The following is a 57,671-nucleotide window of genomic DNA, read 5'->3' as shown; positions in this document are numbered from 1 at the left end:
AAGGCAATGCGACCGTCACCACTTATAAAGAAACTTATAAAAATTTTTCCTAAGCTAAAGGTCAATGTTATATTGGATGAAGGAGAAGAGTATACATTTGAAGATTTAAAAGAAAAAGTGTCTTCAAAAGAAAAATTATTTGAAGACTTGTTGATAAATATAAAGAAAATCAACAGTGGTGAAATTGACGAAAAGAGTTCTGAAATCTGGCGGGAAGTATATAGATTTTTTAAGAAAGATAGAGAATACGGAGAAAAAATAAGATTAGTTGGAGAGGCATTAAAATACTGCAATTATTCCGGAAAACTTGATAAGTTTATAGCAGGTGAATTATATGGAAACGGTAATTTCAGTATTTCAAAAATAGAAAAATTTGCGGCTTGTCCATTTTCATATTTTTTGACATATGGACTTAATGCAAAAGAAAGAGAAGAATATAAATTTACACCTATGGATTCGGGTTCATATGCTCATAAAATACTTGATGAATTTTCAAAACGAGTGATATTAAACGGTATTAGTTGGAACGATATAGATGATAAATATATCGAATCGGAAGTAAATAGAATAAGTGGTGAAATATTAGAATCTAAGATATCATATATATTAAACAGTTCTGAAAAATATAAATATCTGACAAATAGGGTAAATAAAAGGCTTATAGATAGTATCGGCATTATGTCGGAGCAAGTTAGAAGGAGTGATTTTAATCCGGAGGGATTTGAAGTCGGTTTTGGATTTAAGGGAAGTTTGCCACCTATAAAATATAAACTATCAGATGGCAGAGATATAAATTTAAGAGGAAAAATAGACAGATTGGATGTATTTGATGATGGTATAAATAAATATTTAATGGTGATTGACTATAAATCGTCTACCAGAGATATTAATTTAGATAGGGTATATCATGGTTTGGATCTTCAATTATTTATATATATGAACGCTATGCTTAGATATAAAATGGATAAAAATTTAAAACCGGCAGCTTTATTGTATAGCAGATTTAATCCAAAGCTGGTCGGTTTTGATGATGTAGAACAGGCTTCTAACTCTAACTCTGAGGAACATAAAAAAAAGATACTTGAAGAAAATAAACTGAACGGGCTTATTATCAAGGATATAGATTTGCATAATCATCTTGATAATACTATAGGTAAGGTGAGTTTAAAATCTTCAATATTGCCGTTGGAAATAAAAAAAGATTATTCAAGTTTTAGCAAGGTATCTACCAGAGGCTTATTTGAAGATGAATTTGATGTAATAAATGAATATGTAATAGAAAAGTCAAAGGAAATATGTGAGAATATTTATTCCGGAAATATCGACATACATCCATATAGATTTAGTGGAAGTACACCTTGTGAATATTGTGAATTTAATGCAATTTGTCAATTTGACAGATATTTAAACGGCAATAATTATAATAATATCTATAAAAAAGTTCATAGGAACGATTATGAAGAAATTATAAAGCTTATGAAGGAAAAGCTGGGAGAAAGGAGTGGCAGATAATGGCTACAAGATGGACAGAAGAACAAAAATCAGTGATAGATAACAGAGGTTCTGATCTTTTGGTAGCTGCTGCTGCCGGCTCGGGAAAGACCGCTGTTCTTATAGAGAGAATTATACAATTGATATTGGACGAAAAAAATCCTGTTGATATAGACAGACTTTTAGTGGTTACTTTCACTAAAGCCGCTGCATCTGAGATGAGAGAAAGGGTAGGAGTGGCTATTGAAAAAGCTTTAGAGAAAAATCCGGACAATGAACATCTTCAAAAACAGGTAATGTTGCTAAATAGAGCTGAAATAACGACTATTGATTCATTCTGTGGTAATATAGTGAGAAATAATTTTCACGTTACCGATTTGGATCCAAATATAAATGTTGCCGATCCTACCGAAATTGGAATAATAGCATCAGAGGTGATGGAAGATTTATTTGAAGAATTGTATAATGAAAAAAGCCCCGATTTTTTAAGATTGGTGGATTGGTATTCAGGTAGAAATGATGATGAAAGTCTTATTTCCCTATTATTAATGGTAAATAATTTTATAAATTCATCTCCTTATCCGGACAAATGGTTGGACGAAAGTGCGGAGTTTTTTAATACGGCAGATAAGGACAAGGATTTTTATATAAAAAATTACTGTGAACCTATTGCCAAAGAAGTACATATGTCATTAAATGTATATAATAATGTATTGAATAATTTTCTTGAAGAATTGAAAAATTACGATGATTTAGCAAAGTTTTTCGAAAATTATTGCGTTATAAAAGAAAAACTTGACGATATTATCATGAGTTTGGATGAATTTTTGGGAAATGGTGCAGATTATTTGTCTGAAAAAAAATGGAATTCTATAATTAAGCTTGTTGACGGATATAGAAATATCGAATTGAAGAGCTTTAGAATAGGAAAAAATGCAGATGAAAGTGCAAAAGCATATTATAATGATATAAAAAAACATATCAGTTCCGTAAAAGATTCCATAAAAATTGAAGTCGATAAATTAGCAGTAAAGATTGATAATATTATTATGGAAAATGATATGGTATATCCTTATATGAGATCGATATCTGATATAGTAAAATTATTTAGAGTGAAATTTGCAGAAAAAAAGAAATCTATGGGTGTTCTTGACTTTGCAGATATAGAACATTATGCTTTGGATATTTTAACCGATTTTAATGAAGATGGGAAAGCTGTGCCGTCCAAGATAGCACTTTCTTACAGGGATAAATATGAAGAAGTATTTACCGATGAATATCAGGACAGTAACTTGGTTCAAGAGATAATTCTTTCTCAAGTTTCCAGGTTTGATAATCCTAACAGATTTATGGTAGGAGATGTCAAACAAAGTATTTATAGATTTAGACAGGCTATGCCGGAAATTTTTATGGATAAATACGAAAAATACGACTCACATACAGAAAAAAAGGATAGCTTACACAAGAAAATAATGCTATTTAAAAATTTTAGGAGCAGACCGGAAGTTCTCGAGGGGTGTAATCATGTATTTATGGAAATAATGAGAAAAGAAACCGGAGAATTGGAATATACGGCAAAGGAAAAATTGAATCCAAGTGCTTTTTTTGAGGAACTCGATTTTGAAAATGCCCATGTCGGCGGACCCGTAGAAATTTACCTAGTGGATTCAAGTAAGTCTGATATTTCAGATGATATACAAAAGGATGTAGATTATTCTTTGATTACAATGACTGAAAAAGATGGGGAAGAATCACAAGAGATAGAGAAAATAAAAATAGAAGCACAAAACATAGCTAATATAATTTATAAAATGGTAAATAATAGCGATGTGGATAGCCGATTTATGGTTTTGGATAAAGAAAGCGGAAATTATAGACCCGTAGAATATAGGGATATTGTCATCTTGATGAGGGCAACTAATAATAGGGCTGCTACTTTTGAAGAGGTTATGAGAGAATATAAAATTCCGCTTTATACTGAGGCAGGTAGTGGATATTTTTCGAGTTTAGAAATTTATACGATGATGAATTTACTAAAGATAATCGATAATCCAATGCAGGATATTGCCATTTTATCAGTTATGAGATCTCCTATTTTTAATTTTGAAGCCGGTGAAATGGCTGAAATTAGAATGTTTGATAAAGGTTCGAGTTTTTATGATGCACTTTTGAAACTATACAATACTGAATTTACAAACGAAGAAAAAATAAACAAACTTAGGGATAAAGTTGTTGATTTTGTGGATAAAATACGTAAATATAGAGAAAAGTCCTTGCTTATGTCCGTGGATGAATTTATCTGGTATTTATTGAAAGATACAAATTATTATACCTATGTAGGTATGCTTCAGTTTGGAGAACAAAGACAAAATAATCTTATGCTGTTGTTTGAAAGGGCTAGGCAATATGAAAAGACATCTTATAAAGGGCTTTTTAATTTTATAAATTACTTTGAAAGGATAAAAAACAGATCCGGAGATTTAGGAGAAGCCAGATTGATTTCGGAAGAAGCTAATGTAGTAAGGTTGATGACTATTCATAAGAGTAAGGGATTGGAGTTTCCGATTGTGATATTGGCTAATACAGATAAAAAGTTTATGCTAAAGTCAGGTGATTCCAACTTAACATTACATCAAAATTATGGATATGGACCTAAGATTTTTGATTTGGATAGAAATTTAAGTTTTGACAGTATAGCCAAAAAGAATATGGTGAACATACAAAAGAAAGAGCAGATAGCTGAGGAAATGAGACTTTTATATGTAGCCATGACAAGGGCGAAAGAAAAACTAATTATAAGCGGGGTAATACAGGATATAGATAAAAAAGAGAAAAAATGGCTAGAAGTTCCAAGAAATATAGACGGAAAGATAGAGAGTACAGAAATTTTGTCGACAAATTCCTATTTAGATTGGATTATGCCAACTATTATATCAATGGAAGACAGAGAAGAATTTTATAACGTACTTGGAGAAAGTAAAAAATGCAGAGGATATAAAGAATGTAAATGGTATATAGACGTAGAGAAAAAAAATAATGTATTTAAAGAAAATAAGTTTATTGTTGAAAATATAAACAAAGCCGATAAAAATACGAATGAAGTGGAAAGAATAAATGAAACGCTGGATGATACGAAAAAATTAAATACTATAAAGGAATTTCTTGATCAGAAATTTAATTTTGAGTATAAATACAAGTCAAGTGCATTAAAACCATCAAGTATTTCCGTGTCAGAAGTCAAAAAGATATTATCGGAAAATGATGAAGAAATGCATCAGAATATATATTCTTCTACAAGAAAGTCGGAACTTTCAACGCCGGATTTTATACATAAAGGTAAGGATAAAATAGATTTTAATTCTGCTGAAAAGGGAACTATTTTCCACCTTGTAATGCAATTACTGGATTTTTTGGAATTTGATGAGTATGTGAGGGATGCAGAAGAGGATAAATCAGTTGATGATAAAATAAAAGCCGAGGTTGAACGACAAATAGAGTTGTTTATAAATAGAAAAATAATAAGCAAAGAAGAGGCTGAGACTGTTAGAATATCTAATGTTGTAAGGTTTATAAAATCGGATATATTTAAAAAAATATTAAATGCTCAAAAAAGAGATAGGGTATATAAAGAAAAAGCTATAAACTATAGTATTAAGATAAATGAGCTATATAAAAATGAGAATATTGATGATAGTGAAAGAATGATGCTTGTCGGTATAATAGATTTATTTTTTGAAGATGAGAATGGAGACTATATATTACTGGATTACAAGACTGATTTTGTAAATGAGGATAATTTTGAAGAAGTAGTAAATAGATATAAAATTCAATTAGAGTTGTATAAAAATGCTATTGAGGATATTTCAGGTAAAAAAATAAGTAACAAATATATCTATTTATTTGGAATTGGCAGGCTCGTGAAGTATGACTAGATGGTTGCCGGAAATGATAGGGCAGGAGGATTAAATGAAGATAATACATACATCGGATTGGCATTTGGGAAAATATCTCGAAGGCTATTCAAGATTAGATGAACAAATGGAGTTTTGTAATGATTTTGTGGAACTCGTAAATAGAGAAGACGCCAAGTTAATATTAATTGCCGGAGATATTTACGATACATCGAATCCTCCTGCAAATGCTGAATCTTTATTTTACGACACTGTGACCAGAATCGCTGATAATGGAAAGAGATGTGTTTTTGTGATTGCCGGAAATCACGATAATCCTGATAGATTAGAGGCAATAAATCCGCTTGCATCTAAATCCGGAATAATAATAATGGGATATCCAAAAAGTAAGGCTGAAGTTGCCGAATACGAGGGATTTAAAATAATTAAGGCAGAGGAGGGCTATACTAAATTAAACATAGACGGGACAGATATAAATATAGCGAGTTTACCTTATCCTAGTGAAAAAAGATTAAATGAGGTATTTTCCGATTTTGAAGAAATACAAGAGATGCAAAAAACATATTCAGAAAAAGTAGGAGAAATTTTTCAAAGGCTTGAAGAAAATTTTTCGGAGGGGGAAATCAATATTGCTATTTCTCATTTATTCGTGGTTGGAAGTGAGATAAGTGATTCTGAGAGAAGAATAGAATTAGGTGGTTCATTATTGGTGAATAAAAGTGATTTACCGAAGAAATCTCAATATACAGCTCTTGGACATATACATAAACCACAGACGGTATCAAAATTATATAATGCATACTATTCGGGATCTCCTATTCAATATAGCAAGACTGAAAGAAATACGGCAAAGTCTGTGAGAATTATAGATATTGTACCGGATAAAGAGGCTGATATCAGAGAAGAATATATTAAAAATTATAAACAAATATCACTTTTTAAGTGTGATAATATAGATGATGCTCTAAAAGTATGTAGAGAAAAAAGTGAAGAGGATATATTTGCATATTTTGAGATAATCACTGATGATTCTATAGAGCCGGAAATTATTCGAGAGATGAAAAAACTCATGAAAAGTATATTGGAGATTAAACCTGTCATAAAAAATATAGACTATGGAAATAGAGAAGAAGTAGTCGATATAAATAAAGGAAATATAAAAACTTTCTTTTTAGATTTTTACAAAACACAGAGTGGTGGTTTTGAACCCGGTGAAGATATTGTAAAACTTTTTGAAAAATTAATAAGTAGTTCGGAGGTGGATTCTGATGAAGCCGATTAGATTAGAGATTGAAGGGATAAATAGCTATGCAAAAAAACAGATAGTAGATTTTGAAAAATTGACTTCTAGAGGAATCTTTGGTATTTTTGGAAAAACAGGGAGCGGAAAATCCACTATATTAGATGCCATTACCCTTGCACTGTATGGAAATATAGCTAGAGGAACAAAAGAATTTATTAATTCCGGTTGTGAAAAAGCCACAGTAGACTATGAGTTTGAAATTGGTCAGGGCAGGGACAGATATATTTATAAAATTTCAAGAAGATTTAAAAAGAAAGTAAATGGAAACAAAACGACTTTTGGCAGTGACTATGTAAGATTGATGAAAAAATCAGCATTTGAAAATCAGGATTACGATATAATAGCAGATAAAGTAAGTGATACAAATAGATGTATTAAAGATATATTGGGATTAGAAGAAAGTGATTTTTTAAAGTCCGTTGTTTTGCCACAGGGAAAATTCAATGAATTTCTTACATTGGATGGAAAAAATAGAAGAAATATGCTTGAAAGAATATTTAACCTGGAAGAATATGGCACTGAATTAAATATAAAATTGGGTAGAGAAAAAAATAAGGTAAATTCCTCCATAGATATATTAAATGCCAGACTTTCCGAATATCCGGATGTAAATTTAGAGGCTAAGGAAAAGCTTGAAAAAGAAGTGGAATTTTATACTAAAAATGTAAATGAGATAAATGAGAAACTTTCTTTAGAAAATAAAAAACTCATCGAATATCAAGCCGTTTATGATTTATGTATAGAAAGAGAATCGATATTAAGGGAAATTGAGGAATTGGAAAGCCGAAAAGAAGAGATAAACTCAATAAATAGTAAAGTAGAGTTATCGGATAAGGCGAATTTAGTAAAACCCGAAATAGATAAGATATATATAATACAGAAAAATATATCAGATATAGAAAAAAATATGGATGATATAAAACAAAAAAAATCTTCTATGGATGGATTATATGAAATGCTTAAAACTGATTATGATGAAATTTTGAAAAAGAAAGAAAATATATCTGATTTTAGAATTGCGAGAAAAGATATAGAGAGATTAATAGAAATAGATAGAGAATTATTTGTTTTAAGGGATAAAGAAATTTCATCTTCAAAATTTGTATTGGATTTTGAAAAATCTATTGAAGAACTTAAAAATGAAATGGCTGAAATAGAGAAAAAAGTGAAGTTATTGGAAGAATTAAAGGAAAATAACGAAAAAATATTGAATGAAAATAAAGTAGATAGAAAGTACAAAAATATTGTATTGGATGCTTTGAATCTTGAAAATGAGCATATAAGGCTGTCCAAGGAGATAGAAAAAGAGAATGAATATATAGAAAAAGAACGAACTGAGTTAAAATCTCTTTTAAATAAATTAGAAATAAGCGATAAATTTATAGATAAAAAAGAAGAAGAGATAGGAAATATTATAAATTCAATATTTGAACAGGAAAAAATTGAAACATTGGACGATGATATGTTAAACGAAATTTCAAGAAAAATTCTATATCTTGAAAACGAGATTTCATCAGTTAAGGATTTAGAGACCAAAATCACGGTATTAAGTCAAAAAAAATCAGATAATTTGGATATAATTAGGACTAATAGAGAAAAAGAAAGTATATTGAAAGTCGAAATTGATAATATTGATAAAATAATTAGAGAAACAGAAGAAAAGATTGAAAAAAGAGAAGTTGATGATTTAAGTCAAAAAATAAGAATTTCCTGGATTGAGAATTTTCATAGTGGTGACAGATGTCCGGTGTGTAATAGCCATATAGAAAGTATAGATGTTATATCCGGAGATAAGAATACACTATATTCAAATATTGGAAGAACGATTGAAGAAAAGAAAAAACTCGAACAGTTTAATGAAAAGAGAGACGGACTGTACAGATCTCTTATTGAATTATCTACAAGAATAAATTTTGATATAGAAAAAGATAAAAAATTTGATTCGGAGTTAGAAGAAAAAAATAAAGAACTAAATAAAAGGAATTCTGAAGAATTAGAAAAAAATGTAATTGAAATTTCCTCATATAGAGAAAATCAGAGAGAACTTAGGGAAATTAAATATAAGAATATAGAGAAATTAAATCAACAAAAACTGACGATAGAAAAGGAAAAGGAAGATTTGGTTAGGAATAAAATTGCGATCAAAACTTCTATTGAGTCTAAGGAGTCTATAATTTTTACACATTCCGGTAAAATATCCGAGATTGAAAAAATCAGAAAAGATGTTTTAGAAAAACTATTAGATATAAAAGAAAAAAATTGTTTGTCAGATATCGAAAAAGTATATAACGAAATATGTGCAAAAGAAGAAATTTTCGATAAGACAAGTGAGGATAATAAATTAATTTTAGTAGATTTGGAAAATAATAAATTGAAACTACAAAAAAATGCGGATGAAAAAACAAAGCTGGAACTTGATTTTAGGCTTGAAACATCAAAATTATCTAGGATAAAAGAGGATATTGAAAAAACGGATATTAAACTAAAAGAGGTTCACAAAAATTTAGATTGGAATCTTTTTCAAGAAAGCAATGTAGATACCGATGATTATTCGGGAGTATTGAAATTTATAGATTTATATGAGAAAGAGACACTAGATTTATATGAAAAAACCAAAGTTGAAATTGAAAATCTGGACGGGGAAATAAATAAATTGGAAACTCTTATTAATAAAATGGAGGTAGAAAAAGATAGCAATAACAAACTTGTATTACATCAGCAACAAATAATTGATGAATTAATAGAAAAATTTGATTTTTTATCTATTGAGGATGTAATAGCCAATTACTGTGTAGATGAAGAGTTAAATCGCTATAAAAAAAACATAGACGATTATGAAAAAAATGTATTTGAATCAAATATTAAGCTAGATGAAAATAGCAAAAAGTTAGCAGGAAGAAATATTAAAAAAGAAGAACTGGAGAATCAAAAAAGTATTTGTGACAGTATTCAAATAGAATTGGATGAAAATAAGGATAAAAAGTCCAAAACTGTTCATGAATTAGAAAAAATGGAAAAAAGCCTTTTACAGGTAGGGGATATTCTCGATAAATTGAAGTTAAAACAGAAAAACAAAGATTCAATAGTAGTATTAGAGAAAGTATTGAGAGGGAATAAATTTGTGGAATATCTTTCTCAAATTTATTTAAAAAATATAGTATATGAGGCATCTGAGAGACTGAGTGAAATTACAAATGAAAGATATTCACTAGAGATAGATTCCGAATATACCTTTGTTGTAAGGGATAATTTCAATGGCGGTATTAGAAGGGCTGCAGATACTTTATCAGGAGGAGAAACATTTTTAACTTCTTTAGCATTGGCTTTGGCTCTCTCATCGCAAATTCAATTAAAGGGAAGAGCAGCTTTGGAATTTTTCTTTTTAGATGAGGGATTTGGAACGTTAGATTCCGAACTCCTAGACACCGTTATGGAATCTTTGGAAAAATTAAAAAGCAATACCATGAGTGTAGGTATAATTTCTCATGTTGAAGAATTGAAAAATAGAATACCTATGAAATTATTGGTGGAAATGGATTCGGTCGAATCAACTTCAATAGTTAGAATAGAAAACAGTTAGTAAAAAAGTGATATATACCCTCTTTACCGGACAACCGGCAAGGAGGGTACATATCAAAGAGTCAAATATTTCGAATTTTCAGGCTTGGTTAAATATGCATTGGAATAGATATTTATAATGTTTTGTGTTATAATTATGAGGTATAGATATACATTAATAATAGGGGAGTGATTTTTTTGGAACCTGGTGGTCTGTGGATTCAGGTATTAATATTAGTAGTATTGATTTTAATATCAGGATTCTTTTCCGCATCTGAAACTGCTTTGATGTCAGTTAGTAGAGTAAAAATCAGACATCTTAAAGAAGAGGGAGTAAAGGGTGCTAATGTAGCTGAAAAGTTAATATCAAAACCAAAAAAGTTATTGAGTACAATTCTTGTAGGAAATAATGTTGTAAATATAGCAGCTACATCAATTTCTACATCTTTATTGGTGAGTATTTTTGGTAATCAGGGAGTTGCCATGGCAACTGCTATAATGACAGTTTTAGTATTAGTTTTTGGTGAAGTAACACCGAAATCTATAGCTTCAAACAATAAGGAACGAGTATCTCTTGCGGTGGCAAAAATACTGAATGCTTTGATTATTATTCTATCACCGGTAGTTTTTGTTGTGAACTTAATTACTACAGCAATATTTAAGATTTTTAGGATACAGGATGATGATCCTAAATCGCTTATTACTGAAGAAGATTTAAAGGTAATGGTAAATGTAAGTCATGAAGAAGGTGTACTTGAGCAGGAAGAAAGAACCATAATTAATAACGTATTTGAATTCGGAGATATGAAAGCCGAAGATGCTATGGTACAAAGAATTGATATGGTGACTGTATCTTTGGATGATACCTATGATGAAGTATTGCAAGTATTTAAAGAAGATAAGATGAGTAGATTACCTGTCTACAAAGAAAATATTGATGATATTGTAGGTGTATTGAATATAAAGGATATAATTTTTTTGTCGGATGATGAAGAGAAAAATTTCTGTGTTGAAAAATATATGAGAGAACCCTTTTTTACCTATGAATTTAAAAAAATATCTCAATTGCTGGAAGAAATGAAAGTAGCCAAGACTCAAATTGCAATAGTACTTGATGAGTACGGCGGGACTTCCGGATTATTGACTGTAGAAGACTTGATTGAGGTATTAGTCGGCGATATAGAGGACGAGTATGATGAAGAAGATGATGAAATTGTAAAACTTGGAGAAAATGAATATCTTGTCGACGGTAGTGCAAAGATAAGTGATGTTAATGAGTTTTTATATTATAATTTAGAATCAGATGAGTTCGATTCTATAGGGGGTTATATACTTGGACATTTAAATGGGCTTCCTGATGAGGGAGAAGTAATAGAATTAAACGATTCGGTGATCGTGGAAATTCTTTCTCTCGATAAAAACAGGATAGAAAGTATAAAGATGCATGTGAAGGAAATCGAGAAATCAGATGATGAAATATCCTTTAAAGAATATATAGAAAAAGAAAATAGTAAAGACAACGATTAATACAATTTAAATAAGCTTAAAGAGTGGATTACCTTATTTTATCCGCTCTTTTTTAATGAAAAATGATATTATATTTCTTAATCGAATTGCTTTTGTAGGTCTATTGGTGTAAAATTTATTGTACAAACATTGAAAAATTTTCATGAGGGGTAATGAAAAATGAGTAAAAATATTACGTTAAGGTCGAATCATCTCGAAATTTCCAATAAGATTAAAAAAATATTGATAGATAAATTCAGATCCATCGGATATAGTACTAGTGAGAATATTACAAAGGACACAGAACTGGTCATTTCTATAGGAGGAGATGGTTCTTTTTTAAAGACAGCAAGAGAATTAAATTTTCCGGAAATTCCTTTTTTCTGCGTGAATACAGGTCATTTGGGTTTTTTTGCTGAAATTTTGCCAGATGAAAAAGAGATAGATTTTTTTATAGAATCATATTTAAAAGGTGATTATGATATAAATGAATTACCACTGTTGGAAGCAGAAATAAAGATGGAAAATAAATCTAGAGTGGAGTATGCAATAAATGAATTAGTTGTAAGAGGGAATAGATCCAGAACTGCTCATTTGAATTTATTTGTAAATGGTAATTATATGGAAACATTTAGTGGAGACGGTCTTATTTTGTCTACATCTACCGGATCTACAGCATATAATTATTCGGCAGGTGGAAGTATAGTGGATAATAGGCTTAAAATACTTCAAATTACACCAATTTCGCCGATTAGTACAAACGCTTTTAGAAGCTTTACATCCAGCATAATATTGCCGGTAGATAATACGGAAATTTCTATAAATCCGGAGTATAAATCAGATAAATCCATATTAATAGTAGTTGATGGTGAAGAAACAAAATATACAGATGTAGAAAAGATACAAATGCGCAATACTAATAAAAAGGTAAAATTGATAAGACTTTCTGACTATGAGTTTTGGGATAGAGTTTATATGAAGTTTTTAAAGACATACGATTATAAGTTAAATGAAATAAAGTTTAAATAGTAATATGTAAAAATATATTAATTTACATTTCAAAAATATGTAAAAAGGTGGTATTAAGTGTTTATTGAAGGAAAACAAGAATGGAATAAATTTGTAATAGAAGTAGAAGAGGATAGCAAAATAAAAGATTTTTTAATAGATAATCTGGGATTTTCTGTTAGGTCTATTTCAAAACTTAAAAATAAAAAAAATTTATTTGTAAATGATGAATATAAAAAACCTACAGGTAATATCAAAAAAGGGGATATTATAATGATTCCGATTATTGAAGAACCCTCTGGTTTTAACCCCCAAAATTTAGGGGTTAGGTGCATATATGAGGATTTCGATTTGCTTATAATGGATAAACCTCCGTTTATGGTAGTGCATCCGACCAAAAGTCATACGGATAAAACACTTGCAAATGCAGTATCTTATTATATACAGTCTAAATCTGAATATCCAAAAATAAGATTTGTAAATAGACTGGATATGAATACTTCGGGAATCGTTGTAGTGGCTAAAAATGCATATGCACATCATAAACTATCTGTTGAAATGTCCGATAACAATGTAGAAAAAATATACATTGCTGTAGTAAAGGGATGTATAAAAGAAGATACTGGAACTATAGATTTGCCCATCTATAGAGAGAGCGATGATAGTATAAAAAGATGTGTTGATGATAGGGGACAAAATTCTGTAACACATTTTAAAGTTATTCAAAGAATGAAAGATGCCACTGTTGTAATGTTGAAGTTGGATACTGGAAGAACACATCAAATCAGAGTTCATCTATCGCATTTGGGATATGGGATAATAGGTGATGAGCTTTATGGACATGTGGATAAAAATTTGATTGATAGACAAGCTCTACACGCATATAAAATAGGAATTACCCAACCCAGAACATCAACTAGAATTGAGGTCTGTGCAGAATTGCCCGATGATATAAAAAAATTGATATTAAATTGTGGCGGAACATTAGATATGGATCTTTCTTGGTAGATAAATATATAAATTAATTTAGGAGGAAAAAATGATTATAAATAAATTTATAATACATGTACTTGATAAAAATTCCGACTTTCCGGTGTTAAATGACATTGAAAATATGATTTCACCTGAAACAGATGCGTTTTATCAAAAAGTTATTAGAAGGATATTAAGAGATGATGATTTAAGAAAAGCTACTTTCGATAATTATCAGGAAAATGAAATTAGAGTTTGTTGCGACCATATTATTTATGATGAAAAATCTTTTGTTATGAGTTCAAAAGCAATTGCAGGATTTATGTTTGACGCTATGAAGGTAAATGCTGAACTTGATTCTTGTGATTTGGCGGTAGTATTGTTTACTCATAAGGATCAGAAGCAAGTAGCAATTATAAAGTTGGATTATAAAAAATTATATACACATGAAATAGGATATAATGAAGAAAATGAGACTGTATCTATAAAAATGGTTACAAATGATATAGGAATTCAAGATTCACAAAAAATAATCCATGCAGCGCTGGTAGGTGTGAGTGGAATAAACGACGAATGGCATTTTCAAGTTTTAGATAAGGTCGCCGAGAAACAAGAGGCGGACTCAAGTTTTGTAACCGAATTTTTAAAGTCAAAGAAAGTTAAAGATGAAAAGTTTTTAACTAAATCATTTAGAAATACTACCGATAATTGGATTACAAATGCATATGGAAATGATGTAAAATCAGCAGAGAGTGTGAGGAGTATGCTTAATTTTACTTTAAGAGAAGGCAATGATGTAGATATAGATAAATTTATAGAAGATAGCATAGTCGAAGAAGAGAGAAAGCAAAGTTTTAAAGAACTTATGGAAGATAGGGAAATAGATAATCAATTTCCAATAGATAAGACTTGGGTAGAAAAAAAATTAAAAAGAAGAGCTATTAAGACAAATACGGGATTTGATATAAAGGGATTACTGGATGATTTTGAAGATCCTATGAAATATTCCATTAAGAGAAATGATGATGGAACAGTTGACATTACCCTTAAAAACATAGAATTTTATGAGGAGAAATAATCGCAAATTTTTATATAATTATAATTTTAATATCACTATAAAAAGAGGGCAGACGCCCTCTTTGTTGAAATTAGAATAATTTGGTATTGATTTTAGCATATTTACAAAAAAATAATTCATATGATAATCCATTATTTATACTATGTATGAATTATTATTGCGATATTGTAATCTTTACTTAAGTTCTTCTAAAAAATTAATAATATCAGCTATTGTTCTTACACCTTCAATATCTTCATCAGGAATTTTGATATCAAATTCTTCCTCGATATTCATTATTATTTCGACAGCATCCAGAGAGTCTGCATCTAAATCTTCCATTAAATCAGTATCCATAGTAATTACACTATCATCATCTAGATTTAATTGTTCGACGATGATTTCTTTTATTTTTTCAAACATTTATATATCCTCCAATTTTAAATAATCAATTTAAACTCATAATCATCAACCAATTGTCTGCTTGTATAATAGTATATTAATATAGGATCTATTTTTTTTCAATAAAAAAAACAAAAAAACTATATTTATTTTAGCGGATGGTATATAATGGAAAATAGGGAAAACATGATTAAATCGATTATTATTCAAAAATATATGTACAAACGTTCGTGAAAAAATTGTAATGGTATTTTAATTATATTAAATTTTATAAGTAAAAGAAAGGATATGAGTATATGGTAACTAAAAAGCCTACTACAATAAAAGATGTAGCAAAGCAAGCAGGTGTATCGATTTCAACGGTATCTAGAGTGATAAATGATTCAAAGCCTGTAACCAATGAAGTGAAGCAAAGGGTATTGGATGTAATAAAAGAAACCGGTTATGTTCCAAATCCTCTTGCTAGAAGTTTGGTAACTAGAAAAAGCAATTTAATAGGTGTGATTGTGCCGGAAGTTACGGATACTTTTTCTGCAGAGGTGCTTAACGGTATTGAAGAAATATCAAAAATGTATAATTATGATATTTTATTGGCGAATACTTATTCCGAAAGAGATTTAGAAATAAAGAGCATCGACCTGTTAAAGACAAAACAAGTCGAGGGAATGGTAGTTATTTGTTGGGATATAGATCAGGAGTTGGTTGATATAATTGAGAAGAGCGGAATACCAGCTGTATATATAAGCAAAACGAATAGGGATTTTGATATCTATAACGTAGCTACAAAAAATGAGCCGGCTGCCAGAGATATGACCAATTTCCTGATTGAAAAGGGGCACAAGAAAATATCGTTAATGAGAACAAATTACCAGATTTCAAATCTTTCAGATTCGAGATTAAATGGATATAAAAAGGCATTGGAGGAAAACAATATACCTTATGATGAAAGTATTGTAAAAGCATGTGGTACAACATATGCAGATGGATATATGGCCGCAAAAGAACTTTTATCAAGCAACAATATTCTGGATGCTATTTTTGCAACAAGTGATGAAGCTGCTATAGGAGCTATCAATGCCTGCTTTGATATGGGGTATTCTGTTCCGGATGATATTTCAGTGGCAGGATTCAATGATGTGGAGTTTGCAAAAATGTACAGACCAAAATTGACCACAGTTTCTCAACCTTTATTTGATATAGGTGCTGTAGCTTTAAGGATGATTATAAAAATAATCAGAGGAGAAGAAATTGATGAAAAGAAAGTAAAACTTCCATATAGAATTATAGATAGAGAAAGTGTATCAGATAGAAATAACAAGTAAGAAAACATTTTTAAAAAAAGTCAAGAGGTAATAAATATTTAAAATACTTTAAATATTTATTCAGTTGTTGTATAATATAAATACGAACTGGAACATACGATAAGGCTATATATAAGTTCAACCTACATATTTAATACGGGAGACTTTGTTCATATATAAGTATGATATGCCTGTTTATGTTCGGGACTTCAAAAAGTATAAGGCGAGTCACCCACCTGGGTGAATCTCGGGTGTGAATTTAATCAGGTCTACGGTGTTTTGGGATCAAGAGTGTTGCATTTGCAGCACTCTTGTTTTGAATATGTAAAAGTTATTTTAAATACTTAAAGTATGTTGAAACTATAAAACCGGGAGTATTTCCCATTTTACGTATATCACTTATTCTATCTTGTTAAAATATGCTAAAATTTAGAAACAGGGGAGGGATTGATTTGGAAAAATATAATGTTTTTTTTGATGGAAAAGGTGCTAAATATATTCAGATTTATAATTTGATTAAAAAATTGATATTTGAAAAAAAAATATTGCCAAATGAAAAACTCCCATCTATACGAAAATTATCCTCGTTTTTAGGGGTAAATAGCATCACAATTGTTAAAGCATATGAATTATTGGAATCTGAAGGATATATATATAAGAAATCAGGTAGCGGTTCATTTGTCAGAGAGCAAAAAAATAATTATGGTAAAATAAAAATTGAGAATCATAGTAATGTATATAGATTAGATACCGGAAATCCATCTTCGGATATGTTTCCCATAAAAGATTTCAAAGATGCTATTAATATTGCCTTAGATGAAGACTCTGAGGATATATTCGATTATGATGAAGGAAATGGAGTTCCGAATCTAAAAAAAGCAATGGTAAATTATTTATCGGAGCTAGGCATAAAATCATCATCTGATAATTTGTTAATAATCTCAGGAGCACAACAGGGAATTGATATTGTGTGTAAGACTCTCGTGGATTATTCGGATGTTGTATTTATTGAAGAGCCGACATATTATGGGGCTTTAGGAGTATTAAAAAGCAGAAATGCAAAATTAGTAAGTATTCCCATGCTTAATGACGGAATTGATATAGGAATATTAAAATTGAAACTCGAGCGGATAAGACCTAAAATGCTATATGTAATGCCGAATTTTCAAAATCCAACGGGTATTTCATATAGCGAAACAAAAAAGAAAAAGTTGATTGAGTTGGCTGAAGAGTACGATTTTTATATATTGGAAGATGATTTTATAAGTGATTTTAAATTTCAATCAAATAATAACCAAACTCTAAAGAGTTATGATATTTATGACAGGGTTATATATATAAAAAGTTTTTCTAAAATATTGATGCCCGGTCTGAGAGTGGGAGTATTATATATACCGCCGGAACTTGTGAATAGAGCTTTGTTATCAAAATATAGCTCGGATATTTCAACCTCTACACTGATACAAAAATCACTATTTTATTATATGGATAGATTCGAGTGGAAGGAACATATGAAGATAGTCGGGGATATTTATACTGAAAAATTTATATTCACAAAGAAATATTTGAAGGAAAAATTAGATGGGAAATTAAAATTGATAGAAACAGCAGGAGGAATTAACTTTTTTCTAGAGCTTAGAAGAGGTTTTTTTTCAAGTGATTTTGTGAATTTTATTCTTGATAAGGGCGTTGCGGTGCAACCGGGATCCATATACTATGATAACGATATTGATGATAGGTTTTTCAGAATAAATATTGCGAGAGAAAATATTGATAGGATAAAGGAAGCAATCGACATTATAAGTGATAATATTGATACATTCTATGAAAAATTTAGTGAAATTCATAGTTTGAATAATGATAAGTTGAAGTAAATCTCATTTGTGAAATATAATAAGTTGAAGTAAATATCATCTGTCAAATATAATAAATATAAGTAAATATGATTTGTATATTGACTTAGTATGATATTTTAATTAAAATAGCTATATGATTTATTAATGGAAGGAGTGTTTTTATGGATTTAGTGAATGAGTTTGACAAGAATAAATTGGCTAGAATTAATGAACTGGCAAAAATTGCAAAGAAGAGAGAACTTACGAAAGAGGAGACTGAAGAAAGGGCTATTCTTAGAAAGGAATTCCTGGAAAATTTCAGAGCGGGGTTTAAGCAACAGTTGGATAATATAACTGTAGTAACTCCAGATTCTTCAGAGCTTCAATAAAATTACTAAAAAAGGGACTAATCCATAAGATGAAAATATTGGCTTTTGGATTAGTCCCTTTTTTATTATTTTCACATACTCTATTCTCCAATTTCTATGCCTAAATTATAGAAACTTGAAAAATATTCCAAGAATTTTTTTTCAGTAGGAGTAAAAAATTTTTTCTTAGAGAATAAAAAATAGAAGTTTCTTTCAAATTTTAAATTTTTTATTCTATATGATTTTATTTCTCCTCTTTCTATCATGTCCTTTACAGATATCAAAGATACAAATGAGCATCCAAGACCATTTTTTACCATTTCAATAATAGCGTTATTTGATTCTACATGTGCTCTGACGTTTAGTGTAGATATAGGTACAGAACTGGAATTAAGTGTGTTAACTATCAAATTCCTAGTACCCGAACCTTCTTTTCTCATTATAAAGATTAAATCTTTTAGTTCGTTTATATTTATATATCCGTTCTCATTTTTAATTTCACACTTACTAGGGCATATCAATACAAGCTCATCATTAATTAAATCTATATATCTAATATGAGGATGTTTGCTTTTTGAACCTACTATTCCGAAAGTCACTCTTTCACTAAGTATTTCTGGAACAACTAAATTGGAGTCACAATGATCAATTGTAAAAGTTATATTTGGATATTCATCACAAAAAGTCTTTAAAAATTTTGGAAGAATATAAGCTTCAGGTATAGAGCTACAGACCAAATTTAGAGCACCACTGATTTTACCGGAATATTCTTTTATATCATAAAGGGCTTTTTTACAATCATTTAGAATGATAATTGCATGATTGTATAAAACTTTTCCAGAGTCAGTTAGAGTAATAGTTTTATTGTTTCTATTAAGTAACACGCACTGCATTTCATTTTCCAGGTTTTGAATATGTGAACTTACAGTTGGTTGAGTTAGAAATAATTCTCTAGCTGCTTTTGAGAAACTTTTGTGTTTTGCAACTGCGACAAAAACCTCTAATTGCTTTATATCCATATATTCCCTCCATTCAATTTATTAATTCAATTATACTATAAAATTAGTAGAAATTATAGATATAACTTATTATTTATATAGAAAAAAACTATATGAAAATAATTTCTAAAAAACCATGTTAAAATTTAAATTAAATATATTGACAATTTACATAATTATGTTATTATTTAAAATATAGAAATGAAATATTTAATTTCATTTTTATAAGTATAATTACCCTATAAAAACTGATGGCGAACTCCCTCACATCCTCGTGCCATCAGGGCTATTTTTTCCTATAGATGGTACCCTCCATCTATAGGTTTTTGCTATCTATATGAAAAAAAATTAAGTGTATATTATTATTTACAAAAAAATAAATTGAATTAATATATATTTATAAATTTTTTTTATAAAAAGGATTTCATGGTAATAAAGTATAAAAAAACAATAAAAATAAAAAAATGAATAAAAAAGAATTAAAAACAAATAAAAAAAATAAATACTAATTTAGAATAATAAAAAACGTGAAGAATAATTCTTCACGTTTTTTATTAGTGCCGCTGGCCGGGGTCGAACCGGCACGATATCGCTATCGCAGGATTTTGAGTCCTGTGCGTCTGCCAATTCCGCCACAGCGGCAGGCTACTGCCAATCACATATATTATATTAACACAGAGAATAAAAAAAAACAAGAAAAAAAATGAATAATAAAAAATATATAATAGTTTTTGTGGTATAATCAGTATACATATGAAAAAATAATTATAAATTATTTATTAGGAAAGTGAGGAAAAACCGTGAATATGGAAGAAGAAAAGATATTATTGTTAATAGATGGTAACTCTATAATTAATAGAGCATTTTTTGCATTGCCTCCAATGGACAATGGAGAAGGATTACATACAAATGCAATTTATGGATTTCTCACAATGATGTTTAAAATGATTAAAAACTATAATCCATCTCATATTTCAGTGGCATTTGATTTAAAGGCACCTACTTTCAGACATAGATCATATACCGAGTATAAAGCCGGAAGAAAAAAAATGCCTTTCGAGCTGGGTATGCAGATAGAACCTCTAAAAAAGGTATTGGATGCATTTAATATTGATAGAAAAGAATTAGAAGGATATGAGGCCGATGATATAATAGGGACTTTATCTTTTGAAGCCGAAAACAAAGGTTATAAAGTGATTATCGTAACCGGAGATAAGGATGCACTTCAATTAGCTTCGGATAATACAACCGTATTGATAACAAAAAAAGGAATAGCGGAAGTTGAAGAATATGATAGAAAAGGTGTTATTGAAAGATATAACCTAACACCTGAACAGTTTATAGACCTAAAGGGATTAATGGGAGATAAATCCGATAATATTCCGGGTATTCCGGGGATAGGTGAAAAAACAGGTATAAAACTACTCTTGGAATACGATAGTGTTCAGGGGGTTATTGATAATGTAGATAAATTAAAAGGTGCTCAAAAGAAAAAAGTTGAAGATAATAAAGATTCTGCCATAATGAGCAAAGAATTGGCAACAATACTTAGAAGCGTTCCAATCAAATACACTTTAGATGATTTAAAATGGGGAGATTTTGAGGCGGAATCCGTCTTTAAATTGTTCCAAGAATATAAGTTTAACAGCTTAATTTCAAGAATTGCTGAACTTAGTGGTCAAAATGGCAATCAGGAAGAAAATATAGAAGTAAAGAAACTGGAAGATATAAAATCTTTTATCGAAAAAGTAAGTGAAAAAGGCTCATTATGTATAAAGATATTGTCAAAACAAGGAAATATACTAGATAAAAATATATATAAATCTTATTTTTCTATTGATGGAGAGGTCATTTTCTACCTGGACGGAGATGAGATACTAGAGTTAAAAGATTTGCTTGAGGACGAGTCTGTTGAAAAAATTGGATGTGAACTTAAAGCTGATTATATAGCATTAAGGCCATATGGAATAGAATTAAAAAATATTTCGTTTGATATAAGTATTGCGGAATATATAATTGATTCAAAATCGACAACTTCATATGAATTTGACTCGATTTCAAACAAGTATCTGTATAAAAAAGTTGCTTCAAAAGAAGATTTGCTAGGTAAAGGTGCTAAGGCTGTTGATTATCCGGATGTAGAAAAAACACAAATCGATGATTATGCGACAGGTATAATAAAAACCGTGTATGGAACGATTGAAAAAATGAAAGAAGCAATTAAAGAAGACGATATGGAAATGCTTTTTTACGATATGGAGATGCCGTTAGTAGAGGTATTGGGAGATATGGAATATACCGGTATATGTGTGGATAGTGGAATAATAGACACTTTAGAAAATGAATTTAAAGAAAAGATAGAAAAAACAGAAAGTAAAATTTTTGAGTATTCCGGTGAAAAATTCAATGTTAATTCACCTAAACAGTTAGGGGTAATTCTTTTTGAAAAACTAAAATTGCCTGTAATAAAAAAGACTAAGACCGGTTATTCTACAAATGCAGAGGTTCTTGAAAAATTAAAAAATCATCATCCTATTATAGATTTAATCACCGAATACAGAACGGTAACTAAGCTAAAATCGACTTATATTGATGGAATAAAGATGCTTATCAACGAAAAGGATGGAAGAATACATTCGAAATTTAATCAGACCATTACTACTACGGGAAGAATTTCTTCCACAGATCCCAATATGCAAAACATACCGGTTAGAACAGATATGGGTAGGCAGATAAGAAAAGTATTTGTATCGGAAAAAGGGAAAAAATTAGTTGATGCAGATTATTCGCAAGTTGAATTAAGAGTACTCGCCCATATGAGTGGGGATGAACACATGATAGAAGCATTTGAAAGTGGGGAAGACATACATAGAAAGACTGCTTCACAAGTATTTAATGTGCCTTTTGATGAAGTAACTCCAGAATTGAGAAGTGCAGCCAAAGCTGTTAATTTTGGAATAATATATGGAAAAAGTGACTTTGGTCTATCAGATGATTTAAATATCTCTATTGTCGAAGCTAGAAACTATATAAATAGTTACTTTGCCAAATATGAAAGTATAAAGGATTTTATGGATTTAATTGTAGCTTCTGCACAAGAAAAAGGATATTCAACTACTATTTTTAATAGAAGAAGATATATACCTGAGATAAAATCCAGTAATTTTATAGACAAAAATAGAGGCAAAAGAGCAGCGATGAATGCACCTATACAGGGAAGTGCTGCAGATATTATCAAAATAGCGATGGTAAACGTATATAATAGACTAAAAGAATATGGTTTAAAATCAAAACTTATATTACAAGTTCATGATGAATTAATAGTAGAAGCTACTTCAGATGAAGTGGAAAGGGTAAAGGAACTTTTAAAAGATGAAATGGAAAATGCTGTTAATTTAAAAGTGAATCTGGATGTTGATTTAAATGTAGGTGATTCTTGGTACGAAACCAAGTAGTCTAACAGGAGGTATTTTTTATGAATTCGACTACTCGCAAAAAAGTCATTGGACTAACTGGAAATATAGGATGTGGAAAAAGCAGTGTATCCAATGAATTCAGAAAATTTGGAGCAGATATTATAGATGCGGATATAATTTCCAGACAAATATTTGAAAAGAAAGAAGTGATAGATGAAATAAATGCATCTTTTCCGAAAGCGGTAGTGAATGGAAGAATTGATAGAAAAATTTTAGGCGACATAGTTTTTTCGGATAAAAAAATGCTGGAAAAATTAAATTTAATAACTCATAAAAAAATACTCTCTATAATAAAGGAAAAAATAAAAAATAGTGAATCAAATTTGGTTATTGTGGACGCAGCCTTGTTGTATGAAGCCGGGCTGGAAAATATAGTGGATAAAGTTATAGTTGTATATTGCAATGAAAAATTACAGATTGACAGAGTTATGAAAAGAGATAAAATATCTAGAGAAGATGCATTAAAACGCATTAAGAGTCAAATGAATCAGCAAATAAAAATTGATAAATCAGATTTTTGCATTGATAATTCGGGAGATATTGATGAATTGCATAATAAAGTCAAAAATATAGTTATTAAAGATGATAATTGGAGGTAGTAGTATGAGTAAAAAAATCAGAATTATTTCTCTGATTTTCGTTACTATTATTATTCTTGGTGTTAGTTATAAAAATATTATGAAATGTATATATCCATTAAAATATTCTGCTTTTGTTGAAAAATATTCAAAAGAATATGATTTGGATAAATATTTAATATATAGCATAATAAAAACCGAAAGCAAGTTTAAAGAAGATGCTGTATCTTATAAAAAAGCGAAAGGTCTGATGCAAATATCCGATGTTACTGCTTCCTGGGGAGGCAAAGAATTGGGAATAGAAAATGTAGATATATTTGATCCGGAAACTAATATAAATATCGGAGCGTGGTATTTAAATAGACTGGAAGATGAGTTCGATGGGAATTTGGAACTGGCTATAACGGCCTATAATGGCGGTTCAGGGAATGTAAGAAAGTGGTTAAAAGACAAGAGATATAGTAGGGATGGAAAAAACCTACAGAAGATTCCCTTTAAAGAAACCTCGGATTATACCTATAAAGTGCTTAAAAATTATGAAAGATATAAATCTTTATATCGGAAGTAATCTAATAAATTATCAACAGTATATTAATTTTTAGGAGGATAAATTATGAAAAAAAGATTAATCATTCAAGGAATGCATTGTGCGAATTGTGTAAAAGGATTAGAAATGGTTCTTACTGAAGATGTGGATGGTGTCAGTATTGATAAAATTGATTTAGAAGGTGGATATGCTGATATATTTGTAGAAGACGGTGTGACAGATGAAGCCTTAAAAATTGCTGTAGAAGAACTTGGGTTTGAGTTAAAAGGGATAGAGTAATTTTTGCCAATCAGCACATTTATGAAAAAGTTACTAAAAAGTTACAAATATTGAATTTTATATATTGGAAAAAGTTACAAGAAAATGCCTGAAAGTTACAAAAAACTACTTGATTATTACATTTTTTAAAAAAAATACTTTACAAACTGTAACAATATGATGTATTATAAGAGTGTAGCAAAAAAAATGTGTATGGAAATGTAATCTTTAAATATAAAGATTTAATATATTGTAACAAAGTGTGATACTAAGATCAGACTTTTGAATAAAGAATATGAGAGGTGAGAATTTAGATGAAAAAAGCAATAACAGTGTTAGGGTTAGGTGCAGCTGCAGTAGCTATATCAGTTTCGAACGCTAGCGCAATGGAACAAACAGAAACAACAGCAGAAATTAACCTTAGAGAACAGCCAAGTGCGACTTCAAATAAGGTCTCAGAACTTCAAACAGGAGCTAAATTGAAAGTAATTAGTAGCCAGGATGGTTGGACAAATGTGGAAACTGATGATGGTCAGAATGGCTGGGTTAGTGGATATTATGTATCAAATGAACAATCAGAAGAAGGCGAAACTGAAGAAACTCAGATTGAAGAGCAGAATATAGAAAATAAGGAACAGGATATAGAAAACCAGAATAACAATGAAAGCATAAATGCAAATACAAGTAATGCAAATGTAGAAACAAATGTGAAGGATAGAAATATAGAATCTAATGAAGTATCAAATGCAAATTCTGAGTTTGATTCGAATTCTGTAAATAGCAGTGTGAAAACTAGTCAAGGAAAAGAAGTAAGCATTAAATCAAATGCAAAAATAGCTTCTACTCCTTCTTTGAATATAAGAATAGGACCATCTGTATCAAATGGGGTTTCCGGAATAATATATAAAGGTGAAATCTTTAAAGTGGTATCAAAATCATCAAATGGATGGTATAAAGTAATACTTAATGACGGTACAACTGGTTGGGTAAGTGGTAAGTATGTAAATCTTACTAACGAAGTAGATAACTCTAATATTCCTGGTTTTGTTGGAAAAGATGAAAAAGCCATAAAGAAAGAGACTTCAAATCCTAATCAGGGAACAGTTAATAGTAAAGTAGGTCTAAATGTAAGATCAGGTGCAGGTACTAAAAATGCAGTAATATCTACTTTACCAAGTAACGCAGTTGTGAATATTATCGGAAAAGAAAATGGTTGGTATAAGATTAAGCTTGCAAATGGTAATATAGGATATGTAGGGGCAAACTACATTAAAGCTGATACATCTGCAAATAAATCTGCTAATGGTGAAGATGTTTCTTCAGGAACAAAAGTTGATAATAATAATGCAAAAAAGAATGTATCTAATCCAACATCAACTGTTACAGGAAATAAAATAGTTGACTTTGCACAGACATTATTAGGTACTAGATATGTATGGGGTGGAACTACTACTAATGGATTTGACTGTTCAGGTTTTACTCAATATGTATACAAGAAAGCAGCCGGAGTATCTATTCCTAGAGTATCGAGAGCTCAGGCAACAGCCGGTTCTCATGTTGATTCAAAAAGCATGAAAGCAGGAGATTTGCTTTACTTTGATACTATGGGTGGAGGAAGAACCAGTCATGTAGGAATTTATATGGGTAACGGTAAATTTATACATGCCAGCGGAAGTGCTGCAAGACCGGAGTTTGTAAAAATATCTAATTTAGCCGAAAAATGGGTTAAGTTATTAGGTGCTAGAAGATTTTAGTATTGTATAATTTACAGCAAGAATAATAATTGAAGATTTTAATTAACACTAAATGTGGAATTCCATGTTTAGTGTTTTTTTTGATCTTGAAAATAAAAGTGATAAAAAATGTAGAATCAGTTAATTTTGGAAATTGATTCGAAAATGAACAAAATGTTGATTGAAGAAATTAAAAATCTAATAAAAACCTAAGAAATTCTAAAGAAAAACTAATGAAATTGAATATTCATATCAGTTAATATGTGATATAATTTAATTGCGGATAACGTTATTCAAGTAAAATTATTTTTCACCTATAAAAATGTTTATTTTTATAAAGTAGGTGTCATGTTTGTGTACTCAATAAGAGTATTAGTTTTTAAGGAGGGTTTTTATGAAAAATAAGAAAATATTGTCTTTAGCAGCATCAATAATGTTGGCAGCAACTGTAGCTGTTCCTAGTTTTGCAGCGGTTCCAAAAGATCCAAATCTTGATAATGTAAATGTGAAAGTTTGGAAAAATATTCAAGCAGGTGAAGAATACACTGGAATGGGAGCTCATGCAAATAAGTGCTTTGAAGAGGGAATTGGCCTTGTTCCAAATACAGATAAACTTAGAAAAACATATACTAAAAAGCTTAAAGTATTTTTCATAACAGGATACATTGATTCATTAACATTAAATGGTGTTTCTGGTGTCAGAGGAAGCGGAGAAGATTATAGATTCACTTTTCCAGATGTAAATGCTCAACAAATAAGTAACACTGGAAGAAAATATTTTGGTGGGGAAGCTGTTATACACGTTATGGGAAATAAAACAAAGCATATTGATTTAGAAATACAAAGATAGTTAGGTAAAGTGTATATTATAAAAGGGGTCTGAATATTCAGGCTCCTTTGAGGTATAATTATGAAAAAAAAGATAGATTTAAGAAATTCAGTTATTTTTTTAGTTTCGATATTATTTATAAGCATTTTTTTACTTTTTTTATTTGAAAATGAAAAGTATATTGCTATAAATAAGGAATATAAAATATCAGAGGAAGAAATTTCAGATTATATAAAGTTTTCAAAATTTCAGTACTATGAATTATTTTCACCAGAGGAGTGGATTTCTATTAGTAAAACTGATAAACAAAAAGAAATATTGGTAAAAAATACAATAAATAATGTTTTATTATATAAAATTAAAGAAAATGAAATTAAAAAAAACGGAATCACTTTTTCGGACAAAGAAATTAATAAATATATGGAAATGGATGAAAATAATGAATTTAAAAACAAATTACGTAATTATAATATTTCAGAAAATTTTTTAAAAAATCATATTAAAAATTTACTAGTAGAACAAAGCTATAAAAAGAACTTTTTAAAGAGAGTTAATGTATCGAATAAGGAAATTGAAAAATATTATATTAAAAATAAAAACGATTTTATTATTAAGAAAGTACGAATGTATCAAATATGGATTAAAAAATCAAAAGTAGTAAATGGTGAAAATAAAAATCCAAAAAAATTAGCATATGCAGCATATGAGGAGCTAAAAAATGGTAAGGATTTTAAAATAGTTTGTGATAAATATTCACAAGATGATAGAAATTTGGTTGGTGGAGATATTGGATATGTTGATAAAAATACCGTTTTGAGTCAATTAAGAGATACCTTAGATATGGATGAAGGAATTTATAGCAAGCCTATAAAAACTAAAGAAGGTTATTTTATAGTAAAAGTAGGAGATAAAAAAGTAATAACTAAAACATTAAATGAATCAAATCATAAAATCAAAGAAAAAATAAAGGAAAAAAAATATGAAGAGCAAGAAAAGAATATACTAAAAGAAAATAGTATTAATATAAATAAAAATAAATTGAAGAAAATGTATGATTTATTTTAGGAAGGAGATAATAATGAAAAAAAAGTTCAATAATGCATTGGCTGTTTTTATGTCAATGTCAATGTTTGTATCATCTACATTTGTTATGACAGGTAGAGTAGCAAATGCTGAGGAAGGAGAACAAAATATAGTAAACAAGGAATATATGTATACATATACTCCGTATGGAAATATGAAAGAAAAAAAGTATTTTAAAGAACAGGGAAAAACTCTTAAGATTAAGAAAATGAATTATTTGAATGTGTTTTTTTCTCCTATGATGGGGGAATATTCAATGTTCGGGGATATGGCTATAGATAACCCTAAAATTCAACCAATCTTTAATTCTGATTTAATGGGTTTAGAGGACTTTGAGGAAGAGGATGCTAAATTTAAGTTCGGTATTTTTAATGGAGGAGATTATACTGATCTAAGTTCACAATTATCTGATGAAGATAGAGAAAAAGAGATTGAAAAAATCAGAGAAAACTTATCTTTAAAACATTATGAATGGGATAGAGTATTCAGTTATATAGATGAAAATACTAATTATAATGAACCAAAGAGTGGTGAAGAAGTAAGACTTGTAGATACTGAAGAAAAAGATATAACTGAAGCTTCTTATATTGATAATATATTTTGGGGAAATATCAGAAAAAATGATGATAATACTTATTCTATCGATTTAAAAGTTACTGAAAAAATAAATTTTATAAATAATGAAAAAGAATATAAATATACTTTTAATGATGAAAATGTGGAGTTATCTGGAGAACCATATATTAGTGGTGATAATGAAACAGGAAAAGTTACATATAAAGTTTTAAATATAAATATTGGAAATGATCTTAAAAAGGATATAGTAATAGGTGTTAATGAAGGTAATCAAAAAGCAGATTTAAAACTTAAAATAGATCCTTCAACTATAGGAGACGATGATAGTTTAAGTGATGAAATAACTTGTACAGCTCTTAGGGATATGTCATACCCACGAGAAGATCAAAGGAAAGATTATAGTAAAGATTTATTAAATAATTATATTTATCAAGGGAATAGTGCTAAGGTCATACTAAATATTTGTAAATTATCAGGAGCGAGTGCTTTTGATAGGGTTAAATATTCTGTTGATGGTTCAGACCCAAATGAAAATTCTAATAATCTTGTTGTAAATCCATATATACCTCAAGAAAAGATACAAACTTGTTCTATTTCTATCAATAGTGCAATGGAATCGAATCAAAATATAAAAGATTCCAGCCTATATGATGGAGGTAAAAAAATATTAAAATTTAGGGTATTCCATGGAAATAAACCATCATCAAATATATATAAGATGGAATTAAATATCAATAAGAAAACAAAAGATATAATAGAATCTAAATTTAATTTGAATAATAAAGAATATAAATGTGCGATAGGTCAAAATGGTGCTGATGGATATAAGGGTGAAGAAGTATATTATGATACTAAAATTAAGACAGGAAAATTGACTCTATCTGAAAATATTAGAAACGAATTAAAAACAAAAAATATAGGTCGTTATCTGCCGTTATCAGTATCTTTGGTTGATTCTGATGGGAATCCAGCTAAACTTCCAATTAAGTGGGAAGAATATATGACAGAGGATACTCCTAGAGTATATATGGGAGTTGAAAATATTGAAGAAAACTCTTTACACCCGGTTAAAAATTTAAATAAGAAAGAAATTGAACTTTATAAAATTACAGGTGAGGGAACATTAGAGAAAATTGACAATGCGATAAAAACAAATAAAAATGCTAAAAAAATATTTTTAAATTTAGAATTTTTTAATCCTAAAGAAGATATTATTATTGCAGAACCAGATTCAATGGATAGTCAAACAGAACCAGAAGATCCTGATACTCCTGGTGAAAATGAAGATAATCAAAAGAATTTAGAGCTAAAAAGACTGATAGAGGAGTCGAAAGATATTTCTCTAAGAGCAACAAAAACAGATGAAGCAATTGCAAGTTTGGAAAAAATAATAAAAGAGGCAGAATTTGTACTTAATTCTAATGATAAAAATATAGTAAGAGATAAAGAAAATAAATTAAAATTGGAAATACAAAAGATAAAAAGTGACAGTAGCTTAATAAAAGATGTTGGTACTTTAATAAAGAAAGAAACAATTGAAGAAGGTGTATATAATGTATTAGTAAATTTAAGAATGTATGCTAATCCTACTGAATCATCAATGGGAACTAATGCTATTTTACCAAAAGCAAAATTAATAGTTGATAAAAATGGAAATAGAAAACTAAGATTCAATGTTGTAGGAATTAATTATATGAAGTCATATGGACATTTAACAACATTATGGTATTATGATACGCTTAAAGATACTGTGGGAAAAACAGTAATCACATCAAATGATGGAAATAAAGAGGACAATACAGATTTTGGAAATATGAAAGATGCTAAAGTTTTAAAAGAAACTGAAGATATTGACCTCAATGGTGAATTAAGAAAATTTCCTAAGACGATAGAAATTGATTTGAATACATTTAAGTCTGATCCAAAAAGATATATAAGAATTAGGGTAGATGCCATGGATGGTTTGAGTGATATTAACCCATATGATGGAAATAATAATATGGGAGCTAGTAAAGCCGCAATACTTTGCATAGATTATAGATTTTTGGAAAAAGATAAAAATAATAATATGAATCCGGAAGATGATGTAGAGACTGAAAAACCACAGGATAGCGATAACAAACCATCTGCATCAAAAGCGGAGTTAAAGTCAAATATAGATATAGCAGAACATCTGATAAAAGAGAATTTTATTACAGGGGTAAGCAAAAGATATTTGGAAGCTGCCATTAAAGAAGCTAAGAAAGTTTATGACAATAAAAAAGCAGATAAAAATGATATAATAATGGCAAATTCATTAATTAAATTTGCAATAATGAATGCTAAAAAAGAAAATATAAATAATAAAGAAACAAATGAAAACAATGCTGATAAGAAAGAACAAGAAGAAATTATTGAAAAAAATAAGGAAAAAGATGCCATACTATATTCTGTACCCGTAAAATTATATAAAGCATTTGATAATAGTGAATCAATGGGAAATCCGGCTATTGAAAAGAAAGCGATAGTAAAAGAAAAAGATGGAAAATATGAATACTTTATTTCATTTAATGCTATGGAATTTTCAAAAATGAGAGGTCATTTATGGGGACTTTCAATTTACGAAGATGGATTAAATTCATCTCTAAAAGAAGCTAAAATTGATAAAGAATATCAGGATACAGATTTATTAGGTGAAAAAAGAACATTCCCTAAGAGATTCAGTTTTATTAGAAATAAAAATAAAGAGGAACAAATATATGCGCAGGTAAGTGTAGATGCAATGGATGCAATTGCTAGTAATGGGGCATCTACATACGATAAAATAGAAAAAGGAAAAGGAAAACAAAGCGCAAGATTGATGTTTGATTGGAATAATGCCAAGAGAATAGATGAAGAGCAAAAAGATGAAACTATTGAAAGAATTTCTGGAACAGATAGATACTCTACATCGGTTGAAATAAGTAAAAAATATTTTAAAAAGGCAGATACAGTTATAGTTGCCAGTGGTAGAAATAATGCAGATGCTTTAGTATCATCATCTTTGGCAAAAGTGAATAATGCACCTATATTACTGACTGAAAAAGATACAATACCTAATTCTGTTATGACTGAAATAAAGAGACTTGAAGCTAAAAAAGTAATAATAGCAGGAGGAAAATCTTCTATCGGAGAGGATATAGAGAGAAGTTTGAAAAAAAATAATATAAATGTTAGTAGAATTGCCGGTAAAGATAGGATTGAAACGTCTGCAATGATAGCGCAGAATGTTAGAGATAACACAAACTCTAAAAAGGCTATAATAATCAATGGATATAAAGAAGCTGATGCATTATCTGTGGCTGGTCTTGCAACAAAAGAAACCATACCGGTGTTGATGAGTAGGGATAATAATCTAAATAAAGTTGTAAAAGAGAAGTTAAATAATTGGAATGTAGACGAATTGATAATAATAGGTGGAGAATCTTCTATATCTGATAACATAAAGCAGATAGCTAAAGCAAAATCTAAGAAGAGAATATCTGGAAGAGATAGATATGAAACAGCGGTTAAAATAGCTGAACAGTGTTATCCCGAGTCACAGACAGTATTAATTGCTAATGGAGAAAATTCTATAGATGCACTTGCTACAGGTGCTATAACATATAAAGAAAAGTCTCCGATATTATTAGTAAAAGAAAATAGCGTTCCAAATTCTGTAAAAAATAGAATAAAAAATAAGAATTCAAAGAATATTTTAATATTTGGTGGAAAAAGTACTATTTCAAACGCTATTGAAAATGAATTGAAAAAACTCAATAGATAAATAGATATGAAAAGATTATATTAAAATAAATCTATTATAGTAATTAGCTTTGATTTGAATTATAAAAAAATACCGATGGTAAAAGCTTAATTTATGTAACTTTTATTTTAAGAGATAAATTATAAAAAAAATAGTGTATGAAGAGAGTTAAGTTCATACACTATTTTTATGCGATTAATTATCAATAGAGAATAAAATTTAATGATTAAAAAAATATCTATTTATCAATAGAGAATAGAAGAATTTTCGGAATATTGCAAAAAGATAGAGGAATTGTGTAAAAAATACTGTTTTTTTGGAAAAAACTAAAAAAAATGTAAAAAAATGGCGTTATTTTATTAACAATTGTTAAGGTTTTCTATCAATTGTAGTATACTAGTATTGAGATATATTAATATTAGTTAAGAATAGGGGGTAACAGAATGAAGCTCTTAACTTTTAAAGGAGGAATACATCCTCCATATGGAAAAGAGTATGCAAACAAAAAACCAATTGAGAGAGCAAAAGCTCCGGAAACTGTTTATATCCCTCTTCAGCAGCACATAGGTGCTCCGGCAAAATGTATAGTTGAAGTTGGAGAAGAGGTAAAATTTGGACAGAAAATTGGTGAAGCTCAAGGTTTCGTATCTTCTAATATTCACTCTTCAGTATCTGGGAAGGTAAAGGCAATTAAACCGTGCGGTGTTCCAGGTGGTACTGCTATGTGTGTAATCATTGATAATGACTTCAAAGAGGAATTGCATGAAAGCGTTAAACCAAAAGGCGAAATTGAAACTCTTACGAAAGAAGAGATAGTGTCTATTGTTAAAGAAGCAGGTATAGTAGGTATGGGTGGTGCGACATTCCCTAACCATGTAAAGATTTCTCCTCCGCCGGATTCAAAGGCAGAGTATGTAATATTAAATGGTGCTGAATGTGAACCTTATCTTACAGCGGATGACAGATTAATGGTAGAAAATCCGGAGTATGTTGTTTATGGTTTGAGGGCATTGATGAAGGCATTGGATGTCGATAAAGGATTTATAGGTATAGAAGTAAATAAGCCTGAAGCTATCGAAAACATAACTAAGGCAGCACAGCCATATCCTGAGATTGAAGTTGCCAGCCTGGCTGTTAAATATCCGGAAGGTGCAGAAAAACAGCTTATTTATGCATGTACAGGAAGAGAAGTTCCATCAGGTGCTTTACCAATTGCTGTAGGAGCAGTGGTGAGTAACGTTGCGACATCTGCGGCTATTGCAAGGGCTATTAAAGAAGGTATGCCTCTTGTTGAAAGAATAACTACAGTTACAGGTCCATGTATAAAGGAACCAAAAAATTTAATAACAAAAGTTGGTACAAAGTTCAGTGAAATAATAGAACAGTGTGGCGGAATCAAAGAAGGTGTCAAGGCTAGTAAATTAATAGCTGGTGGACCAATGATGGGACTTGCACAGTACACGGATGATATTTCCACTAATAAGGGTTCATCAGGTATCTTAATTTTAGATGAAAGTATGGCGAGAGCTCCTGAACAGATGAACTGTATAAAATGTGGTAGATGTACAGATGTATGTCCAGCATTCCTTCAGCCATTATTTATAAGTGCATATTCGTTAAAAAATAATTTTGATGAAGCAGAAAAGCATAGAGCTATGGATTGTATTGAATGCGGTTCATGTTCGTATATTTGCCCTGCTAGAAGATTATTATTACCTTCTATAAGACAGGCAAAGAGAGAAATCGGTGCTAAGAGAAGAAAAGCTGCAGCACAGAATAAATAATTGTTAAGGGGGAAAAACGATGAATGAAAAATTGATAGTTTCTTCTTCTCCTCATATTAGGACAAAAGAAGATACTTCATACATAATGAAACAAGTTATTCTTGCACTTCTTCCAGCAACAGCGGCTGGTATATATTATTTTAGGGTGCAGGGTCTAATAACTATATTAGCCTGTGTAATCGGATGTGTCGGTTCAGAATGGCTATATTGCAAGATAACAAAGAGAAATAGTACGATACATGATTTATCTGCAGTAGTAACAGGTTTATTATTGGCTTTTAACGTTCCGGCAGGTCTTCCTATCTGGATGTGTTTATTCGGTTCAATATTTTCAATAATAGTAGTGAAGATGTTGTTTGGTGGTATAGGTTTTAACTTCTTAAACCCTGCATTAGCTGGTAGAGCTTTCTTATTAGCATCTTTCCCGGTAGCTATGACTACTTGGTTGAAGCCCGGTGCTAATTCGGATGCAGTTACAACAGCAACTCCGCTTAGTTTCTTAAAGTTGGCGGGCTCTAATTCTACTAATGCCATAAATAGCATACATGATGCAGGTATAACTTTAGGACAGATGTTTATGGGAAATATCGGCGGTACTGTTGGTGAAACATGTTCATTGTTACTGATAATAGGTGGATTATATTTAATATATAAAGGTATCATATCTTATGTAATGCCGGCAACTTATATAATTTTAGTTGTAGTGCTTTCATTTATATTTGGTGGATTTAATGCCGAGTTTGCTATGTATGAAGCTTTGGCAGGTGGTTTATTGCTTGGTGGTTTCTTTATGTTGACTGACTACACTACTTCACCAATGACTAAAAAAGGTCAAATAATATACGCAGCAATAGCGGCAGTAATAGCTACTTGTATAAGGTTATTCGGTGGTTATCCTGAAGGTGTATCTTATTCAATATTATTTGCTAACTGTCTTGTTCCATTGATTGATAAGTATGTAAATAATAGAGTGTTTGGGGAGGTGCGTAAATAATGAATAGTATGGTTAAAAACGGTGGTACATTATTAGCATTCTCTGCAATAGCGGCATTGTTGTTAGCAGTTACAAATCAAGCGACTTCTCCTATTATAGAACAACGTAATATAAAAGCGAATAATGAAGCTAGAATTCAGGTATTACCTGATGCTAAAGAATTTAAAGAAGTGGATGCATCTTCATTTAAGGATGCTAAAGCTGAAACTGTTACAGAAGTTTATGAAGGAGTAAACGGTTCTGAAAAAGTTGGGTATACAATAAAAGCTAATCCGTCTGGTTATGGGGGGGCTGTTGAATTGACAATAGGTATAAGCAAAGATGGAAAGATTACCGGTGTAAGTGTTGGTAACAATCAGGAGACTCCGGGTCTTGGAGCAAAATCTGCTGATCCTGCATTCAATGGTCAGTATAAAGGAAAAGAAGCCAAAGAACTGGAGGTAATTAAGAGCGGTTCACCTGGTGAAAATCAGATAAAAGCAATATCTGGTGCTACAATTACATCTAAGGCTGTTACAAGTGGTATAAATGAAGCCATTAGTGTATTTGGAGTATTAAATAAATAGGGGGGTTAGATATGAGCAGTTTAGGAAAAATATTTAAAAACGGTATAATAGATGAAAACCCTACCTTTGTACAGGTAATTGGTATGTGTCCAACACTTGCCGTTACAAGTTCGGCTATAAATGGTATAGGTATGGGGCTTTCAACAGCGGTGGTACTTGCGTGTGCTAATATCGTAATATCATTACTTAGAAAAATTGTTCCTGATAAAATAAGAATACCTTGTTTTATCGTTGTTATAGCTACATTCGTTACAATAGTACAGATGGCATTAAAGGCATATGTGCCGGCATTAGATAAAGCGCTTGGTCTTTATATCCCATTAATAGTTGTTAACTGTCTAATTCTTGCGAGAGCAGAGAGTTTTGCTTGTAAGAATGGTCCTGGTGCATCTTTCGTAGATGGTATTGCTATGGGACTTGGTTTTACATTAGGTCTTACAATACTGGGTGCTGTAAGGGAAATATTAGGTGCTGGAAGTATATTTGGATTTGTTTTCTTACCGGAAACTCTAAATACACTATTATTCATCTTGCCTCCGGGAGCTTTCCTTACATTAGGATTTTTGATGGCAGTGTTTAATAAGATTACAAAGAAAAAGGCGTAAAGGGGTGTAGAGATTGAAACTAATACTATTATTCTTATATATAGTGCTTGTCAATAACGTAATAACTTCTCAATTCCTTGGTATTTGTCCTTTCTTGGGTGTTTCTAAGAAAACTGACACTGCCATAGGTATGGGAGTTGCAGTTACTTTTGTTATTGCATTAGCATCAATAATAACATATTTTATACAGATAATTTTAGTGCAATTTAAAATTGAGTATTTACAGACTATAGCTTTTATACTTGTTATAGCCTCTATAGTTCAGTTTGTTGAAATGGTAATAAAGAAGACTTCACCGTCTTTATATCAGGCACTTGGTGTTTTCTTACCGCTTATAACAACTAACTGTGCGGTTTTAGGTATAGCAATAGTTAATATAACAAAAGAATATAACATTATAGAAACTTTGATAAACGGTATAGGTGCCGGAATAGGTTTCACATTAGCGATAGTAATATTCGCCGGAATCAGAGAAAGACTTGAATTGGCTGATGTCCAGGAAGCGTTTGAAGGTTTCCCAATAACATTAATTTCAGCAAGTTTGATGTCAATTGCTTTCTTGGGATTCACAGGATTAATAAAATTATAGGGGAGGTACTAAAGAATGCTTATTGTATATGCGGTAGTTGTACTCGGAGTACTAGGTTTAATCTTTGGTCTGATCCTAGACTTTGCTTCTAAAAAGTTTGCGGTTGAAGTGGATGAAAAAGAAGCTGAAATTTTGGAAGCTTTACCAGGAGCTAACTGTGGTGGTTGTGGTTTCCCGGGTTGTGCCGGGCTTGCTGCTGCAATAGCAAGTGGTGCTGCACCTGTAAATGGTTGTCCGGTAGGTGGTGCTGCAACTGCTGAAAAGGTTGCGGCAATCATGGGTGTCGAAGCTGGTTCAGGTGAAAAGATAGTGGCAAATGTAAGATGTAAAGGTACATGTGATGCTACGAAAGAAAAATACGAGTACAGTGGTATTGAAGATTGTAGAGCAGCTGCAGTTTTGATAGGTGGACCAAAAGGATGTTCATATGGATGTTTGGGTCTTGGAACTTGTGTTCAAGTTTGTGCATTTGATGCTATTCATGTTGTGGATGGAGTTGCAGTTGTGGATGAGGAAAAATGTGTCAACTGTGGTAAATGTATAGATATTTGTCCGAAAGGATTGATTGAACGCAAGCCGGCAAATAAGGCTGTCACTGTTCAATGTAAGTCAAATGACTTTGGTAAAGCTGTTAAAGATAATTGTTCAGTAGGATGTATAGGTTGTGGAATCTGTGTTAAGGAATGTCCGTTTGATGCTATTATTTTTGAAAATAAATTAGCACAAATAGATTATGATAAATGTAAGCAGTGTAACAAATGCGCCATGAAGTGTCCTACTAAGGTAATAAAACCAAAAGAAAGAAAGAAACCTGCTGTTGCTCCAAAGCCGGCTGCACCTGCAAAACCTGCAGAAGCTAAGGCTGAAGAAAAACCGGCAGAGGTAAAAGTTGAAGATAAAACAGAAGCTTAACTAATATTAATTGAGTTGTTATAAATGAAAATTTATGACAACTCTTTTTTTATGTAAATATGGTAAATGATGTTGCGAATAAAAATAAAAAAGTCGATATACTTATATAAAGTGGAAAAGGGGGTATCGATTTGAATCTAAAAATACGAGAAATGAATATTGATGAGAAACCAAGAGAAAAACTGCTTAAGAGAGGGGTAAAATCACTTTCGAATTCGGAATTAATAGCTATATTAATTAGAATAGGCAATAAAAATGATAATGCTATTACACTCAGTTCAAAACTTTTAAAAAATACATCAAATGGAATTAGAGGGCTGAGGGAAATGAGCATAGAGGAAATGTGTGGATTTGAGGGAATAGGTGTATCAAAGGCAACTATAATTAAAGCGGCTATAGAGCTGGGAGAGAGAATATCGGATTATAGGCCAAATAAGTATAAGATAAGTAATCCATGGGACGTGTATTTATACTATATGGAAGAATTAAGATATTTGAAAAAAGAAGTATTTAAAGTTATTCTTTTAAACACAAAAAATGAAATAATAACCGATATCAATGTTTCAATAGGGACTTTAAATTCATCAATAGTTCATCCGAGGGAAGTATTTGTGGATGCAATTAAAAAAAGTGCAAATTCCGTGATATTAATGCATAATCATCCGTCCGGAGATCCGTTTCCATCTGCTGAGGATATAAACATTACAAAAAGATTAAAAAAAAGCGGTGACATAATAGGGATTGAAGTTTTGGATCATATTATAATTGGAGATGGTATATACTATAGCTTGAAAGAAAAAGGCGATTTTTAACCGTATAAAAACTCATAGTGAAATATTATATATATAATATTTGCAACCATATATTTTGGAAAAGTTTATAAGCAATGATGAAATAAGAACAAAAAAAATAAAAATATTAACAGAAGTGAAAACACTTATATATGTAATAATGTTATTAGATATGATATACTATATAGGAATAGTAAATATTAAAATAAGGTTCATATTATAATATACTTATAAGTTGATAATTTTAAGTATATTTATAAGTGGATGATTGAATAAATTAAAAAATTTTGGAGGTAGCTATGGGTTTTTTTAGTAAGTTTTTTGGTTCAAATATTAATAATATTATTACAAATGATATGGGAATAGATTTAGGTACAGCCAATACTCTTGTGTATATTAAAGGTCAAGGTATTGTAGTGAATGAGCCGTCTGTAGTAGCTATTAGGGAGGACAATAATGAAATTTTGGCTGTGGGACAGGCAGCTAGGGATATGCTGGGAAGAACTCCTGAAAATATAATAGCAATTAAACCGGTTAAAGAGGGGGTAATATCCGATTTTGAGGCTACTCAGGCAATGATGAGTTATTTTATTCAAAAAGGTTCTAAGGGGGTTGTCAGCCCTAGAATAGTGATTTGTGTACCTTATGGAATTACTAAAGTTGAAAAGAAAGCAATAGAAGAGGCGGCAATACAGGCAGGGGGAAGAGAAGTTTATATTCTTGAAGAACCTATGGCAGCTGCGATTGGTGCCGGACTTAATGTCAATGATCCTGAAGGGAACTTAATTGTAGATATAGGTGGTGGGACTTCCGAAATAGCAGTTATTTCACTTGGGGGTGTAGTCGTTGCAAACTCAGTGAGAATTGCAGGAGATGAGTTTGATACTGCGATTGAAAATTTTGTAAGATCCGAGTATAACATTGTTATAGGTTCAAGAACTGCGGAAAATATTAAATTGTCTATTGGTTCAGCTTATCCGTCGGAGCAAGAATTAGAAATGGTGGTAAGTGGTAGAGATATATTGACAGGACTTCCAAGGACCATAACTATTGGTTCGACAGAAGTTAGGGAAGCTTTAAGAGAGCCTATTAATGAAGTCATAGAAACGATTAGAACAACACTTGAACAAACACCTCCGGAGCTTGCATCTGATATTATGGATAAAGGAATTGTATTGACTGGTGGAGGCTCATTATTAAATGGCTTTGATAAGCGTATTGAGGCTGAAACTTCACTTAAAGTTACCATAGCGGAAAATCCATTGCACTGTGTTGCTATAGGCGCAGGAAAATCAATAGAAAATGATAAGATATTTCATAGCATTGTTAAAATGAATTCAGAAAGTTAGTTGGTGATTTGGTTGAAACTTAGTAAAAATAACAGACCAAGATTTACTGTAAAGGGGGCAATAGCCACTGGAGTTGTGATAGCTATTGCAGTAATTACCATTAATTCATTTGCAAATGGTGGAAGTGTCGAAGTTCTTGAAAAAGTGAATCCATCCGCTCCATTTTATGGAATAGGTAAGCATCTAAATAATGTTGTTACGGGGATTGGTGGTTTTTTTGAGGATATAGTAAATTTTCGCTCTAATTCAAATAAGGTGAAAGAATTAACTGATGAAAATAAAAGACTAAGGCAGGAAATAATAGATTTAAAGGGTGATGAAAGTAGACATGATTCACTTGATAGACTGAAAAAATCTTTGAACTATATTGATGGAAATCAAAGGAACGAACTTGTATCCGCCAGTATCATAGGAAAAAATGATGGGGATTGGTATAAAAGCTTTATAGTCGAGGCAGGTTCTGATAGGGGTATTACAAAGAATAGTATAGTTATAAATGGAGATGGAGTAGTTGGAATAATTTATGAAGTGGGAAGCAAGTATTCTAAGGCCATTTCGTTGGTTGATTCCAGGGCATCTGTCAGTTTTAAAATATCCGGAAAAGAGAATGAAAAAGGAGTTATTACTACATCCTCGGCAGTTGGTGTTTCAGATTTAAAGGATATTGATAAATTGCTGCAAGGCTATTTATTTGATGTAAAATCAAAAGTCAAAGTTGGTGATTTGGTTGTTACATCAGGGCTTGGATTTTATCCGGAAAATATACCGGTGGGAAAAGTAAGTAAAGTTATTTATGATAAAAATAAATCTATGAAATTTGTAAAGATAAGACCAAATGTAGATTTCAAAAAATTGGATGAGGTAAGTATAATTCCTCCTAGAAAAATAGAATAGGGGGGGACTATATGAAGAATTTTATACTTTTTTTGATAGGGATATTGGTGATTTTTATAGAAACCTTTTTTACAAACTATATTAGTGTGTATGTAAGTGTTAATTTGTTGCTGATATACTGTATATTTATATCTTTATATTTAGACAAAAGTTCAGCGTTAATATTAGTGGGAATAGTTGGGTTGATGAGTGATTTAATCTCCGGTGGAATAACCGGACTTACACCTTTGCTATTCCTTGTAATATCTTATTTTATTTTTAATATAGAAAAGTCTATATTCAAGGATAATAGGCTTATAGTCAGTTTGCTGGTGTTTGTGATAAGTATAGTGTATTCTATAATCAATGCTGTAGTATCAGCCATATTTTTTGTACCGACACCATTAGTTGTTGCATTTTTTAAAGCAATCTTTTTAATTCCAATTGTTAATACCATGATTGCTTTTATATTATTTACATTGTTTCAAGACAAACTGATTAATCTTAGAGAAGAATAGTGGTGAAGAAATGAAGAAAAATACAGTTATGAAATCGAGATTAAACAGTATAAATAAAATACTGCTGGTTATTTTGGCGATTTTCGTAGGTAAAATTTTGTATATGACTACTATAAAGTACTCCTACTATTCAGAACTTGCCAATCAAAAAACCTTTAAAAGGATTTTGGTTCAGGCACCAAGGGGGGAAATTAAAGACAGAAACGGTGTATTATTGGCCGGAAACGAACCTCAATTTACAGTACAAATAGTAGGGGATACATTTAATAAAATTGGTAAAGACAATAAGCAAGAAGCAAATAAAATTGCTTATTCAATAATAAAGATATTAGAAAAAAATAATGAGAAATATACGGATGAATTTCCTATTGTGATAGAAAATGGAAATTATTATTTTACATATGATAAAAAAATAGAGGATTTCAAAAAAGAAAATGGAATACCTTCTAATTATACGCCTAAGCAGTGTTTTTATTATGTGGTAGATTCTTTAATCAAAAATCAAGTTCTTTCTCTTTCAGATAGAAACTTGGAACCAATAGATTTGCAGGCTAAATTAAACTCTTTAGGGTATTATCCTCCAATTTTGGTAAAAGACTGGAAATTCACTCAAGAAAAAGAGAAAAACGACTGGCTAGAAAGTTACAAGTTGAAAGATAATAAAACCGATGTAAGTGCTAAAGTTGCGTTTGAAAAAATAAGAGATGAATATTATAACATTAGTAGAGGAATTTCTAATAATGAAGCGAGAAAAATAATGTTGGTAAGAGATATGATAAAATCTAAGATATATACTCAATATAGTCCTGTGACTTTAGCAAAGGGAATTAGCAAGGATACTGTAGCACAAATAGAGGAAAATTCAATGAATTTATCAGGAGTATCCGTTGCAATTGAACAAAAAAGAGTATATCCATCGCAAAATTTGGCTTCACATGTTCTAGGATATGTAGGGAAAATACCTTCTTCAAAAGTTGAGGATTTGTCTAAATATGGATATAGTCAGGACGATTTGATAGGGCTTTCGGGAATAGAACGCAGTTATGAAAAGAAATTGAAAGGAAAAGCCGGATATAAAGAGGTTAAAGTCGATAGCGTCGGCAGGGTTATAGAAGAGATGAAGTCAGTTGATCCGGTATCCGGTGGAAGTGTTTATTTAACTATAGATAGCAAGTTGCAAAAAGTTGCTGAAAAATCTCTTGAAGAAGCTATTAATTCCGCAAGAAGCGGAAATAGTTTTAAAAGTCAGTTCGGAAATATAAATATTAAAGAACATGCTCCTAAGGCAAGATCCGGTGCCGTAATAGCCATTGATGTAAATAGTGGAGATGTACTTGCTATGTCAAGTTTTCCTAATTATGATCCAAATAAATTTGCAAGTGGAATTACATCAGAAGAATATAATAACTATCTTCCAAAAAATTCAAATGACCTATTAGCTCCAAATCCTTTGTTAAATTTGGCGACGCAAGGGGCATTTCAACCGGGTTCTACCTTTAAATTAATAACTGCTATGGCAGCTTTGGATTCCGGCTTGAATCCTAATTATACTATTAATGATCCCGGAGTTATCAGGATGGGAAATAGAAATTTTGCAGACTATATATGGCATCATGGTGGAAAAAACCATGGCGTGGAAAATTTATATAAAGCGATTCAGGAGTCTTGTAATGTCTATTTTTATGTAATAGGTAGTGACAGAAATTGGATGACTGGAGAAAACCTTCACTTGGGTATGGGCTCAAAGAAAATACTTGAATATGCCAAAAAGTTTGGGCTAGATGAAGGTACAGGGCTGGAGAGTCAATTAGAGGAAAGAAATGGAAAAGTTCCTAGTGAAGAATTAAAGATAGAAAAGACAAAAATCCAATTGAAGATAGCTCTTGACAGAACGATGAGATTTCATTTTAATGGTATAGACTATACAAAAGATAGAGATGAGTTTGAAGCCAAGATTGATGAAATCGTAAGTTGGATTGATGAAAAAGATATTCCGGGCAGAATAGAAACCATAAAGAGACTGAAGAAAATAGGTGTCAAAGAGGAATATGCTGAATCAGATGCCGATTATATAGTCTATAGTTACTTCAATTTTGCTAAATGGAGAGTAGGAGATACTTTTAACCTTGCTATTGGACAAGGAGAAAATGCATATAATCCGGCTCAAATAGTCAGATATGTATCTGCAATTGCAAATGGTGGATATTTGGTAAATCTAAATGTGGTAAATAAGGTAGAATCAAATAATGGAAAAATAAGTGAAGAGTCTAAGAGAAAACTTGAGAAAATTAAATTTAAAAATGATAAAAACCTTGAGGAATTAAAAATAGGTATGGTTAGAGTTTCTGAAATAGGTCTTGCAAAAGATATGTTTGGAAATTTTCCAATAAAAGTGGCATCAAAAACAGGTACTGCGGAAAAAAATGGTAAAATACCTAGTAACAACGAATTTGAATATTTAAAATCACATTTATCTTCTTATTCAGTGGAAAGAAAAGAAGTAATGAAGAGGTATGAACAGTTAAAATCCGAGAAGGAGTTAGAATTGACCAATGAAAAAATAAAGGAAGTCAAGAAAAAGATTTTAGATCCGGATATATCTAAAGAAGAGAAAAAAAAGCTTAAGTTAGATCTTGAAAATGGAATAAAAGTAAAGCTTGAAAAATCGGATAAAGTAAATTCTTTTTATTTGAGAAAAGCTATAAAACAACTTAATTCCAAAATTACGGATAAGGATATAGATAGATTTAAAGCTGATTATGGTTCCTTTGCATGGTGTATAGCGTTTGCACCTGCTGATAATCCTAAAATAGCAGTAGCTTGTATGATTCCACAAGGAGAAACAAGCTCATATGCTGTATTACCGATTAGAGAAATTATGGGACAGTATTTTGGTCTGATTGATGAAAATAAAAAAGAAGATGAAACTAATAATAGATTAAAAAATAAGAAAGATAATTCAAGAGAAACTATGGATAATAGTGAAAAAAATGAAGATAATAACTCGATAAATCAAAATAGAAATTCTGGTAGTTCAGATGAGTTGGGGATTGTCGATATTGATTAACATATCGGGAGGTGACAATAATGATAAAAACAAAAATCGAAGAGATAGAATTTAAAGGAACCGGTAAAGGTCTAGTTCTATATATTAATAAAGAGATTAGTATAGAGTCTATTTTTGATTTAATTTCTTCAAAAGTATTGTCATCTCCCGGTTTTTTTATTGGAGGTATTTTAACTGAAATAGTAAGTGATTATATATCTCCATATCAGAAAAATTTAATTGTGGAATATTTATCGGATAACTATAATATGAAATTTATCGGAGTAGATGAATTTCACTTCAATGAATTGATGAAACAAAAGGAATATAGGGGTGCAACGGCTTTATTTAAAGCTGTACGAACTTTATATGTAATGGATATATCTGAAGGTGAGGAAATTAATTATAACGGTAGTGTAATAATAATGACAACCCTTCCTGCAAATTCTATAGTGAAGGTTTCATGTGATATAATCGTACTTGGAAGCACCGAAAAAGAATCGGCATTAATAGCAGGGGGTAATATTACAGTTACCGGAGAACTTAGAGGGCTTGCATATGCGGGTGCTTATGGAAATGATAGTGCATGTATAATAGCCAGAAGGATAAATTCACCAAGAATAGCAATATTTGATTGTGAGTCGGAATATGTTGTAAGTCAAAGAAATACCACTATGAATAATCCAGAGATAGCCTATATAGACGAACATAAACATATAGTTATTTCACAAAAAAAAGAAGTATTATTTAGATATTCTCCGGAAAGCATAAAAGATACAAGTTATGGTGCTTTTGATTTGTCAGAACAGGGAGTTATGATGGAAAAGAATGAATCAGTTTCTGATTACTATTATGATCGCATAGAAAAGGATGACGATGATGAATATTATGATGACTACGATGTTGGAGATTTTTCAGAAGGTTGTTATGATGAAAATTATCATAATAAAATTGGAGATGCTATAGAGGAAAAAATTGGGAAATATGATTCGGATAAGATAAATATAAAAAATATGAAAGATAGCAAATTAGTAAATAAATTAAAAGATTTGTTTTTAGAGGACGTAGATAATGTTGAAGATGAAGAAAATAGATTATAAGAAAAAAATAAGAGTAATCAAAAACGTAGATTGGAAACTTATTTCAATAATCTTAGTAATTTTCTTATTTGGACTTCTCATATTAAGTAGTGCAACACATGCAAATGTAACGGGAGATTATACTCAGATTTATAAGCAAATTCTGGCTTTCTTTTTGGGAACAATTTTGGTAATAGTGTTGTTATTATTTGATTATGACAGCATTGGTAAATATTATAAACAATTATATGTATTCAGTATTATTTTACTGGCAATTGTCTTGATTCCGGGAATTGGAGATCAGCAGTTTGGTGCAAGGTCTTGGATAAAAATAGGCAAATTTAACCTACAGACATCCGAGATAGTAAAGACTACTTTTATAATGAGTTATGCAAAAATAGTAGATAAGAATAAAGAAAATATAGGTGATATAAAGACCCTTGGAAAATTGATACTTTATGCATTTCCTTTTATCGCACTTTTATTATTACAACCGGATTTAGGAACTGCAGTGGTGTTTATGAGCATTATCTTTTTCATGTTATTTACAGCCGGAATAGATAAAAAAGTATTGAGAAATGTAATAATCACATTGATAATACTTGCTCCAATAATGTATATTTTTATGGCACCACATCAAAAAATTAGAATTGTCAATTTTTTTAATCCTGAAGCCAGTAGTAATTATCATGTGTTACAATCAATGATAGCAATTGGTTCAGGGGGATTTTTTGGAAAAGGATTATATAATGGATCGCAAAATCAAGAAAATTTCCTTCCCGTTGGAGATTCGGATTTTATTTTTGCTGTTATAGGTGAGGAATTGGGTGTATTAGGGATGTTTTTTGTAATAATTCTTTTTACATTGTTAATTACAAGGTTATTGATGATAGCGAAAAAATCTAAAAATTCATATGGTACCTTTATTATTGTTGGAATTACAGGTATGTTCACATATCAAATGATACAAAATATAGGTATGACGATTGGGCTTATGCCGGTTACGGGACTTACGCTTCCGTTTGTAAGTTATGGAGGAAGCTCAATATTAGCTTCTATGGCTAATATAGGAATTGTGTTAAATGTATATTTGAGAAGGCGGAGGATAAGTCTTTATTCATGATATTAGTTGTGTATTGATGTATTTTTTTGTTTCATCGATACACAGTTATTTTGTAAGCAAAAAAAATATAATAATTTATTGTTTATATGCAATATTTGGTAAAAATTTATATTAATTACTGATAATATAAAATTGAGGTGAATCTTTTGAAGAAGGTAGATATAAAAAATATTCTCAAAAAAGTTGAGAAACCGGCAAGATATCTTGGAAACGAATTAAATACTATACACAAAGAGACGGATGTTAAGGGATTAATTAGATATGCTCATTGTTTTCCTGATATATATGAAGTGGGGATGAGTCATTTGGGAAGTCATATATTGTATAATTCCATGAATCTTGAAGAAGGTGTGTTTTGTGAAAGAGTTTATGCTCCGGGAATTGATATGGAAGAAAAAATGAGGGAAAATAATGTGCCTCTTTTTGCATTAGAATCCAGAGAGGTTATTACGAATTTTGACTTTGTAGTATTTTCCTTGTCCTATGAAATGTGCTATACAAATGTGTTAAATATGATGGATTTGGCAAAAATACCACTTTATGCTAAAGATAGGAAAAATAAGGATCCATTTATAATGGTAGGGGGATCATGTACATATAATGTTGAACCACTTGCAGATTTTGTGGATATAGTAGTTTTGGGAGAGGGAGAAGAACTAAATAGAGAAGTAGTAAGGGCATATAAAGAGTGGATTAGTACAAGTCCATATGAAAACGGCAAAACAAGAAAAGATTTTCTTGAAAAAATAGCGGTAATAGAAGGGGTGTATATTCCTTCATTTTATGAATTTGAATACAATGAAGATGGTACAATAAAAAAACTGAATAAGCTTAATGATATTGCCCCTGATAAACCTAGAAAGAGGATAATAAGGGATATGGATCAGGTGGAATATCCGGAAAAAATAATTGTTCCATATATAGAAACAGTGCATGATAGAGTGGTATTGGAGTTATTTAGAGGATGTACCAGAGGTTGTAGATTTTGTCAGGCTGGAATGATATATAGGCCGATTAGGGAAAAATCAATTGAACGATTGAAAGAGATTGTCGATAAAATGTTGAAAAGTACAGGGTATGATGAAATTTCCCTTTCGTCTTTAAGTACAAGTGATTATTCTAAGATAGACGAAATCACAGATTACCTGGTAAATGAGTATGCACCCCAAAATATAGGGGTATCACTTCCATCCTTGAGATTGGATAATTTTTCGATGGAAATCGCAGAAAAAATACAACAAGTAAGAAAAACGGGTCTTACATTTGCACCGGAAGCAGGAACTCAAAGAATGAGAGATGTGATTAATAAGGGAGTAACTGAAGAGGATTTGAGAAACGCTGTGAGTAAGGCATTTCAAATGGGTTGGAATAGTGTGAAACTATATTTTATGATAGGACTTCCGACAGAACAATATGAAGATTTGGACGGAATCAGAGATTTGGCTTATGAAGTTATAGATATATATAGGGATGTTCACGGTGGCAAAATTAGAGGAAAATTCGGTGTCACAGTGAGTACATCTACTTTTGTACCCAAACCATTTACTCCTTTTCAATGGCATGGTCAGGATACTCAGGAAGAAATCAGGGATAAACAAAGATATCTTGTGGGAAAACTTAGAAATGGGAATATAAAATATAACTATCATGATTCTAAAACAAGCTTATTGGAAGCTATATTTGCACGAGGGGATAGGCGATTATCAGATGTGCTATATGAAGCGTTTAAAAATGGTGCCAAGTTTGACGGATGGTCAGAGCATTTTAATTTAGAGAGATGGATGGATGCAATGGCAAAATTTAATCTCGATCCGGGTTTTTATGCACATAGAAATAGAAATTACGAAGAAATATTCCCTTGGGATCATATCGATGTAGGTGTCAGTAAGGAATTTTTAATTAGAGAAAATGAACTGGCAAAGGTTGATAAGACAACAGATGATTGTAGACATGGATGTAGAGGTTGTGGAATAAATTCCAGTGATATTGGAAGGGGGCTATGTTAATGTCAAAAGTCATGAGAATAAAATTTACAAAATACGGCGACATGATCTATATATCACATTTAGATGTGCAGAGATTATTTCAAAGAGTTTTCAGAAGAGCAGGTATAGAATTAACTTTTTCGCAGGGATTCAATCCTCATCCAAAAATGAGTTATGGAAACGCTCTTGCATTGGGTATTGAAAGTTTTGGAGAATATGTAGATATAGAAATTGAAGATGATATTTCTCCAGATGAATTGATTAAAAGGATAAACAGTGAACTTCCGGACGGAATGGAATTTGTAAAATGTATACAGTTGCAAGGTGGAGAGAAATCACTTGCTGCTAATATTGAATATGGTAAATATGAATTTATAATACCTAATATTAATAAAAATGATTTTGAATTCATTAATGGTAAAATATCTGAGATTATCAATATGGACGAAATATTAGTAAGTAAGAAAAATAAAAAAGGCAAAATTGTAGAGCTAAATATCAGACCGCTAATAATTGATTTAAATGTTATCGGAGTAGATTCTGATAATCTAAGGATAGGAGGTATGCTAGCAACCGGCTCAAAGCAAAATTTGAATACCAACGTATTTATACCGAAGTTGCTTGAATTTTTGAATTTGAAAATCGATCATTTGGATGTTGATATCAAAAGAAACGATCTTTATTTCTATATTGAAGGTAAATTTGAATCGCCAATGTAGGAATGTGAAGGAGGAAATATGAAAAAGTATATTTTAGAAAATTTCGTTAGTTCTAAAAAATTAGTAGTATTAGATGAAGAAGAAATTGAAAAGATAATTATTGAAGAGGAAGATGATAATAAAGAAAAAGTCAATATGATTTTCAAGGGGAAAGTAAAGACAGTTTATAGTACTATGAATTCTGTTTATGTAGACCTGGGGGGAGGATGTATCGGGTATTTAAAAATCGATAAAAATAACAAATACATCCAAGGTGAAAGCGTTATGGTACAAGTATCAAAAGAGGAACTTGGATTAAAAAAGTCTAAATTAAATGATGAGATAAGTATTCGGGGAACGTATCTGGTATATATACCATCTAATACAAGATTGACTTTTTCCAGCAAAATAAATGATACTAGAGAAAAAGAAAGACTGCATAAAATAATGCGAAATATTTCAAAAGATGATCTTGGGTTTATAGTTAGAACAAATGCACAAGGTTGTACAGAAGAAGAGTTGCTTGAAGAAGTAAATTATCTAAAGAAAAAATATAGAGAAATATGCGAAAAATATAATTCAATGAAAGGTGAAGGTTGTATATATAAACCTAATAGTCAAATATTTGAGTATATAAAAGATAATTTAAATGACAAAGTAGAGAGCATAATTTATTCTGTATACTATGAAGATAAAGATAGTGAAAAGTTTGATTCAGAAATAAGAAAAATAGTAAGAGATATTAATCCCGGATTTTTGGAAAAGATATATCGTGAAGAAAATGCGGATGTATTTGAGATATATGGAATTAATTATAGTATGAGAAGATATATAGCCAGAAATGTATCATTAGATTGTGGTGGAAGTTTGATGATTGATAATACAGAAGCCATGACAGTTATAGATGTTAATTCTGGAAGATTTACGGATCATAGTAATTATGAAAGCGGAATTTTTAAGGTAAATATGGAAGCAGCTGGCGAAATTGTAGATCAGATTATTAAAAGGGATATAGGTGGTATTATTATAGTGGACTTTATAGATATGAAAGGAGACTATAATAAAGCAAAAATTATTAGTGAATTGAAGTCTGGTTTTGAAATTGAAGGAAGAAGAACAATCGTACATGGTTTTACAAAGTTAGGGTTGATGGAAATATCCAGAATGAGAAAAAATGGACGCTTGGAATCATATTTCTTTAGGAATCTGGTACATAGATCGACATCTCCTAAAAATTTTATAGATATAGTAGAGCGTGAGATAATTTATGAGCGTTTTCATAGAGGAAAAAAGGAGTATAATTTGAACTTTGAAGCGGAAAGACATCAAGTTTTTGATTTTGATCGAAAAAAAATGGAAAAATTAGCTAAGAAATATCAAATAAAGATAAAATATAAAAATATACTAAATGAATCAAATGAAATTTTTAAATAGTATAGACTTATAGATAATATTTTAAATTTAATATATCAAAAAAGGCTGACACAGAAACCTAGAATTTGCCTTTTACAAATATAAAATTGATTGGAAATAAGTTTTTCCTTTATTTAATTAATTGTAAAAATATAAATTTTTTGTGTCAGCCTTTTTTATTTTGAAATATATTATTAGTTAGAGGAGTACTCTATTCATTAATTTTAAAAAAACAAAGTTGTATATTTAATATTTCACATTAATATTTTTGTCTGTTTTAGTAATGTTGAAAGTTAAAAGTGTATAGTAATTTAATATTCATCATAGTAGTTTTCATCAAACATCATAGTGATTTTAGGAGATAGGGCTATATCCCAATCTTCATGATCTGTATGAAGTAGTTTATGAGCTAATTCAGAATTGGGTTTTTCCAAATAGTCATTATATAATTTTTGAATAGATGGATTTTCATGTGAGTACCTCAAATACATTTTTTTATCTAAGTCATATAGCTTCTGACCTCTAATATATGCCAATTCTTGACCGTCTTTTATTGGTTGTCCGCCACCACCGGAACATCCACCCGGACAGGCCATTATTTCTACAAAATCGTATTTTACTTCTCCTTTTATTAAAGCTTCTATTAGATTTCTTGCATTTCCAAGACCACTGGCTACTGCTACACGTACTTGATTTCCATCTATTGAAAATTTTGATTCTCTCCAGCCATCCTGACCTCGAACTGATTTGAAAGAATCAGGTTCAGGATTTTTACCTGTGACAAAATAGTATGATGATCTTAATGCAGCTTCCATTACACCGCCGGTAGTTCCAAATATTGCTCCGGCACCACTTCCTATGCCAAGAGGATTATCAAAGGATTCTTCTTTTAGCATTGAAAAATCAAGATTTTCCGATTTAATCATTTTTTCTAGTTCTCTAGTCGTTATTACTACATCTACATCCCTATCAGCCCCGCTATCATTTATGCTAGGTATGCCAGCTTCATGCTTTTTAGCTGAACATGGCATTATTGATATACAGAAAATTTTGTCCGGACTGACTTCAAGAAGATCGGCATAATATGATTTTGCTATTGCACCAAACATTTGTTGAGGAGATTTTGATGTAGATAGGTATTTTACCAGTTCGGGGTATTGGGATTTCATAAATCTTACCCAGGCTGGACAACATGATGTGAATAAAGGATATTTCATTCCACCTTTTGAAAATATATCCAAAAATTCATTGGCCTCTTCCATAATAGTTAGATCAGCACTAAAGTTTGTATCAAAAACATAGTCAAAACCGATTTTTTTAAGTGCTGCTACCATCATATTTTGAGTGTCTAATTTTTCATCTACATCCAAAAATTCTGCCCAGGCAGTTCTTACAGCAGGAGCGACTTGAACAACTGTAATTAAATCAGGATTTTCAAGAGCATCATATACTTTTTCGGTGTCATTTCTGACTGTTAAAGCACCTACGGGACAGTGAGTAATACATTGACCACAAAGTGAGCAGTCAGATTGTTCTATTGTTCTATTCCAAGAAACATCGACAGTAGTTCTATATCCACTATTTACTATATCCCATATCCCAAGACTTTGAATTTTATCACATATTTGTATGCATCTCATGCATTTTATACATTTAGAGAAATCTTTTTGAAGAGGGGAGGTTGGGTTCCATTTTCTGTTATCATATTCAACTTTGTAATTCATATCAATTACATTTAAATTATTTGCCATTTCTTGTAAAGAGCAATTTCCACTTCTTACACAAGTAGCACATCTAAAATCGTGTTGTGATAAAATGAGTTGTATGTTTGCTCTTCTAGAGTTTCTAACTTTAGGGCTATTTGTATGAATTACCATACCTTCTTCTACGGTATTATTACAGGATGTAAGAAGTGCTTCTTTGCCATCCACCTCCACAACACATATTCTACATGCCCCAATTTCGTTTAAATCTCTTAGAAAACATAGATTGGGAATATTTATTCCCGCGGATTTTGCTGCATCTATAATTTTAGTTCCTTTTGCAACTTCTATTAATTGATTATCTATAGTTAATTTTACCATATTGATGTTCTACCTCCTCTAAAATTTCCCCAACCGAAATGATCACATCTAAGGCATCTTGAAGCCTCTTGTATTGCTTCTCCTTCAGTAAGTCCCATTTCAATTTCTTTAAAGTTACTTTTTCTTTCATCCGCCGGAACTTCTTTCATATTTGATCTAGCACAAGGCTTCCTATCATCCCAACGTATCCTAGGAAGTTCTATATCTACGCTTATTAAGTGATTAAATCCTAAATATTCATCTATATTTGCTGCTGCGACTTTACCGGCACCTATTGCTTTTATAACAGTAGCAGGCCCTGTCACACAATCACCTCCTGCAAACACGCCGGGTATGTTTTCCACTTCGCTTGAATTAAGGGCTTCTATAATACCTCTTTTTACAGGCATGCCGAATTCTCTAAAATGTTTTGACTCTATGTTTTGACCTATAGCAACTATAATATAATCGCATTCAATTCTGACAGGTTCTTCTTTTGCGTCTTTAGGTCTAGGTCTATTAGATTTATCCATCTCACCTAAAATTTGAGGTTGAACCCATAAGGCAGTAGTTTCGTTGTTATCATTAAATTCGATTTCTATTGGTGCCATTTGTGTTTGTAATATACAACCCTCTGCAATCGCTCCCTCAAGTTCCTCTATAAGGCAAGTCATATCATCCTGTCTTCTTCTGTATGCTATAGTTACTTTTTTTGCATTACATCTGACTGTTGTTCTTGCAACATCCATAGCAACATTACCACCACCGATGACAACAACTTTTTTGTCTGTAAAATCAGGATAATTTTCATCACCTATTTTTTTCAGCATCTCAACAGAAGACATTACACCAGTTGAATGTTCTCCTTCAACTCCTAGTTTTTTATCATCATGTGCACCAATTGCAATATATATGGCATCATATTTATCAGCAAGATCTTCTACTTTTATGTCTTTTCCAATCTGCATATTGGTATGCACTTCTACACCAGTTGCAAGTATGGCATCTATATCTTCTTGAAGTCTTTCTCTTGGAAGTCTATAATTGGGTATTCCATATCTAAGCATTCCACCCAATTTATCTTTCTCTTCATAAATTGACACATTATGTCCCATTAGCGATAAATAATATGCCGCACTTAATCCACTTGGACCGCCTCCAACAATGGCGATAGTTTTGCCGGTGTTTTTTTCACATGGCGGAGGTGGTACTATTCCAGCATGATCGCATGCATATTTTTTCATTCCTCTTATATTTAAAGGTGCGTCTATAAGTGTTCTTCTACATCTGGCTTCACAAGGATGTTCACAAACTAATGCACAAGCAGTTGGAAAAGGATTATCTTTTCTTATAAGTCTAATTGCATCCGCATACCTGCCCTCGCCAATAAGTGCGATATATCCAGGAATATCAACGCCAGCAGGACAGAGAGTAACACAAGGAACGGAAATATTTCTATCCATAGAGCATTTAAGTTTTTTAATATGAGATATATAGTCGTCTCTAAAGCCTAAAACACCTTTTAGTATCATAAGAGCTGCTTCTGAACCAATTGCACAGTCAGCTGTATCAATTATTATTCTAGCCGTATTTTCAATTAATTCTAATGTCTTTTCGCTGGCGATTCCATCCAACACTTCTTCCATTAATTCCTGAAGTTTTCCTAAACCAACTCTACAAGGAACACATTTTCCACAAGTTTGTGCGTGACAGAGTTTTAAAAATGCTAATGAAGCCTCAACCGGACAGATTCCGGGAGGACTGGATATAATTCTTCTTTCTATATCTTTATATAATCCTTCTACTACTACTTGAGCAGTATCAGGTGTATTAATATATAATCTACTCATATTACTTTCCCCCTTAAAAACAAATAAATTAGTAAGATTTTGCCATAAAACTAACAATCTCTAAAAATTAATAAAACCCGAATAAATCGGATTAAAAAGAATTTTCTGATTATTCATATAATAGCATATTTTCTAACTTTTTTCATTAGTTTTTGAGAAAAGCTAAAAATATCCCTTAACAAGTTTTTAATCTTGATAAGGGATATTTAAAGAAAATCCATCATAAGCTATTAAAGTATTTTTAAATATTGACGTGGCATTATGTAGAAAAATATTTGGATTATCTATTGATGGAGAAAAGTGTGTTAGTAATAACTTTTTTACACTACCACTTCTGGCAAGGGTGGCTGCCTCTCTAAAAGTCATATGCTTATTTTTTACAGCTTTTGAGATGTCTATTTCATCTCCATACATTGCTTCACATATAAATAGATCACTTTCATATATAAAATCCGGTATAGTTTTAATTGGTCTGGTATCAGTGATAAAGCTAAGTTTTATTCCCTTTCTTTCATTTCCAAGAACCATATCCGGAGTAAAAGTTTGACTTTCTATATGATATGTTTTACCCATTTGAAGATGATTCCATAAGTATTTTGGAACATTATTGGACATGGCTTTATTCATATCGAATATTCTATTTCTTTTAAAATACAAATTATATCCGATGCATTCAATTGAATGCTCAAGGTTTATAGTTTCTATTTCAATTTCTTTAAAAATATCGTCTATAAGTGAAAATTTTCCATATGGATTTTCTATTACTCTAAGTTCATACGGAAGTCCTTCCCAAATTATCATCATTGCAGATATAACTTTTTTTATTCCAACAGGTCCAACTATTGTAAGAGGTGTTCTTTTTTCTGCGTTTCCCATAGTTGAAAGTAGACCTAGCAGACCATTTATATGATCCCCATGTAAGTGAGTAATAAGTATTAAATCAATTCCTTTAAAGCCGCATCCGATTTTTTTCATAGAAATTTGAGTTCCTTCTCCACAATCTATCAGTATTTTCTTTCCTTTGTAATTTAAGAATGCACAGGAACAAAATCTATTTGGGGATGGAACATTTCCACCACTGCCCACGATAATAAGATTTAACACCATTTCACCTTCTTTCCATTGAAAAATATATTATTAATTTAATTAAATATTACTTTTTCTATCTAAGTATATCATATAAATCTAACCTGCAATACAAATTTGAAATATTTTCTATATATCAATAAAGAATTTACATATATCTAAGTATATTCTATAATAAATGAAAACAACCATTTAAAAAATGATGATATAATATTTAATATGATATAATTTTAATAAAGAAAGGGTGTGATAATTTGTCTCAAATAACAGGAATTGAATTTCAAAAAAAAAATAAGAATAGAGTGAATTTATATGTAGATGGTGAATATTTAATTTCTCTTTATGCAGAATTGGTATATAAATACAATTTGTCAAAAGGAAGTGAAATTGATAAAGAAAAACTAGCCGATATAATAAAATCGGATGATTATGAAAAGGCCAAGATAAAAGCTTTAGATGGCTTATCTAGAGCGGAAAAATCAGAAAAGAGAGTTAGAGAAAAATTATCACGTGAATTTGATGAAGAGATAGTAGATAGTGTTGTAAAATTTCTAAAAAAACATTCGTTTATAAATGATGAAAGATTTGCAGAGAGAATAGTTTATAATGATCAGAATTTTAAAAGAGTAGGCAGGAACAGAATAAAACAAAATTTATATATAAAAGGAATTAATTCTGAAAACATTGAAAATGCTTTGTCGAATGTAGATAACGAAATGGAAAAAGAAAATGCGGTATTTCTCGCAAATAAAAGGATAGGAAGAATAAAAGGAAAGGACGAAAAAAATATAAAAAATAAATTGTACCAATACTTAATATATAAAGGTTTTGAATATGAAGTCATTATGTATGCAATAGAAAAGGTATTGGGGGGTGAGTAAGGGAAAAAATCATAATAGCTATTTAAAGCATAGTAATTATGTTATAATAGAAATAGCATATTTTTGAAGGGAAAAATTTAAATGTTATTAGATGAGAGATTGGAGATTTCTCATAGGAGAAATCTCGAAAAAATTAATTCCTTTATAGATTCAAGTGAAAAAATGAAGCTTGGGATTATGGGAGGGACATTCAATCCTATTCATAATGCTCATTTGGCAACGGCAGAATTTATAAGAGATAAATACAATCTGGATAAAGTGGTATTTATTCCAACAGGAGATCCGCCACATAAAAAAAATGTTCTTGATAAGAAACATAGATATAATATGGTGGTTTTATCTACATTAAAAAATGATGATTTTTTTGTTTCAGATTATGAAATTTTTTCAGATCGTGGTCAAAATTATACAATTGATACACTTAGGTATATATCAAAGACATATAAAAATGAAGATCTGTATTTTATAACGGGATCAGATGCAATAAATCAGATGGAAACATGGAAGGATTTTGAGGAGAACTTTAAATTGGCAAAGGTTATAGGTGCTATTAGACCGGGTATAGGAATGCTCGAAACTCAAGAAAATGTTGAACGCTATAGAGAACTGTATAAGGCGGATATAGATATAGTATATGTTCCTTCTCTTGAAATATCGTCAACATATATAAGATCGAGAGTTAAAGGGAAAAGAAGTATAAAATATTTGGTTCCCGGCAGGGTTGAAGAGTACATTAAAATGTATGATTTGTATGGAGGTGTATTGAGGTAGATGAAAAAATCTGAGATGATTGAGAAGTTAAGTGAATATCTACCGGAAAAAAGGAAAATACATTCTTTAAATGTGGCAAAGGCAGCTGTAAGATTGTCAGAAATATACGGATGTGATCCTGAAAAGGCAGAAATTGCCGGGA

The 57,671-nt window shown here is 30.6% G+C and carries 43 protein-coding genes, 1 tRNA gene and 1 other RNA gene (2 of these 45 running past the window's edge); 39 read left to right on the top strand and 6 right to left on the bottom strand.

The window, feature by feature from the left end; all coding sequences use genetic code 11:
• The 8 genes from addB to HLB29_RS05340 form a co-directional block, all read left to right on the top strand.
• Positions 1–1,512, top strand: partial view of a helicase-exonuclease AddAB subunit AddB gene (gene addB, locus HLB29_RS05375; protein ID WP_185624113.1) — the end only. Its footprint begins 1,974 nt before the window's first position; the window shows 1,512 of its 3,486 coding nt (coding positions 1,975–3,486); its start codon lies beyond the left edge, outside the window; the stop codon is at positions 1,510–1,512.
• Positions 1,512–5,423 (top strand): helicase-exonuclease AddAB subunit AddA, encoded by a 3,912-nt coding sequence (gene addA, locus HLB29_RS05370; protein ID WP_207719519.1) that lies wholly within the window; start codon positions 1,512–1,514, stop codon positions 5,421–5,423. Before addB ends, addA begins: the two co-directional genes overlap by 1 nt.
• Before the next feature lie 34 nt (positions 5,424–5,457).
• Positions 5,458–6,684: a metallophosphoesterase family protein gene (locus tag HLB29_RS05365; protein WP_185624112.1), complete on the top strand. Its 1,227-nt coding sequence runs from the start codon at positions 5,458–5,460 to the stop codon at positions 6,682–6,684.
• On the top strand, positions 6,671–10,285 hold the full coding sequence (locus tag HLB29_RS05360) for an AAA family ATPase (protein ID WP_185624111.1): 3,615 nt from the start codon (positions 6,671–6,673) through the stop codon (positions 10,283–10,285). The genes HLB29_RS05365 and HLB29_RS05360 overlap by 14 nt, the downstream gene beginning before the upstream one ends.
• A gap of 176 nt (positions 10,286–10,461) precedes the next feature.
• Positions 10,462–11,790, top strand: a complete 1,329-nt coding sequence (locus HLB29_RS05355; protein ID WP_185624145.1) for an HlyC/CorC family transporter — start codon at positions 10,462–10,464, stop codon at positions 11,788–11,790.
• A gap of 159 nt (positions 11,791–11,949) precedes the next feature.
• Positions 11,950–12,798: an NAD(+)/NADH kinase gene (locus tag HLB29_RS05350; RefSeq protein WP_185624110.1), complete on the top strand. Its 849-nt coding sequence runs from the start codon at positions 11,950–11,952 to the stop codon at positions 12,796–12,798.
• Positions 12,799–12,855: 57 nt separating this feature from the next.
• Positions 12,856–13,785, top strand: coding sequence for an RluA family pseudouridine synthase (locus HLB29_RS05345; protein ID WP_185624109.1), 930 nt, complete (start codon positions 12,856–12,858; stop codon positions 13,783–13,785).
• 31 nt (positions 13,786–13,816) lie between these two features.
• Positions 13,817–14,827, top strand: a complete 1,011-nt coding sequence (locus tag HLB29_RS05340; protein ID WP_185624108.1) for a nucleoid-associated protein — start codon at positions 13,817–13,819, stop codon at positions 14,825–14,827.
• A 174-nt stretch (positions 14,828–15,001) separates the two neighbouring features.
• Here HLB29_RS05340 and acpP read toward each other — a convergent pair whose 3' ends face one another.
• Positions 15,002–15,229 carry an acyl carrier protein gene (acpP, locus tag HLB29_RS05335; protein WP_185624107.1) on the bottom strand — a complete coding sequence of 76 codons (228 nt, stop codon included), beginning with the start codon at positions 15,227–15,229 and terminating at the stop codon, positions 15,002–15,004.
• Between the two features lie 275 nt (positions 15,230–15,504).
• Between acpP and HLB29_RS05330 the strand changes: the two genes are divergently transcribed.
• The 4 genes from HLB29_RS05330 to HLB29_RS05315 all read left to right on the top strand — a co-directional run bounded on the left by HLB29_RS05330 (position 15,505) and on the right by HLB29_RS05315 (position 18,733).
• On the top strand, positions 15,505–16,530 hold the full coding sequence (locus HLB29_RS05330) for a LacI family DNA-binding transcriptional regulator (RefSeq protein WP_185624106.1): 1,026 nt from the start codon (positions 15,505–15,507) through the stop codon (positions 16,528–16,530).
• A gap of 81 nt (positions 16,531–16,611) precedes the next feature.
• Positions 16,612–16,796, top strand: a non-coding RNA gene (ssrS, locus tag HLB29_RS05325) — 6S RNA.
• A 165-nt stretch (positions 16,797–16,961) separates the two neighbouring features.
• Positions 16,962–18,383, top strand: a complete 1,422-nt coding sequence (pdxR, locus tag HLB29_RS05320) for a MocR-like pyridoxine biosynthesis transcription factor PdxR (protein WP_243155086.1) — start codon at positions 16,962–16,964, stop codon at positions 18,381–18,383.
• A gap of 143 nt (positions 18,384–18,526) precedes the next feature.
• Positions 18,527–18,733 (top strand): DUF896 domain-containing protein, encoded by a 207-nt coding sequence (locus tag HLB29_RS05315; RefSeq protein ID WP_185624104.1) that lies wholly within the window; start codon positions 18,527–18,529, stop codon positions 18,731–18,733.
• Positions 18,734–18,813: 80 nt separating this feature from the next.
• On the opposite strand, the gene HLB29_RS05310 is transcribed toward HLB29_RS05315, so the two are convergent.
• Complete coding sequence (locus HLB29_RS05310; RefSeq protein ID WP_185624103.1) at positions 18,814–19,731, bottom strand: selenium metabolism-associated LysR family transcriptional regulator; 918 nt, start codon at positions 19,729–19,731, stop codon at positions 18,814–18,816.
• A gap of 537 nt (positions 19,732–20,268) precedes the next feature.
• Positions 20,269–20,352, bottom strand: a tRNA-Leu gene (locus HLB29_RS05305).
• Positions 20,353–20,516: 164 nt separating this feature from the next.
• Here HLB29_RS05305 and polA point away from each other — a divergent pair.
• The 24 genes from polA to HLB29_RS05185 all read left to right on the top strand — a co-directional run bounded on the left by polA (position 20,517) and on the right by HLB29_RS05185 (position 50,899).
• On the top strand, positions 20,517–23,165 hold the full coding sequence (gene polA / locus HLB29_RS05300; RefSeq protein ID WP_185624144.1) for a DNA polymerase I: 2,649 nt from the start codon (positions 20,517–20,519) through the stop codon (positions 23,163–23,165).
• Positions 23,166–23,185: 20 nt separating this feature from the next.
• Positions 23,186–23,785 (top strand): dephospho-CoA kinase, encoded by a 600-nt coding sequence (coaE, locus tag HLB29_RS05295; RefSeq protein ID WP_185624102.1) that lies wholly within the window; start codon positions 23,186–23,188, stop codon positions 23,783–23,785.
• Positions 23,786–23,789: 4 nt separating this feature from the next.
• Positions 23,790–24,332, top strand: coding sequence for a lytic transglycosylase domain-containing protein (locus tag HLB29_RS05290; RefSeq protein WP_185624101.1), 543 nt, complete (start codon positions 23,790–23,792; stop codon positions 24,330–24,332).
• A 45-nt stretch (positions 24,333–24,377) separates the two neighbouring features.
• Positions 24,378–24,590: a heavy-metal-associated domain-containing protein gene (locus HLB29_RS05285; protein ID WP_185624100.1), complete on the top strand. Its 213-nt coding sequence runs from the start codon at positions 24,378–24,380 to the stop codon at positions 24,588–24,590.
• Between the two features lie 293 nt (positions 24,591–24,883).
• Complete coding sequence (locus HLB29_RS05280) at positions 24,884–26,323, top strand: C40 family peptidase (RefSeq protein WP_185624099.1); 1,440 nt, start codon at positions 24,884–24,886, stop codon at positions 26,321–26,323.
• Between the two features lie 373 nt (positions 26,324–26,696).
• Entirely contained in the window at positions 26,697–27,152 is a 456-nt protein-coding gene (locus tag HLB29_RS05275; protein ID WP_185624098.1) for a hypothetical protein, read from the top strand.
• Between the two features lie 60 nt (positions 27,153–27,212).
• Entirely contained in the window at positions 27,213–28,196 is a 984-nt protein-coding gene (locus HLB29_RS05270; protein ID WP_185624097.1) for a peptidylprolyl isomerase, read from the top strand.
• 13 nt (positions 28,197–28,209) lie between these two features.
• Positions 28,210–32,574 (top strand): cell wall-binding repeat-containing protein, encoded by a 4,365-nt coding sequence (locus HLB29_RS05265; protein ID WP_185624096.1) that lies wholly within the window; start codon positions 28,210–28,212, stop codon positions 32,572–32,574.
• Between the two features lie 422 nt (positions 32,575–32,996).
• Positions 32,997–34,337, top strand: a complete 1,341-nt coding sequence (gene rsxC, locus HLB29_RS05260; RefSeq protein WP_185624095.1) for an electron transport complex subunit RsxC — start codon at positions 32,997–32,999, stop codon at positions 34,335–34,337.
• A gap of 19 nt (positions 34,338–34,356) precedes the next feature.
• The gene (locus HLB29_RS05255) at positions 34,357–35,331 is read left to right on the top strand and encodes an RnfABCDGE type electron transport complex subunit D (RefSeq protein WP_185624094.1); all 975 of its coding nucleotides are present in this window, start codon (positions 34,357–34,359) and stop codon (positions 35,329–35,331) included.
• Positions 35,331–35,897 (top strand): RnfABCDGE type electron transport complex subunit G, encoded by a 567-nt coding sequence (locus HLB29_RS05250; RefSeq protein WP_185624093.1) that lies wholly within the window; start codon positions 35,331–35,333, stop codon positions 35,895–35,897. Before HLB29_RS05255 ends, HLB29_RS05250 begins: the two co-directional genes overlap by 1 nt.
• Positions 35,898–35,908: 11 nt before the next feature.
• On the top strand, positions 35,909–36,502 hold the full coding sequence (rsxE, locus tag HLB29_RS05245) for an electron transport complex subunit RsxE (RefSeq protein ID WP_185624092.1): 594 nt from the start codon (positions 35,909–35,911) through the stop codon (positions 36,500–36,502).
• A 13-nt stretch (positions 36,503–36,515) separates the two neighbouring features.
• On the top strand, positions 36,516–37,091 hold the full coding sequence (gene rsxA, locus HLB29_RS05240) for an electron transport complex subunit RsxA (RefSeq protein ID WP_185624091.1): 576 nt from the start codon (positions 36,516–36,518) through the stop codon (positions 37,089–37,091).
• A 15-nt stretch (positions 37,092–37,106) separates the two neighbouring features.
• Entirely contained in the window at positions 37,107–38,003 is an 897-nt protein-coding gene (gene rnfB / locus HLB29_RS05235; RefSeq protein WP_185624090.1) for an RnfABCDGE type electron transport complex subunit B, read from the top strand.
• A 152-nt stretch (positions 38,004–38,155) separates the two neighbouring features.
• On the top strand, positions 38,156–38,815 hold the full coding sequence (radC, locus tag HLB29_RS05230; protein WP_279287995.1) for a RadC family protein: 660 nt from the start codon (positions 38,156–38,158) through the stop codon (positions 38,813–38,815).
• 278 nt (positions 38,816–39,093) lie between these two features.
• Positions 39,094–40,143, top strand: coding sequence for a rod shape-determining protein (gene mreB / locus HLB29_RS05225; RefSeq protein WP_185624088.1), 1,050 nt, complete (start codon positions 39,094–39,096; stop codon positions 40,141–40,143).
• 12 nt (positions 40,144–40,155) lie between these two features.
• Positions 40,156–41,037 (top strand): rod shape-determining protein MreC, encoded by an 882-nt coding sequence (gene mreC / locus HLB29_RS05220; protein WP_185624087.1) that lies wholly within the window; start codon positions 40,156–40,158, stop codon positions 41,035–41,037.
• An 11-nt stretch (positions 41,038–41,048) separates the two neighbouring features.
• A complete protein-coding gene (gene mreD, locus HLB29_RS05215; protein ID WP_185624086.1) occupies positions 41,049–41,534 on the top strand; it encodes a rod shape-determining protein MreD in 486 nt (161 codons plus the stop codon).
• Between the two features lie 10 nt (positions 41,535–41,544).
• On the top strand, positions 41,545–44,601 hold the full coding sequence (locus tag HLB29_RS05210) for a penicillin-binding transpeptidase domain-containing protein (RefSeq protein WP_185624085.1): 3,057 nt from the start codon (positions 41,545–41,547) through the stop codon (positions 44,599–44,601).
• Positions 44,602–44,621: 20 nt separating this feature from the next.
• A complete protein-coding gene (locus HLB29_RS05205) occupies positions 44,622–45,680 on the top strand; it encodes a septum site-determining protein MinC (protein WP_185624084.1) in 1,059 nt (352 codons plus the stop codon).
• Positions 45,661–46,782, top strand: coding sequence for a rod shape-determining protein RodA (gene rodA, locus HLB29_RS05200; RefSeq protein ID WP_185624143.1), 1,122 nt, complete (start codon positions 45,661–45,663; stop codon positions 46,780–46,782). Before HLB29_RS05205 ends, rodA begins: the two co-directional genes overlap by 20 nt.
• Before the next feature lie 146 nt (positions 46,783–46,928).
• Positions 46,929–48,788 carry a TIGR03960 family B12-binding radical SAM protein gene (locus HLB29_RS05195; RefSeq protein WP_185624083.1) on the top strand — a complete coding sequence of 620 codons (1,860 nt, stop codon included), beginning with the start codon at positions 46,929–46,931 and terminating at the stop codon, positions 48,786–48,788.
• Positions 48,788–49,486, top strand: a complete 699-nt coding sequence (locus HLB29_RS05190) for a TIGR03936 family radical SAM-associated protein (protein ID WP_185624082.1) — start codon at positions 48,788–48,790, stop codon at positions 49,484–49,486. The genes HLB29_RS05195 and HLB29_RS05190 overlap by 1 nt, the downstream gene beginning before the upstream one ends.
• 18 nt (positions 49,487–49,504) lie before the next feature.
• Positions 49,505–50,899: a ribonuclease E/G gene (locus HLB29_RS05185; protein ID WP_185624081.1), complete on the top strand. Its 1,395-nt coding sequence runs from the start codon at positions 49,505–49,507 to the stop codon at positions 50,897–50,899.
• Positions 50,900–51,189: 290 nt separating this feature from the next.
• On the opposite strand, the gene HLB29_RS05180 is transcribed toward HLB29_RS05185, so the two are convergent.
• From HLB29_RS05180 to HLB29_RS05170, 3 genes are all read right to left on the bottom strand, one after another.
• Positions 51,190–52,962, bottom strand: coding sequence for a [FeFe] hydrogenase, group A (locus HLB29_RS05180; RefSeq protein WP_185624080.1), 1,773 nt, complete (start codon positions 52,960–52,962; stop codon positions 51,190–51,192).
• Positions 52,956–54,791 (bottom strand): NAD(P)-binding protein, encoded by a 1,836-nt coding sequence (locus HLB29_RS05175; RefSeq protein ID WP_185624079.1) that lies wholly within the window; start codon positions 54,789–54,791, stop codon positions 52,956–52,958. The genes HLB29_RS05180 and HLB29_RS05175 overlap by 7 nt, the downstream gene beginning before the upstream one ends.
• Positions 54,792–54,977: 186 nt before the next feature.
• Complete coding sequence (locus HLB29_RS05170) at positions 54,978–55,895, bottom strand: ribonuclease Z (protein ID WP_185624142.1); 918 nt, start codon at positions 55,893–55,895, stop codon at positions 54,978–54,980.
• Between the two features lie 236 nt (positions 55,896–56,131).
• Between HLB29_RS05170 and recX the strand changes: the two genes are divergently transcribed.
• The 3 genes from recX to yqeK all read left to right on the top strand — a co-directional run.
• Positions 56,132–56,758, top strand: coding sequence for a recombination regulator RecX (recX, locus tag HLB29_RS05165; RefSeq protein ID WP_185624078.1), 627 nt, complete (start codon positions 56,132–56,134; stop codon positions 56,756–56,758).
• Between the two features lie 81 nt (positions 56,759–56,839).
• A complete protein-coding gene (gene nadD / locus HLB29_RS05160) occupies positions 56,840–57,529 on the top strand; it encodes a nicotinate-nucleotide adenylyltransferase (protein WP_185624077.1) in 690 nt (229 codons plus the stop codon).
• Positions 57,530–57,671: the beginning of a bis(5'-nucleosyl)-tetraphosphatase (symmetrical) YqeK gene (yqeK, locus tag HLB29_RS05155; protein WP_185624076.1), read on the top strand. Its footprint extends 446 nt past the window's final position; the window shows 142 of its 588 coding nt (coding positions 1–142); it begins with the start codon at positions 57,530–57,532; its stop codon lies beyond the right edge, outside the window. It abuts the gene before it with no gap.

Source organism: Peptostreptococcus canis, from assembly GCF_014229965.1.
GTDB classification, from domain to species: Bacteria; Bacillota; Clostridia; order Peptostreptococcales; family Peptostreptococcaceae; genus Peptostreptococcus; species Peptostreptococcus canis.
The sequence above is the reverse complement of the archived record's forward strand: the minus strand, read 5'-3'. Positions and strand labels throughout refer to the sequence as shown.

Excerpts from the sequence above, each read along its gene's own strand:
- acpP (WP_185624107.1), bottom strand. The coding sequence starts at position 15,229 with ATGTTTGAAAAAATAAAAGAAATCATCGTCGAACAATTAAATCTAGAT.
- HLB29_RS05185 (WP_185624081.1), top strand. The coding sequence starts at position 49,505 with ATGAAAAAGTATATTTTAGAAAATTTCGTTAGTTCTAAAAAATTAGTA.
- HLB29_RS05180 (WP_185624080.1), bottom strand. The coding sequence starts at position 52,962 with ATGGTAAAATTAACTATAGATAATCAATTAATAGAAGTTGCAAAAGGA.
- HLB29_RS05340 (WP_185624108.1), top strand. The coding sequence starts at position 13,817 with ATGATTATAAATAAATTTATAATACATGTACTTGATAAAAATTCCGAC.
- HLB29_RS05210 (WP_185624085.1), top strand. The coding sequence starts at position 41,545 with ATGAAGAAAAATACAGTTATGAAATCGAGATTAAACAGTATAAATAAA.
- mreB (WP_185624088.1), top strand. The coding sequence starts at position 39,094 with ATGGGTTTTTTTAGTAAGTTTTTTGGTTCAAATATTAATAATATTATT.
- rodA (WP_185624143.1), top strand. The coding sequence starts at position 45,661 with ATGAAGAAAATAGATTATAAGAAAAAAATAAGAGTAATCAAAAACGTA.
- HLB29_RS05350 (WP_185624110.1), top strand. The coding sequence starts at position 11,950 with ATGAGTAAAAATATTACGTTAAGGTCGAATCATCTCGAAATTTCCAAT.
- nadD (WP_185624077.1), top strand. The coding sequence starts at position 56,840 with ATGTTATTAGATGAGAGATTGGAGATTTCTCATAGGAGAAATCTCGAA.
- HLB29_RS05175 (WP_185624079.1), bottom strand. The coding sequence starts at position 54,791 with ATGAGTAGATTATATATTAATACACCTGATACTGCTCAAGTAGTAGTA.
- HLB29_RS05205 (WP_185624084.1), top strand. The coding sequence starts at position 44,622 with ATGATAAAAACAAAAATCGAAGAGATAGAATTTAAAGGAACCGGTAAA.
- HLB29_RS05290 (WP_185624101.1), top strand. The coding sequence starts at position 23,790 with ATGAGTAAAAAAATCAGAATTATTTCTCTGATTTTCGTTACTATTATT.
- HLB29_RS05190 (WP_185624082.1), top strand. The coding sequence starts at position 48,788 with ATGTCAAAAGTCATGAGAATAAAATTTACAAAATACGGCGACATGATC.
- rsxE (WP_185624092.1), top strand. The coding sequence starts at position 35,909 with ATGAGCAGTTTAGGAAAAATATTTAAAAACGGTATAATAGATGAAAAC.
- HLB29_RS05285 (WP_185624100.1), top strand. The coding sequence starts at position 24,378 with ATGAAAAAAAGATTAATCATTCAAGGAATGCATTGTGCGAATTGTGTA.
- rnfB (WP_185624090.1), top strand. The coding sequence starts at position 37,107 with ATGCTTATTGTATATGCGGTAGTTGTACTCGGAGTACTAGGTTTAATC.
- radC (WP_279287995.1), top strand. The coding sequence starts at position 38,156 with ATGAATATTGATGAGAAACCAAGAGAAAAACTGCTTAAGAGAGGGGTA.
- polA (WP_185624144.1), top strand. The coding sequence starts at position 20,517 with ATGGAAGAAGAAAAGATATTATTGTTAATAGATGGTAACTCTATAATT.
- HLB29_RS05365 (WP_185624112.1), top strand. The coding sequence starts at position 5,458 with ATGAAGATAATACATACATCGGATTGGCATTTGGGAAAATATCTCGAA.
- addA (WP_207719519.1), top strand. The coding sequence starts at position 1,512 with ATGGCTACAAGATGGACAGAAGAACAAAAATCAGTGATAGATAACAGA.
- HLB29_RS05275 (WP_185624098.1), top strand. The coding sequence starts at position 26,697 with ATGAAAAATAAGAAAATATTGTCTTTAGCAGCATCAATAATGTTGGCA.
- HLB29_RS05315 (WP_185624104.1), top strand. The coding sequence starts at position 18,527 with ATGGATTTAGTGAATGAGTTTGACAAGAATAAATTGGCTAGAATTAAT.
- HLB29_RS05255 (WP_185624094.1), top strand. The coding sequence starts at position 34,357 with ATGAATGAAAAATTGATAGTTTCTTCTTCTCCTCATATTAGGACAAAA.
- coaE (WP_185624102.1), top strand. The coding sequence starts at position 23,186 with ATGAATTCGACTACTCGCAAAAAAGTCATTGGACTAACTGGAAATATA.
- HLB29_RS05360 (WP_185624111.1), top strand. The coding sequence starts at position 6,671 with ATGAAGCCGATTAGATTAGAGATTGAAGGGATAAATAGCTATGCAAAA.
- HLB29_RS05250 (WP_185624093.1), top strand. The coding sequence starts at position 35,331 with ATGAATAGTATGGTTAAAAACGGTGGTACATTATTAGCATTCTCTGCA.
- HLB29_RS05280 (WP_185624099.1), top strand. The coding sequence starts at position 24,884 with ATGAAAAAAGCAATAACAGTGTTAGGGTTAGGTGCAGCTGCAGTAGCT.
- HLB29_RS05270 (WP_185624097.1), top strand. The coding sequence starts at position 27,213 with ATGAAAAAAAAGATAGATTTAAGAAATTCAGTTATTTTTTTAGTTTCG.
- HLB29_RS05265 (WP_185624096.1), top strand. The coding sequence starts at position 28,210 with ATGAAAAAAAAGTTCAATAATGCATTGGCTGTTTTTATGTCAATGTCA.
- rsxC (WP_185624095.1), top strand. The coding sequence starts at position 32,997 with ATGAAGCTCTTAACTTTTAAAGGAGGAATACATCCTCCATATGGAAAA.
- HLB29_RS05330 (WP_185624106.1), top strand. The coding sequence starts at position 15,505 with ATGGTAACTAAAAAGCCTACTACAATAAAAGATGTAGCAAAGCAAGCA.
- HLB29_RS05310 (WP_185624103.1), bottom strand. The coding sequence starts at position 19,731 with ATGGATATAAAGCAATTAGAGGTTTTTGTCGCAGTTGCAAAACACAAA.
- mreD (WP_185624086.1), top strand. The coding sequence starts at position 41,049 with ATGAAGAATTTTATACTTTTTTTGATAGGGATATTGGTGATTTTTATA.